At 72.5% G+C, this 54,619-nt stretch carries 54 protein-coding genes and 1 pseudogene (2 of these 55 cut by a window edge); 30 read left to right on the forward strand and 25 right to left on the reverse strand.

The features are described 5' to 3' along the window. Positions 1–309 carry the start of a GNAT family N-acetyltransferase gene (locus ACZ5PB_RS20535; protein ID WP_468693021.1) on the reverse strand. It extends 678 nt beyond the left edge of the window, so the window shows 309 of its 987 coding nt (coding positions 1–309); it begins with the start codon at positions 307–309; its stop codon lies beyond the left edge, outside the window. Positions 310–367: 58 nt separating this feature from the next. Here ACZ5PB_RS20535 and ACZ5PB_RS20540 point away from each other — a divergent pair, with 58 nt between their 5' ends. Then, positions 368–970, forward strand: coding sequence for a TetR/AcrR family transcriptional regulator (locus ACZ5PB_RS20540; protein ID WP_468693023.1), 603 nt, complete (start codon positions 368–370; stop codon positions 968–970). A gap of 19 nt (positions 971–989) precedes the next feature. Here the strand turns inward: ACZ5PB_RS20540 and ACZ5PB_RS20545 are convergent, their stop codons facing one another. From ACZ5PB_RS20545 to ACZ5PB_RS20560, 4 genes are all read right to left on the reverse strand, one after another. Further along, positions 990–3,566, reverse strand: coding sequence for an ABC transporter permease (locus ACZ5PB_RS20545; RefSeq protein WP_468693025.1), 2,577 nt, complete (start codon positions 3,564–3,566; stop codon positions 990–992). 97 nt (positions 3,567–3,663) lie between these two features. After that, positions 3,664–4,425: an ABC transporter ATP-binding protein gene (locus ACZ5PB_RS20550; protein ID WP_468693263.1), complete on the reverse strand. Its 762-nt coding sequence runs from the start codon at positions 4,423–4,425 to the stop codon at positions 3,664–3,666. Positions 4,426–4,561: 136 nt separating this feature from the next. Further along, a complete protein-coding gene (locus ACZ5PB_RS20555; RefSeq protein ID WP_468693027.1) occupies positions 4,562–5,854 on the reverse strand; it encodes an ATP-binding protein in 1,293 nt (430 codons plus the stop codon). A gap of 7 nt (positions 5,855–5,861) precedes the next feature. Next, positions 5,862–6,578, reverse strand: coding sequence for a response regulator transcription factor (locus tag ACZ5PB_RS20560; RefSeq protein WP_468693264.1), 717 nt, complete (start codon positions 6,576–6,578; stop codon positions 5,862–5,864). Positions 6,579–6,928: 350 nt separating this feature from the next. Here ACZ5PB_RS20560 and ACZ5PB_RS20565 point away from each other — a divergent pair, with 350 nt between their 5' ends. From ACZ5PB_RS20565 to ACZ5PB_RS20580, 4 genes are all read left to right on the forward strand, one after another. Then, on the forward strand, positions 6,929–7,630 hold the full coding sequence (locus tag ACZ5PB_RS20565; RefSeq protein ID WP_468693029.1) for an ABC transporter ATP-binding protein: 702 nt from the start codon (positions 6,929–6,931) through the stop codon (positions 7,628–7,630). After that, positions 7,627–9,297, forward strand: a complete 1,671-nt coding sequence (locus ACZ5PB_RS20570) for a DUF6297 family protein (protein ID WP_468693031.1) — start codon at positions 7,627–7,629, stop codon at positions 9,295–9,297. Before ACZ5PB_RS20565 ends, ACZ5PB_RS20570 begins: the two co-directional genes overlap by 4 nt. 184 nt (positions 9,298–9,481) lie before the next feature. Then, on the forward strand, positions 9,482–9,832 hold the full coding sequence (locus tag ACZ5PB_RS20575; RefSeq protein WP_468693034.1) for a YciI family protein: 351 nt from the start codon (positions 9,482–9,484) through the stop codon (positions 9,830–9,832). Positions 9,833–9,836: 4 nt separating this feature from the next. After that, a complete protein-coding gene (locus ACZ5PB_RS20580) occupies positions 9,837–11,192 on the forward strand; it encodes an RNA polymerase sigma factor (protein ID WP_468693037.1) in 1,356 nt (451 codons plus the stop codon). Here ACZ5PB_RS20580 and ACZ5PB_RS20585 read toward each other — a convergent pair. Continuing rightward, positions 11,189–11,770: a helix-turn-helix domain-containing protein gene (locus ACZ5PB_RS20585; RefSeq protein ID WP_468693038.1), complete on the reverse strand. Its 582-nt coding sequence runs from the start codon at positions 11,768–11,770 to the stop codon at positions 11,189–11,191. The genes ACZ5PB_RS20580 and ACZ5PB_RS20585 overlap by 4 nt on opposite strands. Positions 11,771–11,817: 47 nt before the next feature. Between ACZ5PB_RS20585 and ACZ5PB_RS20590 the strand changes: the two genes are divergently transcribed. Together ACZ5PB_RS20590 and ACZ5PB_RS20595 are read left to right on the forward strand one after the other, a co-directional pair. Next, entirely contained in the window at positions 11,818–12,783 is a 966-nt protein-coding gene (locus ACZ5PB_RS20590; RefSeq protein ID WP_468693040.1) for a methyltransferase domain-containing protein, read from the forward strand. A 134-nt stretch (positions 12,784–12,917) separates the two neighbouring features. Then, a complete protein-coding gene (locus ACZ5PB_RS20595) occupies positions 12,918–13,601 on the forward strand; it encodes a class I SAM-dependent methyltransferase (RefSeq protein WP_468693042.1) in 684 nt (227 codons plus the stop codon). A gap of 5 nt (positions 13,602–13,606) precedes the next feature. Here the strand turns inward: ACZ5PB_RS20595 and ACZ5PB_RS20600 are convergent, their stop codons facing one another. Beyond that, complete coding sequence (locus ACZ5PB_RS20600; RefSeq protein WP_468693265.1) at positions 13,607–14,089, reverse strand: DUF6194 family protein; 483 nt, start codon at positions 14,087–14,089, stop codon at positions 13,607–13,609. An 80-nt stretch (positions 14,090–14,169) separates the two neighbouring features. On the opposite strand from ACZ5PB_RS20600, the gene ACZ5PB_RS20605 reads away from it, so the two are divergent. Next, the gene (locus ACZ5PB_RS20605) at positions 14,170–14,931 is read left to right on the forward strand and encodes a MerR family transcriptional regulator (RefSeq protein ID WP_468693044.1); all 762 of its coding nucleotides are present in this window, start codon (positions 14,170–14,172) and stop codon (positions 14,929–14,931) included. On the opposite strand, the gene ACZ5PB_RS20610 is transcribed toward ACZ5PB_RS20605, so the two are convergent. The 3 genes from ACZ5PB_RS20610 to ACZ5PB_RS20620 all read right to left on the reverse strand — a co-directional run bounded on the left by ACZ5PB_RS20610 (position 14,890) and on the right by ACZ5PB_RS20620 (position 17,402). Continuing rightward, positions 14,890–15,447, reverse strand: coding sequence for an EF-Tu/IF-2/RF-3 family GTPase (locus tag ACZ5PB_RS20610; protein WP_468693046.1), 558 nt, complete (start codon positions 15,445–15,447; stop codon positions 14,890–14,892). The two genes, ACZ5PB_RS20605 and ACZ5PB_RS20610, sit on opposite strands and share 42 nt — an antisense overlap. Before the next feature lie 53 nt (positions 15,448–15,500). Next, positions 15,501–16,793, reverse strand: a complete 1,293-nt coding sequence (locus ACZ5PB_RS20615) for an NAD(P)/FAD-dependent oxidoreductase (protein ID WP_468693048.1) — start codon at positions 16,791–16,793, stop codon at positions 15,501–15,503. Positions 16,794–16,919: 126 nt separating this feature from the next. Next, positions 16,920–17,402, reverse strand: coding sequence for a GNAT family N-acetyltransferase (locus ACZ5PB_RS20620; RefSeq protein WP_468693050.1), 483 nt, complete (start codon positions 17,400–17,402; stop codon positions 16,920–16,922). Positions 17,403–17,505: 103 nt separating this feature from the next. Between ACZ5PB_RS20620 and ACZ5PB_RS20625 the strand changes: the two genes are divergently transcribed. From ACZ5PB_RS20625 to ACZ5PB_RS20640, 4 genes are all read left to right on the forward strand, one after another. After that, a complete protein-coding gene (locus ACZ5PB_RS20625) occupies positions 17,506–17,898 on the forward strand; it encodes a MerR family transcriptional regulator (protein WP_468693052.1) in 393 nt (130 codons plus the stop codon). A 19-nt stretch (positions 17,899–17,917) separates the two neighbouring features. Then, the gene (gene trxA, locus ACZ5PB_RS20630; protein ID WP_468693054.1) at positions 17,918–18,250 is read left to right on the forward strand and encodes a thioredoxin; all 333 of its coding nucleotides are present in this window, start codon (positions 17,918–17,920) and stop codon (positions 18,248–18,250) included. 120 nt (positions 18,251–18,370) lie between these two features. Next, entirely contained in the window at positions 18,371–19,216 is an 846-nt protein-coding gene (locus ACZ5PB_RS20635; RefSeq protein WP_468693056.1) for a S1 family peptidase, read from the forward strand. 75 nt (positions 19,217–19,291) lie between these two features. Next, positions 19,292–19,864, forward strand: a complete 573-nt coding sequence (locus ACZ5PB_RS20640; RefSeq protein WP_468693057.1) for a transcriptional regulator — start codon at positions 19,292–19,294, stop codon at positions 19,862–19,864. A gap of 6 nt (positions 19,865–19,870) precedes the next feature. On the opposite strand, the gene ACZ5PB_RS20645 is transcribed toward ACZ5PB_RS20640, so the two are convergent. Further along, positions 19,871–20,695, reverse strand: coding sequence for a class I SAM-dependent methyltransferase (locus tag ACZ5PB_RS20645; protein ID WP_468693059.1), 825 nt, complete (start codon positions 20,693–20,695; stop codon positions 19,871–19,873). 298 nt (positions 20,696–20,993) lie between these two features. Between ACZ5PB_RS20645 and ACZ5PB_RS20650 the strand changes: the two genes are divergently transcribed. After that, a complete protein-coding gene (locus ACZ5PB_RS20650; RefSeq protein WP_468693061.1) occupies positions 20,994–22,061 on the forward strand; it encodes a GNAT family N-acetyltransferase in 1,068 nt (355 codons plus the stop codon). Positions 22,062–22,090: 29 nt separating this feature from the next. On the opposite strand, the gene ACZ5PB_RS20655 is transcribed toward ACZ5PB_RS20650, so the two are convergent. Next, positions 22,091–22,894: an NAD(P)-binding domain-containing protein gene (locus tag ACZ5PB_RS20655; protein WP_468693062.1), complete on the reverse strand. Its 804-nt coding sequence runs from the start codon at positions 22,892–22,894 to the stop codon at positions 22,091–22,093. Positions 22,895–23,114: 220 nt separating this feature from the next. On the opposite strand from ACZ5PB_RS20655, the gene ACZ5PB_RS20660 reads away from it, so the two are divergent. The 7 genes from ACZ5PB_RS20660 (at position 23,115) to ACZ5PB_RS20690 (ending at position 32,324) form a co-directional block, all read left to right on the forward strand. Beyond that, positions 23,115–24,023: an ATP-grasp domain-containing protein gene (locus tag ACZ5PB_RS20660; protein WP_468693064.1), complete on the forward strand. Its 909-nt coding sequence runs from the start codon at positions 23,115–23,117 to the stop codon at positions 24,021–24,023. Between the two features lie 14 nt (positions 24,024–24,037). Then, entirely contained in the window at positions 24,038–24,877 is an 840-nt protein-coding gene (locus ACZ5PB_RS20665; RefSeq protein ID WP_468693066.1) for an ATP-grasp domain-containing protein, read from the forward strand. Between the two features lie 67 nt (positions 24,878–24,944). Next, complete coding sequence (locus tag ACZ5PB_RS20670) at positions 24,945–26,039, forward strand: methyltransferase domain-containing protein (RefSeq protein ID WP_468693068.1); 1,095 nt, start codon at positions 24,945–24,947, stop codon at positions 26,037–26,039. Positions 26,040–26,166: 127 nt separating this feature from the next. Further along, positions 26,167–28,017, forward strand: coding sequence for an APC family permease (locus ACZ5PB_RS20675; protein WP_468693070.1), 1,851 nt, complete (start codon positions 26,167–26,169; stop codon positions 28,015–28,017). Positions 28,018–28,186: 169 nt separating this feature from the next. Then, complete coding sequence (locus ACZ5PB_RS20680; RefSeq protein ID WP_468693073.1) at positions 28,187–29,086, forward strand: ABC transporter ATP-binding protein; 900 nt, start codon at positions 28,187–28,189, stop codon at positions 29,084–29,086. Then, positions 29,083–31,647 carry an FtsX-like permease family protein gene (locus tag ACZ5PB_RS20685; protein WP_468693075.1) on the forward strand — a complete coding sequence of 855 codons (2,565 nt, stop codon included), beginning with the start codon at positions 29,083–29,085 and terminating at the stop codon, positions 31,645–31,647. Before ACZ5PB_RS20680 ends, ACZ5PB_RS20685 begins: the two co-directional genes overlap by 4 nt. Before the next feature lie 209 nt (positions 31,648–31,856). After that, positions 31,857–32,324, forward strand: coding sequence for an SRPBCC family protein (locus ACZ5PB_RS20690; RefSeq protein WP_468693077.1), 468 nt, complete (start codon positions 31,857–31,859; stop codon positions 32,322–32,324). 19 nt (positions 32,325–32,343) lie between these two features. Here ACZ5PB_RS20690 and ACZ5PB_RS20695 read toward each other — a convergent pair whose 3' ends face one another. From ACZ5PB_RS20695 to ACZ5PB_RS20710, 4 genes are all read right to left on the reverse strand, one after another. Next, complete coding sequence (locus ACZ5PB_RS20695) at positions 32,344–32,961, reverse strand: DUF2867 domain-containing protein (RefSeq protein WP_468693079.1); 618 nt, start codon at positions 32,959–32,961, stop codon at positions 32,344–32,346. A 97-nt stretch (positions 32,962–33,058) separates the two neighbouring features. Continuing rightward, positions 33,059–34,102, reverse strand: a complete 1,044-nt coding sequence (locus ACZ5PB_RS20700; protein ID WP_468693081.1) for an ABC transporter substrate-binding protein — start codon at positions 34,100–34,102, stop codon at positions 33,059–33,061. A 67-nt stretch (positions 34,103–34,169) separates the two neighbouring features. Further along, a complete protein-coding gene (locus tag ACZ5PB_RS20705; protein WP_468693083.1) occupies positions 34,170–34,970 on the reverse strand; it encodes an ABC transporter ATP-binding protein in 801 nt (266 codons plus the stop codon). Further along, positions 34,970–35,992: a FecCD family ABC transporter permease gene (locus ACZ5PB_RS20710; RefSeq protein ID WP_468693266.1), complete on the reverse strand. Its 1,023-nt coding sequence runs from the start codon at positions 35,990–35,992 to the stop codon at positions 34,970–34,972. The genes ACZ5PB_RS20705 and ACZ5PB_RS20710 overlap by 1 nt, the downstream gene beginning before the upstream one ends. Before the next feature lie 387 nt (positions 35,993–36,379). Between ACZ5PB_RS20710 and ACZ5PB_RS20715 the strand changes: the two genes are divergently transcribed. After that, complete coding sequence (locus ACZ5PB_RS20715; protein WP_468693084.1) at positions 36,380–37,354, forward strand: RNA polymerase sigma-70 factor; 975 nt, start codon at positions 36,380–36,382, stop codon at positions 37,352–37,354. On the opposite strand, the gene thpR is transcribed toward ACZ5PB_RS20715, so the two are convergent. The 3 genes from thpR to ACZ5PB_RS20730 all read right to left on the reverse strand — a co-directional run bounded on the left by thpR (position 37,342) and on the right by ACZ5PB_RS20730 (position 39,451). After that, the gene (gene thpR / locus ACZ5PB_RS20720) at positions 37,342–37,932 is read right to left on the reverse strand and encodes an RNA 2',3'-cyclic phosphodiesterase (protein WP_468693086.1); all 591 of its coding nucleotides are present in this window, start codon (positions 37,930–37,932) and stop codon (positions 37,342–37,344) included. The genes ACZ5PB_RS20715 and thpR overlap by 13 nt on opposite strands. Further along, the gene (locus ACZ5PB_RS20725; protein ID WP_468693088.1) at positions 37,929–38,342 is read right to left on the reverse strand and encodes a nuclear transport factor 2 family protein; all 414 of its coding nucleotides are present in this window, start codon (positions 38,340–38,342) and stop codon (positions 37,929–37,931) included. The genes thpR and ACZ5PB_RS20725 overlap by 4 nt, the downstream gene beginning before the upstream one ends. A gap of 80 nt (positions 38,343–38,422) precedes the next feature. Beyond that, positions 38,423–39,451, reverse strand: coding sequence for an alcohol dehydrogenase catalytic domain-containing protein (locus tag ACZ5PB_RS20730; RefSeq protein WP_468693089.1), 1,029 nt, complete (start codon positions 39,449–39,451; stop codon positions 38,423–38,425). A 209-nt stretch (positions 39,452–39,660) separates the two neighbouring features. Between ACZ5PB_RS20730 and ACZ5PB_RS20735 the strand changes: the two are divergent. Then, positions 39,661–40,518 (forward strand): annotated as a pseudogene (locus tag ACZ5PB_RS20735) (helix-turn-helix transcriptional regulator); the annotation flags it as partial. 54 nt (positions 40,519–40,572) lie between these two features. On the opposite strand, the gene ACZ5PB_RS20740 reads toward ACZ5PB_RS20735, so the two are convergent. Both ACZ5PB_RS20740 and ACZ5PB_RS20745 read right to left on the reverse strand, forming a co-directional pair. Further along, positions 40,573–41,511 (reverse strand): ADP-ribosylglycohydrolase family protein, encoded by a 939-nt coding sequence (locus tag ACZ5PB_RS20740; protein WP_468693091.1) that lies wholly within the window; start codon positions 41,509–41,511, stop codon positions 40,573–40,575. Between the two features lie 20 nt (positions 41,512–41,531). After that, positions 41,532–42,797, reverse strand: coding sequence for an MFS transporter (locus ACZ5PB_RS20745; protein ID WP_468693092.1), 1,266 nt, complete (start codon positions 42,795–42,797; stop codon positions 41,532–41,534). A 115-nt stretch (positions 42,798–42,912) separates the two neighbouring features. Here ACZ5PB_RS20745 and ACZ5PB_RS20750 point away from each other — a divergent pair, with 115 nt between their 5' ends. Next, the gene (locus ACZ5PB_RS20750; RefSeq protein ID WP_468693094.1) at positions 42,913–43,713 is read left to right on the forward strand and encodes a TetR/AcrR family transcriptional regulator; all 801 of its coding nucleotides are present in this window, start codon (positions 42,913–42,915) and stop codon (positions 43,711–43,713) included. Positions 43,714–43,875: 162 nt separating this feature from the next. After that, entirely contained in the window at positions 43,876–44,679 is an 804-nt protein-coding gene (locus ACZ5PB_RS20755) for a dienelactone hydrolase family protein (RefSeq protein ID WP_468693095.1), read from the forward strand. Here the strand turns inward: ACZ5PB_RS20755 and ACZ5PB_RS20760 are convergent. After that, complete coding sequence (locus tag ACZ5PB_RS20760) at positions 44,669–45,538, reverse strand: NAD(P)H-binding protein (RefSeq protein WP_468693097.1); 870 nt, start codon at positions 45,536–45,538, stop codon at positions 44,669–44,671. The genes ACZ5PB_RS20755 and ACZ5PB_RS20760 overlap by 11 nt on opposite strands. A 74-nt stretch (positions 45,539–45,612) precedes the next feature. Next, positions 45,613–46,188, reverse strand: coding sequence for a helix-turn-helix domain-containing protein (locus tag ACZ5PB_RS20765; protein ID WP_468693099.1), 576 nt, complete (start codon positions 46,186–46,188; stop codon positions 45,613–45,615). A gap of 127 nt (positions 46,189–46,315) precedes the next feature. Here ACZ5PB_RS20765 and ACZ5PB_RS20770 point away from each other — a divergent pair, with 127 nt between their 5' ends. The 3 genes from ACZ5PB_RS20770 to ACZ5PB_RS20780 all read left to right on the forward strand — a co-directional run bounded on the left by ACZ5PB_RS20770 (position 46,316) and on the right by ACZ5PB_RS20780 (position 48,590). Then, positions 46,316–46,969 carry a class I SAM-dependent methyltransferase gene (locus ACZ5PB_RS20770; protein ID WP_468693100.1) on the forward strand — a complete coding sequence of 218 codons (654 nt, stop codon included), beginning with the start codon at positions 46,316–46,318 and terminating at the stop codon, positions 46,967–46,969. A gap of 168 nt (positions 46,970–47,137) precedes the next feature. After that, the gene (locus tag ACZ5PB_RS20775; RefSeq protein WP_468693103.1) at positions 47,138–47,878 is read left to right on the forward strand and encodes a class I SAM-dependent methyltransferase; all 741 of its coding nucleotides are present in this window, start codon (positions 47,138–47,140) and stop codon (positions 47,876–47,878) included. Positions 47,879–47,927: 49 nt separating this feature from the next. Beyond that, entirely contained in the window at positions 47,928–48,590 is a 663-nt protein-coding gene (locus ACZ5PB_RS20780; protein WP_468693104.1) for an HAD family hydrolase, read from the forward strand. A 96-nt stretch (positions 48,591–48,686) separates the two neighbouring features. Here the strand turns inward: ACZ5PB_RS20780 and ACZ5PB_RS20785 are convergent, their stop codons facing one another. Both ACZ5PB_RS20785 and ACZ5PB_RS20790 read right to left on the reverse strand, forming a co-directional pair. Beyond that, a complete protein-coding gene (locus ACZ5PB_RS20785) occupies positions 48,687–51,113 on the reverse strand; it encodes an ABC transporter permease (protein WP_468693106.1) in 2,427 nt (808 codons plus the stop codon). Beyond that, entirely contained in the window at positions 51,110–51,829 is a 720-nt protein-coding gene (locus tag ACZ5PB_RS20790) for an ABC transporter ATP-binding protein (protein ID WP_468693108.1), read from the reverse strand. The genes ACZ5PB_RS20785 and ACZ5PB_RS20790 overlap by 4 nt, the downstream gene beginning before the upstream one ends. Positions 51,830–52,062: 233 nt before the next feature. Between ACZ5PB_RS20790 and ACZ5PB_RS20795 the strand changes: the two genes are divergently transcribed. The 3 genes in view from ACZ5PB_RS20795 to ACZ5PB_RS20805 are tightly spaced (at most 18 nt apart) and all read left to right on the forward strand, a layout consistent with a single transcriptional unit that may run on beyond the window. Continuing rightward, the gene (locus ACZ5PB_RS20795) at positions 52,063–53,484 is read left to right on the forward strand and encodes a sensor histidine kinase (protein WP_468693110.1); all 1,422 of its coding nucleotides are present in this window, start codon (positions 52,063–52,065) and stop codon (positions 53,482–53,484) included. After that, entirely contained in the window at positions 53,481–54,185 is a 705-nt protein-coding gene (locus ACZ5PB_RS20800; RefSeq protein WP_468693111.1) for a response regulator, read from the forward strand. The genes ACZ5PB_RS20795 and ACZ5PB_RS20800 overlap by 4 nt, the downstream gene beginning before the upstream one ends. A gap of 18 nt (positions 54,186–54,203) precedes the next feature. Then, positions 54,204–54,619: the 5' portion of a YdeI/OmpD-associated family protein gene (locus ACZ5PB_RS20805; RefSeq protein ID WP_468693113.1), read on the forward strand. The gene runs 214 nt beyond the window's last position; 416 of the gene's 630 nt are visible here — the first part of the coding sequence; its start codon is at positions 54,204–54,206; its stop codon lies beyond the right edge, outside the window.

Consider the following 54,619-nt stretch of genomic DNA (forward strand, 5'->3'; position numbering starts at 1 on the left):
GCAGCCGATCTCGCACACCCCGGTCGCGGCGTCGAAGCGCGGGAACATGACGCCGCCGACCAGGGTCCCGCCCTCGGTCTCCCCCTCGTCCAGCCAGATCCCGTAGATCCGCCCGGTGTCCGTCGCCTCGCGGTCCGCGTACCGCTGGAGCACCGCCTTCGCCGATTCGAGGTCCTTCGAGAAGGTCGCCCACGGTATCCAGGGGTCGACGTTCGGGCGTGCGCGGTCGATGTGGGCGAGGAACTCCGGAGCGTGCCGGGGCTCCAGCGGGCGGAGCGTGGCGTTGTCGCCGAGCGGGACGGTGAACACGGATGGATACCTCGATCCCCTGGGTGCGTAACAAGCGTTCGGTACGTAAGGTAACAGCATGCCGCCAGCACGAGGAGACCGTGAAGCCCGCCGAGAGGACGTATCCCGGGCGGTGTGGGAGGTGCTCGCCGACAAGGGGTTCGACGGGCTGACGCTGCGCGCGGTCGCGACCGCCATGGGCGTCTCGACCGGAATGCTCATGCACTACTTCCCGGCCAAGCGGGCCCTCATCGCGCATGCCCTGGACCTGCTGGAGAAGCGCACCGCCGAACGCCCCCGCCGCAAGCCCCCCGCCGAGGGCCTCGCGACCGTACGGTCGATGCTGCTGGACATCCTCCCGCTCACCCCGGGGGACACCGCCCGCAACCGCATCTGGGTCAGCTCCTGGGACCTGGCACTCGCCGACGAGGGCTTCACCTCGGACCAGGCCGCCCGCTACGTCCGGCTGCGGGAGTCCCTCGTCCCGCACTTCGAGGCGGCCCGCGAGCGGGCGGAGCTCCCCGCCACCGCAGACCCCGGCCAACTGGCCGCCACCGCCGTCGCGTTCACCCACGGGCTGGTGGTGCAGGCGCTCTTCGATCCGGCGCGCTTCCCCGAGGACGTACAGACGGCCATGCTCGACGCGCTGCTCGCGTCGCTCATGGCCGCCGGTACGCCGTGAGGGCCGGTGCGTCGTCGGGTCAGGCCACCGCCACCGCCTGAAGCGGACCCAGTGACGCCGCCCGCCTGGCCGGCAGCGCGGCCGCCGCCACGCCCACCGCGAGCGAGACCACGACGACCAGGGCGAGGGTGCCCCAGGGCAGCGAGAAGCCGTACTGGGGGATGGCCCCGTTGGCCAGCCCGCTGATCCGCCACGCCCCGAAGAGGCCACCGGTCAGGCCGAGCAGGGTGCCGAAGGCCGCGAGGGTGAGGGATTCCAGGCGGATCATGCGGCGGATGCCCGTGCGGTCCATGCCGATGGCGCGCAGGACGCCGATCTCGCGGGTGCGTTCGGCGACCGACATGGCGAGGGTGTTGATCATGCCGAGGGCCGAGATGACGACGCCGAGGGCGAGCAGACCGTAGACCATTGTCATCAACTCCCCTGCGGTGCCCGCCTGTTCGCGGACGAGCTGGGTGCGGTCCTGGACCTTCAGGAGCGGGCTGTCGCCGACCGCGGCACGCAGCTGCCGGTTCAGGGCGGCGGAGTTGGTGTGACCGTCGGTGGTCACCAGGACGCGCTGGACGGAGTCGCGGAGGAAGGCGTGCCGCTGGACGTCGGCGCGGTCGGCGAGGACGTCGCCCGCCGTGGGGTTGTCCTCGTAGACGCCGACGACGGTGTACGACCGGTCGCGCGCGTCGCCCGTGCCGGGGCCGATGCCGGCCGTGATCCTCGTACCCGTACCGAGGTGGTTCGCACGGGCCGTGCTGCGGGAGACGGCGATCCGGCCGGGGCCGAGGTCGTCGAGCGACCCGCTGGTGAAGCGGAGCTTCATGACGTCCCCCGCGGTCGCGCGGTCGACGCCCGCCACGGGCTTGGCGGAGCCGCCGAGGGTGAGGGTGGAGTCGGCGACCGCCGACGCGGTACGGACACCGGGCACGTCGGCCACGCGTCGGACGGCGGCGGAGTCGACCGCGGTGGTGGTGTTGCGGGTGCTGATGACGTAGTCGGCGGAGAGTCCGGCGGCGGCCTGCGAGTCCAGCGCCTGCGCGGAGGACTGGCCGATGACGGCGAGCCCGGTGACGAGCGCGGTGCTGATCATGAGGGAGACGGCGGTGGCGGCGGTCCGGCGCGGATCGCGCAGGGCGTTCTCCCTGGCGAGAGCGCCCACCACGCCGAACCGGGTGGTGAGCCTGCCGATCAGGCGTACCACCGGGCCCGCGAGCAGCGGCGCCAGCACGATCAGCCCGACCATGACCAGCGCGCACCCGGACATCGCGGTCCGCAGGTTCGCCTCGGACGCGTCCTCGGCCCCGCTGAGCGAGACCAGCAGCCCCGCCCCGGCGACGACGAGAGCTCCACCGGCCCCGCCCCGCACCCGGGACCCGACGGGCGAGGGCGTCTGCTCGGCGGCCGTACGCATCGCCTCGACGGGCGCGATCCGGGCCGCCCGACGGGACGGCAGCCAGGCGGCCAGCACGGTGACCCCGACCCCGACGGCGAGCGACGCGAGAACCGGCGCCGCGCCTATCACCAGCGGCCCGGTGGGCAGCGCGCCCTCGCCGGTGGCGAGGACCCGGGGCAGCAGCGTGGCGACACCGAGCCCGAGCACGAACCCGACGGCCGAGGCGACGAGACCGACCAGCGCCGCCTCGCCCAGCACGGAACGGACGACCTGGCGCCGGGTGGCCCCGATCGCACGCAGCAGCGCGATCTCGCGGGAGCGGCGGGCCACCAGCATGCTGAAGGTGTTGACGATCAGGAACGTACCGATGAAGAGCGAGACCGCGGCGAAGATCATGGGCAGCCGGGAGAAGCTCTTGGTCCTGGTGTCGATGTACACGGAACTCTGGCTCGCCATGGCGGCGGAGCTGACGACCTCGGCGCGGTCGGCGGGCACCAACTGCTCGGCGCCCCGCATGAGTTCGGCCGTGTCGGTGCCGGGGGCGGCGGCCAGGTCGATGCCGGTGTAGTGCCCCGGGGAGGCGAACAGCCGCTGCGCGGTGGCCATGTCGAAGACGGCGAGGGTGCCGCCGGAAGTGACCCGGGTGTCGCGGGTGGTGACGGTGCCCACCAGCCGCTTCTTCAGCACGGGACCGTCGACGGCGAGCGTGACGAGGTCCCCGAGGGAGTACTTCCCGGCCGTCGCGGTGCCCTGGTCCAGCACCACTTCGCCGCTGCCGCGCGGGGCCCGGCCCGAGGCGAGGGGATAGCGGCTGTCCGCGCCGCCTCCGGCAGCAGGCACGTACCCGGCGGCCAGCTTCCCCATCTGGTTGTCGGCGTGCAGCGGGGTGCCGTCCTTGGCGGCCAGGGTGACCGAACCGTCCGCCAGCGGACGGGCGTCGGCGACCCCGGGCAGGGCCGCCAGCCTGGCCACCAGCGCGTCGTCGAGCACGTCGTGCCGCGCGCCGACGGGGGCACCGGGCACGAACTTCGGCTCCACGGTCGCGGCGATACCGGCCCGGTCCGCGGTCATGGAGGCGCGGTAGGCGGCGGCCGTGGAGTCGGCGAAGACCAGGGAGCCGGAGATGAAGGCGACCCCGAGGCAGACCGCGGATACGGTCATGGCCAGTCGGGCTCGGTGCGCGAGGAGGTTGCGCAGGGTGGTTCGCAGCATGGGGTGGGTGCGCTTCCGGGAGTCGTTTCCGTACGGAACGGGAGAAGAGGAGAACGGGAGATCGGGAGAACGGGAGGGGGCGGCCAGCGGGCGTGCGTCAGACGCCGGTACGCAGCCGCTGGTCGAGGCTCTTCATCGTGTCCAGCACGCGTTCCGGGGTGGGGTGGGCCATCTCGTCGACGAGACGGCCGTCGGAGAGGAAGACCACGCGGTCCGCGTATCCGGCGGCCACCGGGTCGTGGGTGACCATGACCACGCTCTGGCCCAGCGCGCGCACCGAGTCGCGCAGGAAGCCGAGTACTTCGGCACCGGCACGCGAGTCGAGGTTGCCGGTGGGCTCGTCGGCGAACACCAGCGAGGGCCGGGACACCAGCGCACGCGCCACCGCGACGCGCTGCTGCTGCCCGCCGGAGAGCTGACTGGGCCGGTGACCGAGCCGCCCGGACAGCCCGACCATGGCCACCACCCGCTCCAGCCACTCGGGGTCGGGCCGGCGGCCGGCGATGGCGGAGGGCAGGGTGATGTTCTCCAGCGCGGTGAGGGTGGGCACCAGGTTGAACGCCTGGAAGATGAACCCGATCCGGTCGCGCCGCAGTTCGGTGAGGTGCCGGTCGTTGAGCGTGCCGAGCTCGGTGGTGCCGATCCGCACCGACCCCGAGTCGAAGGAGTCGAGCCCGGCGGCACAGTGCATGAGCGTGGACTTGCCGCAGCCGGACGGCCCCATGATCGCGGTGAACTCGCCCTCCCGGAAGGTGATGCTGACCCGGTCCAGGGCGACGACCCGGGTGTCACCGCTGCCGTAGACCTTGGTGAGGTCGGTGGTGGACGCGGCCGGATTCAGGGTGGGGGCGGGGTGCATGGGGTGCATGGGGCGACTCCTCTTCGGACCAACAGGTGCGTTCCGAAGGGTGTCCGGGGGACGTATCGGGACCGCGGCGACCGTGTATCGGTGCGCGCTCCGGTGCGCGGCAGTCGTGCGTCGACCGCTGCTTCGGCTACGTGGCCGATGCGGGCAGGCGCAGGGTGACGACGGCCCCGGTGCCGTCGCCGACGGCGTTGGCCAGGTACAACTCCGCACCGAGCAGCCGAGCTTGCCCGAGCGCGATGGTCAGCCCCAGCCCGTGCCCGGCACCCCGCGAGGCCGTACCGGTACGAAAGCGCCGCGGCCCGTCGACGAGCAGCTCCGGCGGAAAACCGGGGCCGTGGTCACGCACGACGACCGTCCGGCCGTCGACGGTGACCTGCACGGGAGCGGCCCCGTGCCGATGGGCGTTGACGACGAGGTTCCCGACGATCCGCTCAAGACGGCGGGGGTCGGTCTCGACCAGGGGGACGGTCTCGCCGTCGTCGCCGGACGCACCCTGCTCCGTCCCGAGCACAACGACCTCCGTGTCGAAGTCCAGTCCCGTCCGGGTCACCGCCTCGCGGACCACGTCGCCCAGTGGCACCCGGGCGCGGACCGGTTCCTCCGCGCCCGCGTCCAGGCGGGAGATTTCGAGCAGGTCCTCCACCAGGCCCCGCAGGTCGCGCACCCGTTCCCTGAGCAGGTCCGCCGTCTCGCCCGGGGGCAGCAGGTCCGCCGCGGCCAGCAGTCCGCCCACCGGGGTGCGCAGTTCGTGGGCCACGTCCGCCGTGAACTGCCGTTCCGCGCGCAGCTGCCGGGCGAGGGTGTCGGCCATCAGGTCGACCGTCGTGGCGATGTCCGCCACTTCGTCGCCGCCCTTGGCGGGGCCGGTCCTGGCGTCCAGGTCCCCCGACGCGATACGGGTCGCCGTCTCCGACACCCGGCGCAGCCTGCGCGCGATCAGCCCGGCCCCGTAGACCGCCACCGGCACGCCCGCCGCGAGCGAGACCAGCGAGGACACGACCATGATCACGTCGAGGCGCCGGATGCCGTGGAGGTCCGGGCCCATGTTGACCCGCATGGCCAGTACCGGGCTGCCAGGCCCGGCCACCCGCTGGGCTGCCCAGGCGCTCGGCCCCAGATTGCCCTCGACGTGCTCGTCGAACGTGGAGTGCCGCCGGCCGTCGGGCAGGTCCTTCAGCCGGGCGGGCAGCTCGGCCGGGTCGAGTTCGGCGCCGCCGGTCAGCGTGCCGGTGGCCCGGTAGGTCTCCATCGCGGAGTACACCCCGTTGAACGCCTCCCGCTCCGCCCGGCTCCGGACGTCGTCCACGGACCACAGGTGGACCAGCACACCCACCACCGCCACCACCAGACAGGCGGTGGCCCCGGCCAGCGAAGCGATCTTCCAGCGCAGACGCGGACGCGGACGCATGTGCATACGCATGCGTGACTCAGCGCCTCAGCTTGTAGCCGAAGCCGCGGACCGTCTCGATCCGGTCCCGGCCCAGCTTCTTGCGCAGCCGCTGCACGCACAGGTCCACGACCCGGCTGTCACCGTCCCACCCGTAGTCCCAGACCTCGCGCAGCAACGTGTGCCGCTCCAGTACGACGCCGGGGCGCGCGGCGAAGACGAGCAGCAGCTTCAGTTCGGTCGGGGTGAGGGCCACCGGGCTCCCGGCCAGGGTCACGTCCAGCCCACCGGTGTCGATGGTCAGGTCCCCGAAGGCGAGGAGCTCGCCGGTGGCCTCGGTCCCCGGATTTTCGTCGTACGGAGTCGGCGGCGCTCCGGCAGCCCCCGTGGGGGCGTACGTGGCGCGCCGCAGCAGGGAGCGGATGCGGGCCACCAGCACATAGGTGTCCACCGGCTTGACCACGTAGTCGTCGGCCCCCGCTTCGAGCCCGGCGACGACATCGAGCCCGTCGCCCCGGGCCGACATCATCAGTACGGGTACGAGGCTGCTCTCGCGGACCCTGCGGCACAGCCCGATCCCGTCCAGGCCGGGCAGCATCACGTCGAGGATCAATAGGTCGAAGCCGTCACCGGCCGCCGGGCCGGTACCACCCGCCGAGCCGTGATCGCGGAAGAGTTCGAGCCCGGTCAGACCGTCGGCGGCGGCCGTGACGTCATAGCCGTAACGGCCGAGCGCGACGGCGAAGGACCGGCGCATCAGGTCGTCGTCCTCCACCAGGAGCACGCGCGCGGGCTGCGCGGGGGCCGGAGGCGGGGTGGGGGAGGACACGGCGGAGGGCTCCAGGTCAGGGGCTCGGGGCGAGGGTTCGGGGAGGGGGCTCGGGGGGGGGCTTGGGGGAGGGCGGGTGCGAAGGGGAACGATACGGCAGACACCCGGCCCCACCCTGGTGGCGCGGGCCCGCCCACCCACTTTGACGGCCGGTCAAGCGCCCACTGATACACGCCGGACACATTTCCCCGCCGTGTAACGTTCACGAGCAACTGTTCGACCACGGCCGGCCACGGCTTGCCTGTTCAACCTGTCTGTTCAAGGGGACGTACCGAGACATGGACCTGCACCCTCCGCCCCTGCTGCGCCTGCACGAAGTCAGCCGCGCCTACGGAGACCGCCTGGTCCTCGACACCGTTTCGCTGAGCATCGCCCCGGGGGAGTGTGTCGCCCTCGTCGGCGAGAACGGCTCGGGGAAGTCGACGCTGCTGCGAGTGGCCGCGGGCCGCGAGAAGCCGTCCACGGGTTCCGTACTCCTCGACGGCGAGCCCTTCGACGAGGACTCGGCCGCCGCCCGTACGCGCATCGCGACGGTGATGGATGCCGGGGCGTTCTATCCGGACCTGACCGTACGAGAACACCTCATGCTGATCGCGCTCGCCCACGGTCTGGCCGACGGCGCGGACCCGGCCGTCGACGAGGTGCTGGAACAGCACCGGCTGTCCGGCCACGCGGACGTACTCCCCACAACCCTGTCCTCGGGGCAGACCCAGTCCCTGCTGCTGGCCGCCGCCTTCGTCAGGCCGCACGACCTCCTCGTGCTCGACGAGCCCGAGCAGCGCCTGGACGCCCACGGCCGCCGGGAGTTGGCCCGCCGCCTCGCCGCGCACCGCGACGCCGGAGCCGCGGTCCTCCTCGCCACGCACCATCCCGCGCTGAGCGCGATCGCGGACCGGGTGGTGGAGCTCGACGAACCCGACGAACCCGACGAACTCGACGAAGAGGTACGGACGGTGGCTGCCCCGGAAGGCGGGCGTTGAGCGCCACCGGAGCGACGCTTTCGTACCTCCGGGATGCCCGCGCCGACTTCCGGCAGGAGCGGCGCAAGAGCGTCGGCCTGACGGTCTACGTGATCGTCCTGCTGGGCGCGTGGTGGGGGATACCCGCCCTCGCCGCGCTGGCCGGAACCGGGCCGGGTGCGGGTACAGGCACGGGCGCCGGTGCCGCAGGCCAGGGCAGTGCGCTCGCCGCGCACCTGGCGACGGCGATTCCCGCCGTGACGCCCCCGTTCCTCCTGGCCGTACTCCTGCTCATGGCGCGCGGCGCGATGTGGCGGGGCCCCGTCCTGCTCGACCTGCCGACCACGGCATGGCTGCTCCCGGCACCCGTGGACCGCGCCCCCTTGCTGCGGCCGCGCCTGCGCATCTCCGGCCTGCTCGCCCTGACGGTCGGCCTGGTACTCGGCGGCGCGACGGGCTTCCTACTGCAAGGGGCACCCACCTCGGCCCCCTGGCCGCTGCTCACCGTTGCGGGCGCCTGGGCAGGAGCCGCGACCGCCGTCGCCGGGTGCGCGGTCGGCGTACTGATCGAGCGCCACGAGTCCTGGACCGCACGCCACGCCCCGAGGATCCTCGCCCTCGGCTGGGCGGCGGTGGCCGTCGGCCTGGCGGGTGCGTTTGTGTCGGTACGGGGCGGTGGCGTGGCCGGGTGGGAGCAGGCCCTGCTGTGGTCGGGCCCCTGGGGCTGGGCGGCCCAGCCCCTCGCCACGGCCGCCACCGCACTGCCCGGGGCGGCCCCCGCCACCTGGATCATCCCGGCAACCGCAACAGCCCTCACCCTCCTCGCCCTCATCCCTCTACTGCTCCTGGCCCTCCGCGAACTCCCCCACATCCCCCGCTCCGCACTCCGCCACCGTGCCGTCGTGGCGTCGGCGGTCAGCACCTCGCTCGCCCTCCTCGACCTGCGCCAGGCACGTGCGGGCGTCCCCGCGCTGCGGGAGCGCGGCTCCCGTCCCCCGGTCCTGCGCCTCCCGGTGCCCCGCAACCGCCGGCTGCTCCCGCTGTGGCGCGACGCGACCTCCCTCGCCCGCCACCCCGGACGGCTGGTCCGGGCCGCCGTATGGGCCCTGGTGGCGGTCCTCCTCACGGCCACCGCCCCCTCCCTCGGCACCTCCGCACAGCAGCTGACGGCGGTGGCCGTACTCATCGCCACGTATCTCTCCGCGGCCCAGCTCACCGAACCCGCACGCCTGGAGAGCGACGACGTCCGCCGCTCGGCCAACCTCCCCTGGCCCGCCGCCACCCTGGCCACCTGGCACGCCGCCCTCCCCGGCGCCCTCCTCCTGACGGCCCTGGCCCTGGGCACCGGGGCCTGCGCCCTCACCGGCCACTACACCCCCGCCCTGCCCGCCCTCCTCGCGTCGGTCCCCGCGATGACGGCGGCGGCACTGATCAGCTCGTACCGGGGGATCATGCCGGTCCACGTCCTCATCGGGACCCACACCGCCATGGGCAGCACGGGCCCCTGGCAAGCGGCCTTCTGGTATCTGCGCGGGCCCCTCGCCGCGCTGCTGCTGACCGCCCCCGTACTGATCACCGTCACCCACCGGCAGTCGTACGGACTGCTCCAACTGCTCTGGCAACTGCTGATCGCGGCCGCCGGCCTGTGGTGGGTACGCAGAACCGCCCGCCGCATGCTGACCGGCTGACCGGCTGACCGGCTGACCGGCTGTGTTGATCGGCTGTACGGACTGCTGGAAAAAAACTTCGGGAAATTTTCCGGGGAGCTGTCGATCCGGCCCCGCCCCCTTCGTCGTCATGTCGTAGGGCCCGCGCGGCGGACCGCCGGAGCGGGGAACATGACGGGCAACAGGACCTGACAGGAGTCGGACCATGAAGTACATGCTGCTGATCAACGCCGGAGCGATCGACGACAACGGCGGTGCGGCGGAGTGCACCGTCGAGGACTGGATGGCGTACGACAAGGAGGTCAAGGAGGCCGGGATCCTGGTCGCCGGGGAGTCGCTGGCCGACCTGGTCACCGCCACGACGGTACGGGTGGCCGAGGACGGGAAGCGGACCGTCACCGACGGGCCGTTCGCGGAGAGCCGCGAGGTGCTCGGGGGCTTCTACGTCATCGACGTACCGGATCTGGACGTCGCGCTGGACTGGGCCGCGCGGTGCCCCGGCGCGCGGGGCAGCGGGTCGGTCGTCGTGCGTCCGATCGCCGACTTCGGGGTCTGACGCGATGCGGGACGAGGGGGCCGGGGCGAGGGCCGGTGGGGGTGAAGGCGGAGGCGAAGGCGGAGGCGGAGGGGCGGCGGCCGTCCACACCTCCGTCGAGTCCGTGTTCCGCGAGGAGCGCGGCCGGCTGCTGGCCTCCCTCGTCCGCCGGTACGGCGACCTCGACCTGGCCGAGGACGTCGCCTCCGAGGCCGTCGAAGCGGCACTCCTGCACTGGCCCGTCCACGGCGTCCCCGCCAGGCCCGGCGCCTGGCTGCTGACCACCGCGCGCCGCAAGGCCGTCGACCGGCTGCGCCGGGACCGTGCGTACGCGGCCAGGCTCGCCGTCCTCCAGGTGGAGGCGGACCGCGCCGGACCCGCCCCGGCCACGGACGGCAGCGGCGGCAGCGGTCACGGTGACGGCGACGGGGGCCTGCCCGACGAGCGGCTCCAGATGTTCTTCACCTGCGCCCACCCCGCCCTCGCCGCCGAGGACCGCACGGCGCTGACCCTGCGCTGCCTCGCCGGGCTCACCACCCCCGAGGTGGCGCGGGCGTTCCTCGTCCCGAACGCGACGATGGCCCAGCGGATCGTACGGGCGAAGAAGAAGATCAGCCAGGCGCGCATCCCGTTCCGCGTGCCGGGCCCCGACGAGCTGCCGGAGCGGTTGCCCGGAGTGCTCCAGGTCGTCTACTCGGTCTTCACGGAGGGGTACGCGGCCAGCTCGGGCCCGCAGCTGCTGCGCACCGACCTGGCCGAGGAGGCCATCCGGCTGGGCCGCATCCTGCACCGGCTGATGCCCGCCGAGCGAGAGGTCACCGGCCTGCTCGCGCTGATGCTGCTCATCCACGCGCGCCGCGAGGCCCGTACCGGGGCCGACGGCGCACTCGTACTCCTCGACGACCAGGACCGGGCCCGCTGGGACCACTCGATGATCGAGGAGGGGCGCGCCCTGGTGGTCGTCGCGCTGACCGGCGGGCCGCCGGGACCGTACGGGGTGCAGGCCGCCATCGCCGCCCTGCACGACGAGGCCCCCGACCTCGCGGGCACCGACTGGCCCCAGCTCGTGGCGCTGTACGACGTGCTGCGCGCCCTCACGCCGTCGCCCGTCGTCGAGCTGAACCGGGCCGTGGCGGTGGCGATGCGCGACGGCCCGCAGGCCGGGCTGACGCTCCTCGACGCCCTCGCGGACGAACCGCGACTGCGCGGCCACCACCCGTACCAGGCCGCCAGGGGCGACCTCCTGTTCCGGCTCGGCAGGCTGCCGGAGGCCGCGACGGCGTACCGCGAGGCGCTCGGCCTGGCGGCCGCCTCGGGCACCGAACCCGAACGGGCACACCTGCGCCGCAGGCTGCGGGAGGCCACGAACGGGCTGTCCTAGGCGGACGGCTTGAGGTGGGTGCGCTGTCCGTCGTGGTCGAGGATGCAGAGGAACTCCGCCGGACCGCCGCCGTGCGCGCCGAACGCGTGCGGGATCATCGTCGAGAACTCCGCCGCCTCGCCCGTCTCGACCAGGATCGTACGGTCGCCGAGCACCAGCTCGACCGTGCCGGACAGCACGGTGAACCAGTCCTTGCCGGGATGGACGCGGAGGTCGGGATCACCGGCCCGGGGCGCCGGTTTGGTGACGCGGAGCTTGGCCACGGTGAAGCCGTTGGCGCCGCCGTCGCGGTTGAGCAGCCAGGTGGTCCGGCCCGCCTTCTCGTCGCGCTGCGGGCGGATCACCACGTCGTCGTCGGTGGCGGACTCCACCAGCTGGTCCAGGCTCGTACCGAGCGCACGGGCCAGCGGCGCCAGCTGGTCGAGGGCGATCCGCCGGTGGCCCGTCTCGATGCGGCTCAGGGTGGAGGGGCTCAGGAAACAGCGCGCGGCCAGCTCGTCGAGCGACCAGCCCTTGGCGATGCGAAGCCCCCTGAGGCGCTTGCGCACCAGGTCGTCCAAATCTCCGTCTTGCGTCATAGGCAAGAGTGTATGCGGTAGGCGCAAGGGGGTCGTACGCTCGAAGCATGGGAAATCAGCAGCACCACCACGAGGGCAACGTTCACGCAGGCCACGGCCACGAGGGTCACGGCCACGGCCACACCCACACGCACACCCACACGCACACCCACGACCACTCCTCCACCCCCGACCCCATCAGTGACGCGGCCCTCGCCGAGCTCCTGGAGCTCGATGCAGAGGTACTCAGCCCGTACCTCACCGAGCTCATGAGCTGGCTCGGCGAGCTCACCGCCGACGCACCGCCGCGTCGCATCCTCGACCTGGGTGCCGGCAGCGGCACCGGCACCCGCATGCTGCTCGCGAAGTTCACGGGCGCGGACTCGGTGGCCGTGGACCTTTCCGAGACGATGCTCGGCCTGGTCACCGAAAAAGCCCGCGAGGCCGGGATCGCGGAGGGCCGCGTACGCACCGTGCAGGCGAACCTCGACGAGGGCTGGCCGGAGGGTCTCGGCTCGTTCGACCTGATCTGGGCCTCCGCTTCCCTCCACCACATGGCGGACCCGGACCGTTCCCTCACCGAGGTGCTCGCCGCGCTCAACCCCGGCGGGCTGCTGGTCGCGGCCGAGATGGACGACACCCCGTTCCCCCGTTTCCTGCCCGACGACCTCGGCCCGGAGCTCGGCCGCCCCGGCCTGGAGGCACGGCTGAGCGGGTCGCTCAAGGAGGCCCACGCCACCGACGTGCCGCACCTCGGCGACGACTGGGGCGTACGGCTGACCAGGGCGGGCTTCAAGGCCGAGGCGGAACGACGCTTCGAGGTCGACCTGAAGGCCCCGGTCCCCGCCGTGGTCGGCACCTACGCACGGGCCACCCTCGCCCGCCTGCGCACCGGCCTGGCGGACCGCCTCGCCGCCGACGACCTGGCCGCGCTGGACGCCCTGACCGACCCCGAGGGCCCGCACGACATCCGCCGCCGCAAGGACCTCACGGTGCGCACGAGCCGCACGGTGTGGGTGGCGCGCCGCCCGTAACCGGTGATCCGTAGCCCGCACGGCGAAAGGGCCCCTGGGGGAAAGCTGCGCCCAAGGGCCCGCTGGAGGGGGAGAGGGTGGGCGGGTCACCCTGCCCGCGGGCGCGACGAGCCGACGACCTAGTCTCCTCGCCCATGACCGAACCTTCTGCCGCCCCTGCCGCCCCCGTGGCCCCCGAAGCCCCCGAAGCCCCGTACCTCCGTACGACGTCCGACGCCTACGACGCCATCGCCGTCCTCTACGCCGAGCTCACCGACAAGTCCCTGGACCCCCTCCCGCTCGACCGTGCGGTCATCGCCGCGTTCGCCGATCTCGTACGGGCCGACGGCGCGGGACCCGTCGCGGACCTGGGGTGCGGCCCCGGGTACATGACCGCGCACCTGCGGGACCTGGGGCTGGACGCCTTCGGTGTCGACCTGTCGCCGGTGATGCTCGACCTCGCCCGCCAGGCCTATCCGGAGCTGCGTTTCGAGCTCGGCTCCATCGCCGCGCTGGACCTGGCCGACGGGGCGTTGCGCGGTGCCGTGTCCTGGTACTCGGTCATCCACGCACCGCCGCAGGACGTTCCGGCGTACTTCGCCGAGTTCCGGCGCGTGCTCGCGCCCGGCGGCCACCTCCTGATCGGCTTCTTCGAGGCGGAGGGCGGCCCGGTCACGGACTTCGACCACAAGGTGACGACCGCCTACCGGTGGCCGATCGACGACCTCGCGGCACTGTCGGGCGAGACCGGATTCGTCGAGGTCGGCCGGATGCTGCGCGAGCCGATCGAGGGGGAGCGGTTCCGCAGGGGGCATCTGCTGCTGCGCGCGGCGGAGTAGGACGGTCAGCGAGCTGACTCGGGCCCGTGCCGCCGTACGAACCTGGCGCGCGCGGCCTCGTGCGCCCCGCGCAGCAGCCGCAGCACCAACTCACCGGTGTTCTCACCGGGGTTGACGACCGCGACCCACCCGGCCGTGCCGTACACCGGATGCGCCATGACACGGTCGGCGGTCGCGTGGTCGCCGGAACCGGCGTCCGACTGGGCGAGGGCGCGCGGGTCGTCCCCGGTCAGCTCGCGGAAGGTCGCGCGGTCGACCTGGATGTTCAGCCGCCAGCGGCCGGGCGGGTCGAGGTCGGAGGTGTCGTCGCCGGGGTAGTTCTTGGTGACGATCGTGGCGTACGGCTGGACGTTCTGCGGCAGCCGGCCGTCGGGGGCGTAGTAGAAGAACGCGTCTCCCCACGTCAGCTCGGGGAGGCCGTCGCCTGCTTCCGGTGTGACCACGAGGGCGCCGTCGAGCCCCCGCACCACCGCGACGACGTGTTCCATTTCCATGTCCGTGATACTCATGGTTCAAGTGTCGGCTTCAAGTGCTCGTGTGGGGTTGGGCGAAGGGTGGGCGAGGGCCGGTGAGGACCGTCGACGTCGCCGCGCGATCCGGCTACTCGGTGCAGCAGGTACGAGATCTGGAACGGCTCGGCGTCATTCCGCCCGCCCCCCGCGCGAGCAACGGCTACCGCGCGTACACCCCTCTCCACGTCCAAGCCCTGCACGCCTACCGGGGTCTGGCGGAAGCGGCGGGCCCCGTGGAGGCCCGCCGGCTCCTCACGGAGCTGAGAACGCGACCGCTCGACGAGGCCGCCACCGCGATCGACGAGCTCCACGCCCGCCTCGCCCGCGAACGGGAAGAGACCCTGCGCGCACAGCGGTCCCTGCAATCGATCCACACCGAAGCCCACACCGCCCCAGCGGCGACGCCGCCGATCACACCGCCGATCACGATGACGATCACAGAGCTCGCCACCGCGCTCGACGTACGCTCCTCCACCCTGCGCCACTGGGAGGAAGAAGGCCTGATCGTCCCGGAACGGGTCACCTCGCTCCGAGCACGCCGCTACCCGCTCCCCGCCATCGACGCGGCCCGCATCGTCGCCGCGCTCCGCAGCGCGGGCCACGGCATCCCGGCGGTAAGGGAAGTCATGGACTCGCTGCGCGACCTGCGCAACCCGGACGCGGGCCAGAAAGAAGCCCAGCACCTCCTGAGCCAACGCCTGGCCCGTATCACCGCCCGCTCGGTAGCCCTGCTGAAAGCGGGCACGGACCTGGCCGCACTGATCACCGCAACCCCCTCAACCCCAGCCCCAACCCCCGCCCCGCACCAAGGCCCCTGACCCGGCCGCGCGACCGTGCAGCCGAAAGGCAAAGGACTGACCGGCCTCCAGCGCCACGGCCTGTTCGAGGGCGACGGTCACGGTGGCCGTATGCAGCGGACGCAGTACGTCGACCCCCGGGGGCAGCGTGACGACGCCCAGTACGGCAGCGGTACGCAGGTGACAGGTGAGGCGCGTGCCGGTGCGCACCTCCGCGCCGCCGTCCTCCTCGGAGAGCAGCGCGATGTCCGCCGAGAAGGAGGCGTACGCGCTGACCGTCTCCGGTGCCGCCAGCACCTGGCCCCGCTCCACCGCCCCGTCCGCCGGACCCGGCAACCGGAGTCCCACGTTCATGCCCGTACCCGCAACGTCAATGCGTCGGTGAAGGTGTTCGATGCCGTCGACGCGGACGACCGCCCGGCCTCCGAGCCCGACGAGCTCCACCTCGTCGCCGGTACCCGCCTGCCCGCGCTCGACGCGCCCGGTCACCACGACGAACCCGTCCCGAGCCGGTCGGAAGACGTCCTCGACCGGCATCAGGAACGGTTGCGCCGGAGCACCTCCGTGTTGCTCCGGAGATTCGTGCGTGGTCAACGGTTGCCGCCGTTCGGGCCGCGGTGTCTGGTGTTGACCGCGGCGGCTCGTGCCATGGCCACGGGGTTCAGGAAGCGCATTGGGCCGATCAGGCGGGAGGCGAAGCGGTGCATGTGGCGGGCCAGGGGCTCGTCGCGGGCGGCGGCCGAGAACATCAGGCGTTCCACGGGGTTGAAGGGGCGGGACTTGGCGAAGTCGACGGCCAGTAGCTGGTGGCCGAGCAGACCGCGCTTGTGCCTGCGGGCGTATGCCGCGAGCGCCCTGTCGAGGTCGCCGCGGCCGGCTGCCGCCGGAGCGATGGCGTCCGCCAGCCACTGTGCCGTCTCCAGTGCCCACGCGCAGCCCACTCCCCACAAGGGATCGCAGGTCAGCGCCGCGTCACCGACGAGGGCCAGGCCGGGGGAGGTCGGCTTGCGGGTGTGCAGGGGGTAGTCGATGGTGCCGACGATCTTCGTGATGCGTTCGGCGGAGTCGATGGGCGGAGCCTCGGGCAGCGAGCGGACGAATTCGAGGAAGCTGCCCTCCAGGTCCTCCCGGAAGGCGGGCAGCCGCTTCTTGTCCGGGAGCACGGCCAGGACCGTCACCCCGTCGTCGTTCGGGAACGCGTACGCCATGTCGGGCTCCAGGAACCAGGTATGGCTCATTCCGTCGTACAGCGGAAGGTTGCGGTAGTACGCGAGATAGCCGAAGCGGGCGTTCTCGTACTCCCGGGTCGGCACCCCGGCCAGCTTCGCGACCGCCGAGTCCTTGCCGTCCGCGCCGATCACCAGCCGGGCCCGGAACTCGCGCTCGACACCCTGCGGCGTCGACGCGCGCAGTCCCACGACGCGTCCGCCCGCCCGGACCAGACCGGTGACGTGGTGGCCGAGGAACAGGTCCACACCCGGAGTCTCCGCCGCCCGGGACCTGATCAGCGGGTCCAGGGTGCTGCGCCGGATGTTGAACCCGTACGGCAGGGGCGGTCCCGACGGAGCGGCCCTCGGCACGATCCAGCCCCAACGGGTGTGCCAGCGCGCCGCGTTGCGTACCGCGCCCGCCTTCTCCAGGGCGGGCAGCAGGCCGAGCCGGCGCAGCACCGGGTAGGCGTTGGCGGTGAGGGAGTGCGTGCAGAGCACCTTGTACGCCTCGGGGTCGGAGCGGCGCTCCAGCAGTGCGACGCGGACACCGTGCCGGGCGAGCAGGATCGCTGCGGCGCTGCCGGCGAGGCCGGCTCCGCTGATGACCACGTCGTAGTGGTCGAGGTGGTGGTCGGGTGGGTTCCGGTGGTCCGTGCTCTTGGGCTCGGTCATCGCTGATCGCCCCCTTCGGGATGTGGTGCCGCTCGCGGGTGGTGCTGCGGTGCTACTGCTGTCAGGGGTGTCAGGAGCATGACCGGTTGTCAAGAGTCGTGGATCACGTGTCGTGTGCTCAGGTGTTCAGTGTGCGGCAGCGAGCAGGTTCCTTTCGAAACAGAGCGAGCGTTCCAGGCCTTCGTACACCCCGAAATTCGGGATCCGGCGGTATCCGGACCGCGTGTAGAAGCGCACCGCGTCCGGCTGCGAGAGGCCCGTCTCCAGGCGTACGTGAGTGTGGCCCTGCTGCCGGGCCCACTCCTCCAGCGCTTCGAGGAGCTGCCGGGCGACTCCCGAGCCGCGCTGCTCCGGCGCCACGTACATCCGCTTGAGCTCGCAGCTCCCGTCGCCCAGATCGCGCAGGCCCGCGCAGCCCACGGGGGTGCCGCCCGCGCGCGCCACCACGAACACCGCGATGTCCGCCGCCGACGGCGCCGTACCGGGCTCGCTGTCCGGTCTGCCGTACCGCTCGGCGATCTCGGCGCGCTGGCGGTCCCGCAGGGCGCGGGCGTCGGGGTCGTCCCAGGGCACTTCTTCGACGCTGAAGTCCGTGATCTTGAGGTTCATGGGGCGGATTCTGCCGCCCGGTTGTTTCCGCACGGTGAACGTGCCCGGGATCGGGCACAGGGCCGTTGCCTTGACGTCGGGGTCAACGTTTAGCGTCGTCCTCATGCGCATCGGCGAACTGGCGGAGCAGGCCGGGGTCAGCACCCGGACCCTGCGTTACTACGAGTCCCGCGGGCTGCTGCCCGCCCGGCGCGCGGTGAACGGCTACCGCGTGTACGGCGACGACGACCTGCGGCTCGTGGCACAGATCCGCACGCTCCAGGACGTCGGGTTCGGCCTGGAGGAGTCCAGGCCGTTCGTGGAGTGCTTGCAGGCGGGGCACCCGGCGGGCGACTCCTGTCCCGCCTCGCTCGATGTCTACCGGCGCAAATTGGCCGAACTCGATCGGCTGATCGGCGAACTGACGGCCGTCCGCGATCACGTGGGCGCACAGCTGGTACGCGCCGAGGCGGATCTGCCGGACGGACCGGCGCCACTGTGCGAACTCGGCAAGTGAACAGGTAAAGGGGATGGGCATGTTCAAGGCAGCAGGGGTCGACGAGGTCACCGACGCGAACTTCGCGGACGAGGTACTGAAGGCCGACCGCACGGTCCTGGTGGAGTTCGGCGCCGACTGGTGCGGGCCGTGCCGCCAACTCGCGCCCGTACTGAGCGCGGTGGCCGAGGAGGAGCGCGACCGGCTCAAGGTCGTACAGCTCGACGTGGACACCAGCCCCGGCACGGCCGCCGCGTACGGCGTGCTCGCGGCGCCCACCCTCATGGTCTTCCGGAACGGCGAGGCGGTGAAGTCGATGGTCGGCACCCGGCCCAAGCGGCGGCTGCTCCAGGAGATCGACGACCTGAGGTAGACGATCTGCGGCAGACGATCTGCGGCAGCCGTGAAGGAACTGTGCGGCCGAGGGAACCCCCTCCCGTTTCGGCACGTCATGATCAGTGCCGCTGATCAACTGATCGGTGGTCAGTGGTCAGTGACCATCAGCAGCAACTCTCCCCGGGGGACCCTCGTGCCGATCCACCACCGCCGCCGCTCCACGGCCGCCGCCTTCGCCTTCACCGCTGCCGCCGCCTCGCTCGCCGCCGTCGGCGGCCTCGTCGCCACCGCTACTCCCGCCGCCGCGATACAGGGCGGCAAGAACACCACCGTCACGGACCACCCGTACACCATGGCCATCCGGACCGCCGCCGGCGAGCACATCTGCGGCGGCACCCTCATCGCCCCGACCAAGGTGCTGACCGCCGCCCACTGCGTCGTCAAGGAGGAGGGGCGGCCCGAGCAGAGCTACGAGGTCATCGGCGGCCGCACCGATCTCCGTACCACCAAGGGCACCGTCCGCAAGGTCGCCTCGGTGAAGATCCACCCGAAGTTCGACGCGGCCAGCTACACCTTCGACGCGGCCGTCCTCACCCTGGCCAAGCCGATGCCGGCCGGGTACAAGACCCTGCCGGTCGCCGGGGCGAAGGACGCCGCGCTCTTCCAGTCCGGCAAGCCCGCCACCGCACTGGGCTGGGGCCTCACCGCGACCAACACCCCCGGCGTACGGCTGAAGGCGGCGCGCCTGGTCCTTTCGCCGCTCAAGGGCTGCGATCCGTACACCCTGCCCGGCGACTCCCCGGTCAACAAGCTCTGCACGGTCCCCGCCACCGGCACCCACGACAGCACCTGCCGGGGCGACTCGGGCGGACCGCTGATCGTGGGCGGCAAGCTGGTCGGCATCGCCTCCACGGGCAACAAGTTCTGCAACAAGGACTTCCCGACGGCCCTGTTCACCCGTACCAGCGCCATCGTGGCCGGGCTGGGCGTGCCGACCGCCTGACCGGCCGGAGGGCGGGGTGACGGGCGTCTAAGCTGGGCGGCCTACTGAGAGAACCGAGGGAAGGGAGGCGCGCGCGTGCCCGAGAAGAACATCGAGTTCGGGAAGTTCGGTGCCAGGGGCATCAAGGGCGCGGACGCCGTCGCCCGCCAGCTCGACGCGCTCGCGGGCGGCATCGCCACCCCGGTCACCGCCAAGCGAGGCCTGTTGGCGCGCCTCCACTACCTCACCCGTACCACCCACGCCCGGCAGGCGGCGCGCGACGCGGGGCTCACGGTCACCGACCGCACCCTCAAGGCCTGGCTCGACGGCAAGCGCCGCCCCACCGCCGCCAACCTCGACCGCATCGACGCCGCCTACCGCCTCGTCCGCCGCCAGAACGTCGCCAAGCACTTGCTCAAGCGCCTGTACCGGGACGGCCGGGGCACCCGCGTGGAGATCCACCCCCTCAACCAGTCCGGCGTCGACCAGCGGCTGGCCCGCGTCATCGAGCACCGCTCGCTCAACGTCCGCCGCTGGGAGCGGATCGTCGACTCCTGGGCGGCCAACGACAAGCAGGGGCTGGACGCGGCCTGGGAGGACACGATCGTCGACCTGGGCTCGCAGTGGGGACAGTACGAGTACGTCACCAACGTCGGCTTCGCCGCGTAGCGGACTTCAGGCGCGGCCGTGCGCCAGCAGGGCCGCGTGGGGCAGGATCAGCATCCCGTCCGGGTCGTCCGGATCGGTGAACTCCCCGCACAGCGCGTCGAACCGGCTCTTGATCTCGGCGACCGTGCCGGGCGTCCCGCTCGTGACGATGCGGCCGATCGTCGCCACTCCCGAGGCCGGGCCGCTCCACCACTCCTCCGGGGTCGCCCGGTGGTCCCAGCGCACGGTGGTGCAGGCGGTACGGGTGAGGCCCGCGTCGGAGAGCAGGGCGGCGAAGCCCTCCTCGGTGCGCGGGAAGTCGTCCTCGGGAGCCAGGCCGGGTATGTGGTCGGGGCGGCTGACCCCGGCCGCCCGCACGGCGCGGCCGAGGAGGGCTTGACCGGCGGCCGTGGGGGTGGCCCAGATCGTCACCGCGACGCGTCCGCCGGGGCGGGTCACCCGGCGCAATTCGGCCAGGGCGGCAGCGGGGCGGCCGACGTGGTTGAGGACGAAGTTGGCCACGACCGCGTCGAACGAGTCGTCGGGGTACGGGAGTTGGGGGAGTCCCGCCAGTTGTACGTCGGCCTGGGGCGCGGTCCGCGCCGCCAGCGCGACCATGCCGGGCTCGGGGTCGGCTGCGGTGACCTCGGCACCGCGTTCACAGGCGGCGAGGGCGGCGGTCCCGGGGCCCGTACCGACGTCGAGGAGCCGGGTTCCCGCGCGTACGTCCGCCGCGTCGAGCAGGGGGTGCACGGTGTGGGCGCAGAGCTTGGCGAAGCTGCCCGCGTAGGCCTCGGCGCGACCGGCCCAGGCGAGACGCTCCGACTCGTCGAATGCTGTGGTGGCTGTCATGCGTTCCTCTCACCTGCGTATACGTACAGAGAGAGGACGTCCGGGCGGACGCCTTCGTTCCCTGGCGGGGGGTGCGGGGGTGGGGTGCGGGAAAACCACTTGTTGCGCGCTCAGTTGTGGACGTAGCCTGGCGCCCTTGTCCGTACGAGCAGAGAAGGGAGGCCGCGATGTTCACCCCGAATCCGGCGCTCCAGGTCGCCCCCGTCGCCCCCTCCGCTCGCGCGCGGGTGTGACGGATTCCGACTGAACCACCCACTCGATCTGGTGGCGCCTCCTGCTTCATCGCCTTGGAGGCACAGTGAATTCCCGCACGACGAATTCCAGCACGACGAATTCCCGCACGGCCACGCGTACTTCGTTCCGCCCTGCCGTCGAGTCCGACCTCGACCGCATCCTTCCGCTGCTCGTGGCCGATCCGGTCACCAGCGTGACCGCCGAGACCTACCTGGCCAAGCTGACCGACGGGCAGTACCGCCCCGAGTGGACCTGGGTCGCCGAAGCTGACGCATCGCATGACGCGCAGGCTGGTGCTCCGCTGCTCGCGGTGGCCGTCTGGTGGGGGCCGCCCGCGTACACCACGCCCGGTGCCCTGGACGCCGTGTACGTCAATGCGGAACTCGTCCCGGACGCCCGTCAACGCAACCTCCTCGCCACCGAGTTGCTCACCGCCGCCCATGCGGCGTACGAGCGGGCGGGGGCCTCGGAGCGCCCCGCGTTCCACATCTTCCTGCCCGGGGACTTCCGGGAGCGGCCCGAGGTGGTCGAGGCACTTGCCTGGCGGCAAGAGGTGGCCAGGGCGGCGGGGCTGGCGGGGAACGTGGAGCGGCTGCGTTACGAGTGGACGCCCAAGGACGGGCTTCGGGCTCCGGCCACGCAGCGGCTGACCTTCACCCCGGAGCCCGACGACGAGGTGTTCGTCGGGCTGCTCCGGCGGGTGCTGGAGAACACCCTCGACGCGACCACCCGTATGGGGGCCGACCAGCACGGGACCGAGACGCAGGCGCGCAACGACGTGGCGTTCTACCGCGACGACATGGCCGGCGAACGGTCCTGGTGGCGGGTGGCCCGCGACGCCTCGGGCGAGGCGGTCGGCTTCGGCATCCCGTCGCGCAACCTCGCGGGGCCCGTGGTCGGCTACCTCGGCGTCATGCCCGAGCACCGGGGCCGTGGCTACGTCGACGAGATCCTCGCCGAGATCACCAGGTTCCTGGCCGAGGAGACCGACCTCGAACCCGCCCGGATCCGCGCCGACACGGACCTGGCGAACCGCCCGACGGCCGCCGCTTTCGTACGCGCCGGATACCGCAACAACAGCCGCCGACTGGTGCTGATGGAGCAGCGGGAGCAGGGAGAGCAGGGCGCCTAGGGCTCGTCCGTGGCCGGGGCGCCTGCTGACTACGCCTGACTCCCCCGCAGGTGCGTGAGCAGGCCGTCGAGCGCCTTGTGCAGGGCCGCGTCATTGGCCGGGTCGAACCAGGTGGTGCGGATGCGTTCGTTGTTGCCGTTCGGGGTCTCGTGGTCGGCGGCCAGCTGCCGCAGCGAGCGCGACCCGTCGTCCAGGGCGTGGCCGACGCCCTGGAAGAGGCCGCGGACGTAGCGGTCGGCGTCGGTGGGGTCGATGCCCTGGTCGGCGGCCCACGAGGTGAGCGTGGCGAGGTACGAGTAGTGGGCGGTCAGCGTTCCCGTCAGGGCGGAGTAGATGTCGAAGTCCCGTTCGTCAGCGACGGGCTGGGCTCCGCCGAGCCGGTCGAAAAGGGCGTCCGTCACCGGGTGGGCGGGGTACGTGACCGTGACGGAGCGGCGTTCCCGTACGGAGGGCAGCGGGATCGCCCGTACCAACTCGGCGTCGGTGGCCAGGAGTTGGCGCAGGTCGTCGTTGGCGACCCCGGACATCACATTGACCACGAGCTTGTCGCCGCCCACCGCCAGCCCGGCCAGCGCCTCGTGCCGGTCGGCGCCGCGTACGGCGATGACGATGACGTCGGAGCGGTCGACGACGTCCTGGTTGTCGGTACAGACGTGGACGTGCGGGTAGCGCGAGGACAGCTCGGCGGCGGTGCGGGCGCCCCGCGGCGAGAGGAATATCTCGTCACGCGCTCCGGGGTGACCGTCGCCACCGTCCTCGCCACCCCCTTCGGACAGCCCCGTCACGAGGGCCCGGCCGATCTCGCCCACTCCGATGATGCCGATGCGCTTCACTGTGCGGTCCTCCGTGCGGTGCGTGTGGCTGACGGTGCGTCGAGTGGACCACAGGGCGTACGGGCAATGCCATGGTCAAGGCCCCGTACCCGCAAGCGGCCGGTCTCCCGCTCCATGCCATCCTGGGACGTCACAGCACGCCGGACGACAAAGAGAACGGCGGGAACGTCCGGGGTACGGGGTACGGAGTGGGTGCGCGGTGCAGGCTGCGGGACGAACGATGAACCTCTGCTTTCTGGTGGAGGAGCGCTACCGGCACGACGGCATGCCCCTCGAAGTCATCGGCCGGTTGACCGCCTGGGGACACCGGGTCGACGTACTGCGCCCCGGAGGCTCCCTCCTGCACATGACCGACACCCTGACCGAAACGCTCCGGGCGGGCGACCACGACGCCTGGGTCCTCAAGACGGTCTCCGGCGGCCCCGGCCTCACCCTCCTGGAAGCCGCCGCCGAGTCCGGGGCGACGACAGTCAATGACGCCCGAGCGATACGCCGCGTACGCGACAAGGCCCTGGCCGCCGCGATAGCCGCACAGCACGGTCTCCCCGTCCCGCCCACCTACGCGGCCGCCGCACCCCAACTCCTCGCGGAGATACCGGAGTCGGCGTACCCCCTGGTCGTCAAGCCCGCCGACGGCAGCGCGGGCCGCGCCGTCCGCCTCGTCGCCTCTCCGGCCGCACTGACCGCGCTGCTTCCCGTACTGGCCGGCGAGGGAATGCTGATAGCCCAGCCGTACGTCCCCAACTCGGGCACCGACCTGAAGGTGTACGGCGTCGGCGGCCGGCTCTACGCCACCGAACGGCGCTCCCCCCTGCACCCCGCGCACCCGGTCGCGGAACGCCGGGTGCCGCTGCCCGCCGAGGTCGCCGCACTGGTCGCCCGGATCGGGGCGGTGTACGGGCTGGACCTGTACGGCGTGGACGTACTGATCGGCCCGGACGGACCGGTCGTCGTGGACGTGAACGACTTCCCCAGCTTCCGCCGGGTCCCGGACGCGGCGGCCCGGGTGGCACGCGCGGTGCTGAACCTGGCGAGGTACGGCTCGGAGCACGTGCCGTACCCGCTCCGGACCCTCCCCCCGGCCTCCGTACCGGCCCGGGTGGCGGCCGTGGCGGGCGAAAGCGCGTGAGGACCGTGAGGACCGTGAGGACAAGGATCGGGCTGATCACCCCAGCCCCCGACCACCCGCTCCTCGCCGCGACCAAGGCCCTCCTGCTGCCCGACCACGAGGTGTCGGTGCTGGACCCGACGACGATCCCGCCGTACGAGGCCCACAGCCTCCCCCTCGCCGACGTCTACCTCCTCAAGTCCCGCACCCCCCAAGCCCTCGCCCTCGCCCACGACCTGGAACGGCGCGGCGCCCGAGTGATCAACGGACCAGCCGCCACCGCCCTCCTCCAGGACCGCACAGCCATGGCCGAACGGGCCCACCACGCCGGACTCCCCTTCGCCCCCACCCGCACGTACCCCTCCCTCACCGAACTGGCCGCCGGACCCCCGCTCCGGGGCCCCGTGGTCGTCAAGAGCCGCCGCAGCGCCAAGGCCGATCTGGTGGCCCGCGTGGACGACGACGCACAGCTGAAGGAACTGGCGGCCACCCGCCCCGACGCACACGAGCCCGTGGTGGTCCAGGACTTCGCACCGAACGACGGCTGGGACCACAAGACCTGGGCGATCGACCACCATCTCTTCGCCGCCCTGCGCCGCTCGGAACTGGCGGAGGACGCAAGCCGGGAGCAGCGAACGCTACCGCTGGGAGGGGATCAACTGCCCGCCGAATGGGCTGAGTTGGTACGGAAGGTGGGAGAGGTCTTCGACCTGGAGGTCTACGGGGTCGACTTCGTCACGCCCGAAACCGAGGGCCCTGGCGGCCCCGGCCACCCCCTGATCGTCGACATCAACGCCTTCCCCGGCATCCGCGACCAGCCCGGCGCCCCGGAGGCACTGGCGGCGCTGGTGCTCAAGGGCGGAGTACGCGAATAGTACGTGTGGCGTACTACGCACTGTGTAGTATCTGCGGCAGTCATCGTTCGCCACACGAGGAGCCGCCGTGCAGACCAACGCGCAGACTGCCGGGCAGACTGCCGGGCAGACCAATGACGCCCAGACCCTCGTTCTGTGGGCACTCGCCGACGGACCCCTGCACGGCTACGCGGTCAACGCCGCCATCGAGCAGGTCACCGGGCGCCGCCTCGGGGCCGGCAGCCTCTACGGGGCACTCGCGCGGCTGGAGGCGAAGCGGCTGGTGGAGCCGGTGGAGGGGGAGGGGCGTCGGCGGCCGGTGCGGCTCACGCGTGAGGGGCGCGAGTTGCTGGAGAGCAAGGCGCGGACCATGGCGCGGGTCTCGGAGCGGGTGGTGTTCGAGACGGCGGTGCCCGACCCCGTCGACTACCTCGACAGGCTGGCCGCGACAGACGAGGCCCATGCGTACAAGCGCGTCATGCTCGACGCGCTGGACGTCGGCGCGGGGCACACCGCACTCGACCTGGGCTGCGGCTCGGGCTCCGACCTCGGTGCGCTCGCCGGGGCGGTCGGGCCCGGCGGGCGGGTGATCGGGATCGAGTCCGCGGCGGAGATGGCGGGGCGGGCGCGCGAGCGGACGAAGGGGATGCCGCAGGTCGACGTACGCCTGGGGGACGTGCACGCGCTGCCGTTGGAGGACGGCAGCATCGACCGGGCCCGGACCGACCGCGGGCTCCAGCATGTGACGGACCCGGCGCGGGTGTTGGCGGAAGCGCGCCGCGTACTGCGTCCCGGCGGCCGGCTCGTCATGGGCGAGCCCGACTGGGACTCGCTGGCCATCGACCACCCGGACCTCGTACTCTCCCGCGCGTACACCCGCCACCTCACGGACAAGGTCGTGCACAACGGCGTCATCGGCCGCCAACTGCCCCGCCTGGCCCTGGCAGCGGGCTTCGAGGTGCCGGCCGTCGTCCCGGTCACCTCGGTGTTCCGCGACGCGGAGGCAGCCGACCGCATTCTGGGGCTGAAGCGGAACACCGAGCGGGCGGTGGCGGCCGGACATCTCACCGCCGGGGCGGCGCAGGAGTGGCTCGGCCACCTCGAAGCGGGGCCGTTCTTCGCTTCGGTGACGTTGTACGTGGTCGTGGCGGAGGTCGCGGAGGCAGCGGCAGTGACGTCGTAGCCACGTGCCGGCGTCAAGAGGTCGACAAGGATGTCCCCTTCGGCGCGAAGAACGCGCAAGGATGGTGCGGAAGCTGTCCTGAGCTGGCACAACCTGAGCGGACCTGCGCGAGAAGGAGTACTTGCAGATGTCTGTTCAGACCGTGGAGTCCGTCGACCGACGGGAGGAGCCGTCTGACAGTGGGGACCGTCATCGGCTCACCACCCTCACCGGGCTCGCCGCCCTCTCGCTCGATGCCATGGCGTCCGTGGCGTACGGGCCCGAGGCGATCGTGCTCGTGCTGGCGGCGGCCGGGGGGTACGGGCTGGGGTTCACGCTGCCCGTTACGCTCGGCATCGCCGGGCTGCTCGCCGTGCTGGTGGCGTCCTATCGGCAGGTGATTGCCGCGTTTCCGGACGGGGGCGGGTCGTACGCCGTCGCGAAGGCTCATCTCGGGCGCCGTACGAGTCTGGTGGCGGCGGCTTCCCTCGTGCTGGACTACGTACTCAATGTCGCGGTCGCCGTGACCGCCGGTGTCGCCGCGCTGACCTCCGCCTTTCCCGCGCTGTACGGCGACCGGCTCTGGCTCTGCCTCGGGGTGCTGGTTCTTGTCACCGCCGTCAATCTGCGCGGGATCGCCGAGTCGGCGCGGGCGTTCATCGTGCCGACGGCTGTTTTTGTTGTCTCGATACTCGTGCTCATCGCCGTCGGGCTGTTCCGCGACGGGCCCGTTTCCACCGCCACGGCCGCCGGGCACCCCTCCGTACTCGCCGACAACGCCACCACCGTCGGCGCCCTCCTCCTGCTGAAGGCGTTCGCCGCCGGGTGTTCCGCGCTGACCGGCGTCGAGGCGATCGCCAACGCCGTGCCCTCCTTCCGCAGTCCGCGGGCCAGGCATGCCCAGCGGGCGGAGGTCGCGCTCGGGGCGGTCCTCGGGGTGATGCTCATCGGGCTGGCCGTCCTCATCTCGCGGTTCGGGCTCCAGCCCGTGGAGGGCGTCACCGTGCTCGCGCAGCTCGCCGATGCCTCGCTCGGGCACAACTGGGCGTTCTACGTCATCCAGTTCGCGACCATGACCCTGCTCGCCCTCTCCGCCAACACCTCCTTCGGCGGCCTGCCCGTCCTCCTCAAGCTGCTGGCCCGCGACCACTGCCTGCCGCACGTCTTCGCCCTCAAGGCAGACCGGCAGGTCCACCGGCACGGCGTCCTCACCCTGGCCGGGATCTCCGCCGCGCTGCTCGTCTTCTCCGGCGGCGACACCAACACCCTCGTCCCGCTCTTCGCCATCGGCGTCTTCGTCGGCTTCACGATCGCGCAGACCGGCATGGTCCTGCACTGGCGGCGGGAGCGCGGCCCCCGGTGGGCCGGGAAGGCGCTGCTGAACGGGCTGGGGGCGCTGCTCACCGGGGTCTCCGCGCTCGTGGTCACCGCCACCAAGTTCCATGACGGGGCATGGCTGATCGTCGTCGCGCTGCCGCTGCTCGTGCTCGCCTTCGAGGCGGTACGGCGGGCGTACGGGCGGATCGGCGAGCGGCTCGGGATCGGCCGGATCCCCGAAGGGCCGCACCGGGCGCGCTCGTTGGTCGTCGTCCCGGTGTCCGGTCTCTCCCGGCTCACCAGCGAGGCGCTGAACGCCGCCGTCTCGCTCGGCGACGAGGTGCACGCCGTCACCGTCACTCACTCCGAACCCGAGGACCGGGAGAGTGCCGTCGCCCTGCTCCGCGACTGGGAGCTGTGGAACCCCGGCGTCGCGCTCGTCGAACTCCCCTCCGCGCACCGCACCGTGGGCCGCCCCGTCGCCGACTACGTACGCGCGCTGCGGGCCGCCGAACCCGGCAGCCGGATCACCGTACTGATCCCGGAGGTCGAGCCCGAGCACCGCTGGCAGCGCATCCTGCAGAACCAGCGCGGCGCGGTCGTCGCCCACGCCGTACGGCGCGACACGGACGCGGCGGTGTGCAGGCTGCGGCTGCGGCTGCGACCCGTGGCGTCCGGCTGAGGCGGGGTGGGGTGGTGTGGGGTGGCTGGCGGCCCGTTCCGATGGGGGGCTAGCACCACCTCACGGAGCGTGGTTGGCCCCATGGTCCACAAGGGCTCCTTTTCCTACCGTTGGAGGTGTCCGCGGAAGTAGCGGATGCAACAGCTGAAGCAGTGGAAAGAGGGACGTCATGGCCTTGCGTCGAGACCGTACGCACACCGAGACGCGCAACCCGCGCCCCAGGAGCGAGGCCCCGGCCGCCGCCGCCGTCGAGCTCAGGTCCGTCACCCGCGGTTACGGGCGCGGCTCCGGCACCGTCCACGCCCTGCGCGGCATCGACCTCGTCCTGCCGCGCGGGGGCTTCACCGCCGTGATGGGCCCTTCCGGATCCGGCAAGAGCACGTTCCTCCAGTGCGCGGCCGGACTCGACCGGCCCACCTCGGGCGACGTACTCCTCGGCGGTGAATCGATCACCCGCCTCGGGGAGGACCGGCTCACCGAGCTGCGCCGCACCCGCATCGGGTTTATCTTCCAGTCCTTCAACCTGCTGCCCTCCCTCACCGTCGCGCAGAACGTCCTGCTGCCGCAGCGCCTCGCCGGGGTGCGCCAGGACCGCCGCCGCGCCCAGGAACTGCTGGCCGAGGTCGGGCTGCCCGAGCACGGCGACCGCCGCCCCGGCCAGCTCTCCGGCGGCCAGCAGCAGCGGGTGGCCATCGCCCGCGCGCTGATCACGGGACCCGAGGTGGTGTTCGCCGACGAGCCGACCGGCGCGCTCGACACCCGGGCCGCGCAGGAGGTGCTCGGGCTGCTGCGGCGGGCCGTCGACGCGATGGGCGCGACGGTCGTCATGGTCACCCACGACCCGGTGGCCGCGTCGCACGCGGACCGGGTGCTGTTCCTGGCCGACGGCGCGCTCGCGGGCGAGCTGCACCGCCCCGACCCGCAGACCGTCGCCGACCGCATGGCGCACCTGACCGCCGCCGCCTCGTCCTTCCCGGTACGCCACCAGTACGCCGGTGGCCAGTACGCCGGTGGACCGCACGCCGCCGGCCCGCACTCCGGCAACCAGTACGCCGGGAGCGCCGCGTGAGCAACGGCCTCGCACGGGCGGCCGTCCGCTTCCGCCCCGCCTCCTTCGTGGGCAGCTTCGTCGCCCTCCTCCTCGGCGCCGCCGTCATAGCGGCCTGCGGCGCCCTCCTCCAGACCGGCATCATGGCCAAGATCACCCCGGAGCGGTACGCCCACGCACCGGTGGTCGTCGCGGCCGACCCGTACACCTCGATCACCGTGGTCCACGCCGACGACACGGAGACCATCGACGCCCCGCTGCCCGAACGCGCCCGCGTGGACACGGCGTTGGCCGCCCGCGTCGCCGCCGCCCCGGGCGTCGCCACCGCGGTCCCCGACCTGTCCTTTCCGGTACGGTACGACGCCGGTGGCGGCCGGCAGCCCGCGCTGAGCGCAGGCAGCGCATCCGCCGCGAGCCCCCTCACCGCAGGCCGCACCCCCGCCCCCGGCGAGGTGCTCCTCACCCCGCAGGCCGCCGCACAGGCCAAGTCGAGGATCGGCGACCGCATCGCCCTCACCACCCCGGCCGGCACCGGCACCTACCGCGTCTCCGGCCTCGCCGCCGCCTCCCCGCTCGGTACGGGCGTGTGGTTCGAGGCCGCGGAGGCCGGACGGCTCTCCGGGCACCCGGGCAAGGCCGACGCGCTCCTGGTCACGCCCAAGGAGGGCGTCAGCACGGAAGCGCTCGCCGCCCAGGTGAAGCAGGCCACCGGCAAGTACGGAAAGGCCGGTCAGGACCTCCAGGTCCTCACCGGCGACGACCGGGGCATGGCCGAACTGCCCGCCCTGGCCGCCGGAAAGACGTACCTCATCGGCCTCGGCGGCTCCTTCGGCGGTGTCGCCGCCATGACCGCCGTCTTCGTCGTCATGGGCACGATCGCGCTCGCCGTCACCCAGCGGGCCCGCGAGTTCGCCCTGCTGCGGGCGATCGGCGCCACCCCCAAGCAGATCCGCCGCACCATCGCCACCGAGGCGATGCTGCTCGCCCCCGCCGCCGGACTCCTCGGTGCGGTACCCGGGTACGCCCTCGCGAAGTGGTGGTTCGGCGAGCTCGTCACGCGCGGTGCGGTGCCGTCCCAACTCACCCTCAGCACCGGGGTGCTGCCGGTGGTGGCCGCCGTGCTCCTCAGTACCCTGGCCGCCCTCGGCGCGGGCCGGATGGCCGCCCGCCGCCCCGCGAAGCTCAGCCCGGGACAGGCACTCGGCGAGGCGTCGCTGACCCCGCCGGGACCGGGCAAGGTCCGGATCGGCTTCGGCATCGGCTTCTGCGCGGGCGGGGTCTCCCTGGCCACGCTCGCCGCACAGCTCAACGGCGACGCGGCCGCACAGACCGCACTCGGCGTCGTCATGTGCTTCCTCGTCGGCGTCGCCCTGCTCGGCCCGCTGATCGCCCGCTTCGCCACCACCGTCCTCGGCATCCCGCTGCGCGCGGCCGGGGCCCCCGGCTCGCTCGCCGCCGACAACTCCGCGGCGAACGCCCGCCGGCTGGCGTCCGCGATCACCCCCCTGGTCATGGTGATCGCCTTCTGCGGCACGCTCGTCTTCATGCAGAGCACCATCCGTGAGGCCTCCGCCCGCAACGTCTCCGCCGCCGTCACCGCGGACCACGTCCTCACCCCGGCGGACCCGGCGGGCCCCGGCCTCCCGGACGGCACGGTCGCCCGCGCCGCCGCCCTGCCCGGCGTGGCGAGCGCCACCGGAATCCTCCGTACCGGCACGGTCTACGAGTCCATGGACAACCTCGCCACCGCCACCACCCTCGGCATCTCCGGCAACCCCGCCGACCTGCCCAAGGTCCTCGACCTGGGCGTGCGTACCGGCTCGCTCGCGGCACTGGGCACCGCCCGCGACACCGTCGCCCTCGACTCCGCACTCGCCGACAGCCTCGGGGTCAAGACCGGCGACCGGGTCCCGCTCCGCCTCGGCGACGGCACCCATGTCAAGCCGAAACTGGTCGCCACGTACACCCGCGGCCTCGGCGTCGGCCAGGTCCTGATGCCGCGCGCCGCCCTCGCCGCGCACGTCACGACCCCGTACGACAGCCAGATCCTCATCGACGCCAAGACCGACGTCAAGGCGGGCGCGGGTGCCGAACAGGCGTCCCTCGTACGGGACTTGAAGGCCGTGGCCCCCGCCGCCACGGTCACCGACGCCGCCGGGTACGGGGTCCAGGCGGACCTCGCCCAGGAACTCGGCGCCTGGGCCAACACCGTGATGGCCGCGGTCCTCGGCGGATTCGCCGCGATCTCCGCCGCCAACACCCTCGTGATGACCGTCCTCGACCGCCGCCGCGAGGTCGGCCTGCTCCGCCTCACCGGCACCACCCGCCGCCAGGTCAAGGGCATGATGCGCTGGGAGGCCCTGCTGGTCTCCGGCACCGGGATCCTCCTCGGCGCCGCCATCGCCTGGACGACGCTGCTCCCGATCGCCCGGGGAATCACCGGCGCGGGCCCGCACATCCCGGTGACGATCGCCGCCCCGCTGGCCGTCGGCGCCGTACTCCTGACGGTTCTGGCCACGGGCCTGCCGACCCGCGCACTCCTGCGCGTACGCCCGCTGGAGGCGAGCGCGGGCAAGCAGTAGGCGCGCACGGCGCGTGCGGCGGCCCGGAGGCACCTCGTGCTTCCGGGCCGCCGCCCGTTCCGGCCGTGGTCACTCGGCGCGTACGCCACCGGCTCGTGTGATCCACGTCACCTCCGCCCTCGTCACGGATCCGGCCGCCGCCGGGTCAACAGGTCGGAAGGCCGGAACCGGCAGCCAGTGCAGCCAGAGCAGGAGAGGACGACGACACCATGGAGACCCTGACCGTACGACGCGTCATCGCCGCACCGATCGAGGAAGTCTTCGACTGGTGCGCCACCAGCACCAACTACGCCCGCTCGCCCTTCATCATCAAGGCCCGACTGGCCCGTCCGGGCGCGGAAGCGCCGTACGGCACGGGTGCCGTACGGCTGCACACCTGGACCATCGGCTGGTTCCGCGAGCGGATCACCGCCTACCACCCGCCGTACGACTTCGACTACACCGTCGAGCGCAGCTTCCCGCCCGCCAGGCACGAACTGGGCCGTCTGACCTTCGCCGAGGTCGACGGCGGCACCGAGGTCACCTGGTCGACCACCTTCGAGGTCAGCCTCCCCCTCGTCGGCCCGGCACTCACCCGCCACCTCGGCAAGCCCCTCATCGCGCGCGCCTTCTCCAGCATCCTCGACGCGGGCGACAAGGCACTCACCGCAGCCCGGACCGGCGACCGTCAGGTGTGACCGCCGCCGCAGACACGACCTAGGCGCCGGCCTTCCGTCGCTCCGCCGCCCCCGCCTCCCACTCGCGGCCGATGCCCCGGATGAAGGTGGAGTAGACCCCCAGGTAGCGGAAGGGCTTGATGCCCGCCATGTAGAGGTTGCCGAACGTGCCGTTCGGCTTCACCAGGACGGCCATCTGGGCGTGGTAGCCGCCCTTGCGGTCCCGGTCCGGGATCCAGCCGAGGTGCATCAGGCCGTGCACGGTGCTGTTGCCGAACTCGGCGACCCACTCGTCGTGCGTCTGGTAGACGAAGGTGAACGGCACGGCGCTCAGGTCCTTCCCGCGCGGCCCTTCGAGGAGGTCCGCCGGCAGCCGCTCCCGCAGCGAGGCCACTCGGCCGCCGATGCCCTTCCCGGGCTCGTCCCAGCCGAACAGCTCGCCCAGCTTCCAGCGGATCGCGAAGAGCAGGCGCGGGACGGGGGACCCCTCGTGCGGCCCCCGTCCCTTGCTCTCCCGGGTGAACTGCTCCACCAGCAGGGCGAGATCGTCCGGGCCGCCCGGGGTGGGCAGTGCCCAGACGTCCTCCAGCCGGAAGTCGTCGGCGATCTCATGGATCCGCCACGGGCGGGAAGTGTGCGCAGAGCTGGGGAGTTTCATGGCAGAGCCCCTGTCTATACGTTGCCGTACACAAAACCTAGCACCATCTGTACGGCGCCGTATAGATGGTGCTAGGTCAACTCTCCCTCCGGTGCGCCTACTTGGCGAACTTCTTCAGGTCCTTCGCCAGTGACGCGACCGCCGCCGGGTTGCGCGGGCTCTCCACCAGGTCCGCGTAGTCGAGGACGACGATCCGGTCGTTCTTCACGGCCGAGACGTTCGCCAGCGGCGCGTACGACTTCAGGAACTCGCGCTTCTGCTCGGCGCTCGTGTCCCCGTAGTCGTTGATCACGATCACCTCGGGGTCGCGCGCCACGACGGTCTCCCAGCCCACCGTCACCCAGCTGTCCTTGAGGTCCTTCATCACATGGTCGCCGCCAGCCCGCGTGATGATGTCGTGCGGCCCGGCGTACGCGCCCGAGGTGAACGGCTTGTCCTGCCCGCCGTCGTACAGGAAGACGCGCGGCCGGTCCTTGCCCTTCAGCGCCCCGGCCTGCGCGTCGGCGACCTGCTTCTCGAACTTCGTCACGAGGGCCTCGGCGCGCTCCTCGACGTCGAAGACCTTTCCGAGGTTCCGCAGATCGGTGTAGAGCGCGTCGAGCGGGGCCATCACGCCGCGCGCCTTGCCGCGCCCGTTGCGGCACGACTCGCTGAGCAGGTAGGAGTCGACGCCGACCTTGGCGAGCGTCTCCGGGGTGAAGCCCTCGCCCTCGTTGAAGCCGTAGTTCCAGCCCGCGAAGACGAGATCGGCGCGGGCGTCGAGGACCAGCTCCTTGTTGATCGTCTTCTTCGAGAGCCACTTGGCCTTCTGGTAGCCGTCCTTCCAGGGGACGGAGGTGAGGTCGCCCTTGTCGTCGGGCATCACGAAGCCCGCCATGCGGTCGGCGAGCCCGAGCGCGAACATGATCTCGGTGATGCCGACGTCATTGGTGACCACGCGCTGCGGGGCCTTGGTGTAGGTCTTCGGCTGCCCGCAGTTCTGGATGGTCACGGGGTAGTGGCTGTTGGCCTTGGCCTTGCTCTTGTCCTTGCCGTCCGTGGCCGGGGTGACCTCGGCCCCGCAGCCGGTGCCGGTGGCGATGAGGAGCACGGCGGTGGTGAGGGCGAGGGCGGCGGGGCGTACGGGGCGATTGCGCTTCATGACGTGCGAGGGCTCCTTCTGGAAAGGGGTGAGTGGGCGTGACGAGAGGGGCGTTACGAGACGGGTGCTACGAGACGGGCGTTACGGAAGTGGCCAGCGGCGCCGGCAGCCGGTCGAAGAGCAGCTGTACGGCGCCGGACTCCGGATGCGGCACCCGGTGCGCCCGTACGCCGAAGACCTCCGCGAGCAACTCCGGCGTCAGCACCTCGTGCGGCGCCCCGTCGGCGACGATCCGCCCGCCCGCGATGACGTACAGCAGATCGCAGTGCAGGGCGGCCAGATTGAGGTCGTGCAGTGCGGTGAGCACGGTCAGCCCGCTGTCCCTGACCAGGGCCAGGACCTCCAACTGCTGGGCGATGTCGAGGTGGTTGGTCGGCTCGTCAAGCACCAGCACCTTCGGCTGCTGCGCGAGCGCACGCGCGATCAGCACCCGCTGCTTCTCGCCACCGGAGAGAGTGAGGAACCCCCGTTCCGCGAGATGGCCCGCCCCGACCCGGGCCAGCGCGTCCGCGCACACCCGCAGATCCTCCTCGGTGGCCCGCGCCACCGAACGCTGGTGCGGCAGCCGCCCCATCGCCACCACCTCGGCCACCGTGAAGTCGAACTCGGTGACCGCCTCCTGCGGCAGCGCGGCCAGCCGCCTGGCCCCCTCCCGCGCACTCAGCCCGGCCAGGTCCTCCCCGTCGATCCTGACGGACCCCGCAGCCGGCCGCAGCGCCCGGTACACGCACCTCAACAGGGTCGACTTGCCGCTCCCGTTGGGCCCGACGAGCCCCACCACCTGTCCGCTTTCGGCCCGCAGCGTGATGTCCTCCACCAGCCGCGCACCCCCGACCTCGACCGCGAGGCCCTCCACGTCGACCCTCATCACACGCCCCCGAAGGTGTAGGAACGGCGCCGCATCAGCAGCACGAAGCACGGCACCCCGACCGCCGCCGTCAGCACGCCCAACGGCAGCTCGACCGGCGCGAGCACCACCCGCGACAGCACGTCCACCCAGATCAGCAGCACCGCACCGGCGAGCGGCGCGACCGCGAGCAGCTTCCGGTGGTCCGCGCCGACCAGCATCCGCACCGCGTGCGGCACCATCAGCCCGACGAACCCGATGGCCCCGCTGACCGCGACCACCGCCCCCGTCACGGCCGCCGACACCAGGAACAGCTCCTTGCGCAGCCGCTCCGGATCCACCCCCAGCGACGCCGCCGTCTCGTCGCCCATGGCAAGGGCGTTGAGCCGTCGCGCCGACCACCCGAGATGGATCAGCCCGCCGAACACGGCACCCGCCGCGATCGGTACGGACGCCCAGTTGGCCCCGCCGAGGCTGCCGAGCAGCCACATCATGGCGGAGCGCGCGGCCTCGCCGTGCTCGGCGGCGAACACCATGAAGGTGGTCACGGCGGAGAACCCGTAGTACATCGCCGTCCCCGTGAGCACCAGCCTGAGCGGTGTCAGACCGCGCGGCGTCCGCGCGATCGTGTAGACGAGCACCATCGCCAGCAGCGCCGACAGGAACGCCGCCCCGGACAGCGCCCACACCCCGAGCGCCCCGAACGCCCCGAAGATCAGCACCGCGTTGGCCCCGACGGCCGCCCCCGACGAGATCCCCAGCACGAACGGATCCGCCAGCGCGTTGCGCACCATGGCCTGCACCGCGACGCCGATCGCCGAGAGCCCCGCGCCGACGACCGCCGCCAGCACGGCGCGCGGGAACCGCAGTTCCCAGATGATCGTGTAGGCGGGCACCTGCTCGGGAACGATGCTCCCGCCGCTCAGCCCGGCCCAGAGATAGCGCAGCACCTCACCCCAGGACAGCCCGGAAGCCCCGATTCCGGCCCCGCACACGAGCGAGACGAACAGCGCGACCGCCAGCGATACGAGCAGCAGCGGCAGGGGGACCTGACGGGTGCGCCCGCCGGGTGGGGCGGTGGCCGCTTCGGCCGTGGGTCCGCGTACGAGGGACGTCGTGGTGGTGGCCACAGGCGGTTCGCCTTCGCCTCGGGCCGTGTACGTACGTAACCCAAGGAGCGGCCAGGGCGCAGGGCGCCGAGTCCAGCACCTCTTCGCAGTCCACGGCGAATTGACAGGAGCAGTCACCGCCACGGGTGATCGGGCTTACGGAGCCGTACTGCTGGGGCTCCGCCTTACCGTTGCGGGTCAGCGCCGGACTTCGACCGGACTTCCCCCGTGGGGTGGCTCGCAGCTTAACGGGTGTCCCCGTGACCGGGTCGGACCAGGTCCGCCCGCCCGCACCACCGCGCTGCCTGGCATGCTGCGGACATGACCACGCACGAAAGCGAAAGCGGGAGCGGAAGCGACAGCGCAGCAGCAGCGGTATCAGCAGCAGCAGCAGCCGAGTTCGAATCGCAGCGGGCGCGGCTCTTCTCGCTCGCCTACCGCATGCTCGGTTCGGCGAGCGAGGCCGAGGACATCGTGCAGGACACCTATCTGCGCTGGAGCGGGGCCGATGTGTCGGCCGTCCGTACCCCGGCGGCCTGGCTGACCAAGGTCATGACCAACCTCTGCATCAACCACCTCACCTCCGCCCGCGCCCGCCGCGAACGCTATGTCGGGCCGTGGCTCCCCGAGCCGGTGCTCACCGGTGCGGCCGGTGGCGACTTCGCACTCGGGTACTCCGTCGCCGACCGGCTAGGGCCGCTGGAGACGGCGGAACAGCGCGACTCCGTGTCGTTTGCGCTGCTCACCCTGATGGAGCGGCTCACTCCGGCCGAACGCGCGGTCTTCGTACTGCGGGAGGCGTTCGGGCACAGCCACCGGGAGATCGCCGAAGCGGTCGGCGTCGAGGAGGCCCACTCGCGGCAGCTACTGCGCCGCGCACAGGAGCAACTTGGCCGTCCCCGGCGGCAGTTCGAGGTCGACGAGCAGCAGCGGCGGAAGCTGGTCGAGCGCTTCTTCGCCGCCACGGTCGAGGGCGACGTGGCGGGACTGGAGTCGCTGCTCGCCGACGACGTCGTCGCCTGGGCCGACGGCGGCGGCAAGGTGTCGGCGGCCCGCAGGCCCGTCACCGGGCGGGACAAGGTGCTCCGCTATCTGCTGGGCATGGCGTCCCAGCTGGCAGGGGACCGGTACCGCATCGGGTTCGCGGAGGCGAACGGGGAGCCGGCGGTGGTCGTCCACACCGGGGCGGAGCTGTTCGCCGTCGTCGTACCGGAGTTCAGGGGCGGGCTGGTCAGCGGGGTGCGGACGGTCGTCAGTCCCGACAAGCTGGCCTTCGCGGCGCGTCAGGAACCGTGATCCGCCCACGCGCTTCTGAAGGCCCATGACTCGATGTCCGTGTAGCGGATCGGTCCGGGCCCGCGCCCGATGTTGCTGCCGACCAGGTGCAGACGTGCCGTTCGCCAGCGACTGCCCGTGAAGTCCGCGAGAGAGGCGGCGGAGTCCACCACGGCGGCAGTGTCGGTGCGGCGGGCGCGGGCGAGGGTCAGGTGCGGGCGCAGCGGACGCCCCTCGAAGGGGATGCCGCACTCCTTGACCAGGTCGCGTACCTCCGTGGCCAGCAGGTGCAGCCCCGCGAGATCGCCGTCGATCCCGCTCCACAGCACCCGTTCGTCGAAGTGGCCGCCGCCGGTCAGGCCCAGTTCGAGGGGGCGGCGGGCCGCCGCCAGGGCCGCGAGCGGCGGGCGCAGCGCGGGCACCGAACCGGCCGGGAGCTCGCCGAGGAACGCCAGGGTGACGTGCCAGTCCTCGATGCGGTTCCAGCGCAGCCCCGGGTACGCGTCGTAGGCCGGGCCCAGTGCACGGGCCAGCTCGTCCTTGGCGTCGTCGGGCGGGGCGAGGGCGATGAAGACGCGGACGGTGGGGGACGCGTTCACCGGGCCGGGATCGGGGTCGGCGTCGCCTGGTGGAAGTACATGCGCCAGCCCGATTCCGTCAGCCGCCACAGCGAGCTCCGCCACGCCGTGCGCCCCGCGTTGTCGGAGAAGTACGTCAGGTGTACGAGACCGGGGGCGAGCACGGTGCCCGTCATCTCGCGCACCTCGACCGGGGATTCCGCGCTCACCGACCCCGAACTCGTCACGTCGAGGATCGTCGCCGCGTCCCAACGCCGCCCGGACGCCCCGAACTCGACGAACTCCGGGTCCAGCAGCTCCGACACCCGCTCCCGCGAAGCCCGCACCTCGGCATCGAGGAGCCGGAACTCCGCCGCGACGGCCTCCTGCACCTCCCGGACCTCCAGGCCCGCCCGCTCTCCGGCCGCCGCCGTCGTTTTCTCGTACGTCATGCGCGCACTCTACGTACCTGTCCCGGATCGTGGCGCCGGCGATGGCCGCATTCCTGCGCCGTGTGGGTGGGAGCGGGCGGTCAGGGACGGATGAGGGCCTTGAGGACCTGACGGTCGGCCATGGCCCGGTAGGCATCCTGTGCCTGGTCGAGGGGGAAGGTCCGGTCGAAGACGCGGCCGGGGGCAATGGTGCCGTCGAGAACGTCGGGCAGCAGCTGCTCGATGTAGGCGCGGGCAGGGCTGGCGCCGCCGGTCAGGGTGAGGTTGCGCCTGAACTCGGCCGGACCGATCGGACCCTGCTCGTACTGGGGAACGCCCAGGCGGCTGATGGTGCCGCCGTCCAGGACCGCACCCAGCGCGGTATCGAGGGCCTGGCGGGTGCCGACGGCCTCGATGACCTTGTCCACGCCCCCGGTCAGCTCGCGGATCCGGGCGATGCCCTCCTCGCCGCGCTCGGCGACGACGTCGGTGGCACCGAACGCGCGGCCCAGGACGGTGCGGGATTCGTGGCGGCCGGCGAGCACGATCCGCTCGGCACCGAGCCGCTTGGCCGCGATCACCGCGCACAGGCCGACCGCGCCGTCCCCGACCACCAGCACCGCGTCGCCGTGGCCGACGCCGGCGGTGACGGCGCCGTGGTGGCCGGTGGTCATCACGTCCGACAGTGCGAGCAGTGATGGCAGCAGTGCGGAGTCGGCGGCCACCGGCAGCTTCACCAGGGTGCCGTCCGCGTGCGGGACGCGGACGGCCTCGCCCTGGCCCCCGTCGACGCCGTCGACGCCGTACCGGCCGCCGTCGCGGCACGAGAAGTGCAGGCCCTTGGCGCAGTAGTCGCAGGTATTGTCGCTGTAGGTGAACGGGGCGACGACCAGATCACCGGCCTTCAGGCCGGTCACGTCCGCGCCGGTCTCCTCGACGACGCCGAGGAACTCGTGTCCCATCGGGCGGCCGGTGGGGGTGGCGGGCATTGACGCGTAGGGCCACAGATCGCTGCCGCACACGCAGGAGGCGACGACGCGCACCACCGCGTCGGCCGACTGGACGATCTTCGGGTCGGGCCGGTCCTCGACACGGACGTCACCGGCTCCGTACATCACTGCTGCACGCATCAGGGGTACTGCTCCTCACGGGGGGGGTGGGCTGGCTTCTGCGGGACGGCGTCAGCGTTCGAGCATCCGGGCCCGGGCCTCGGTGCGGGCGTCTTGCTCATTCACCGTCGCCCGGATCGCGGAGGCGTGGCAGGGCGGGCTCTTCGGGGGTAATGACAGGGCCCCCCTCGCGTCTGCGCGGCGAGCACCGACCGGATAAGACTGGAGTCATGGCATCCCGGAGCGCGCACAGCGAGGGCGCCGAGCTGGGCCGCTATCTGCGTGCCCGCCGGACCCAGACCAGCCCCGAGCACGTCGGCCTGACCGTGGGGGCGGGCATCCGCCGCACCCCAGGCCTGCGTCGCGAGGAGCTGGCCACCCTCGCCGGCATCAGCATCGACTACTACGTACGCCTGGAGCGCGGCAAGGAGACCCGGCCCAGTCCGGCCGTGCTCGACTCCCTCGCCCGCGCCCTGCGCATGGACGACCAGGAACACCAGCACCTCCGCGACCTCGCAGCCCGCGCCGCCCGCTACCTGTCCGAACCCCCGCCCACGCCCAGCCGCACCGTGCGCCCGCACTTGAAGCTGCTGCTTGAGTCACTGCGCCCGAACCCGGCCTACGTCATCAGCCGCAGCATGGACATGCTCGCCTGGAACCCCGGCGGCCTCGCCCTGTACACGGGTCTGGACGACTGGCCCGCCAAGCGCCGCAACCTCGCCCGCTACCTCTTCCTCCATCCCGCAGCCCGCGACCTCCTCCCCGACTGGGACCGGCAGATCACCGCGTGCGTCGCCCGCCTGCGCGCCATCGCAGGCACCGCCCCGGACGCCCCCGACCTCACCAACCTCGTCGGCGAACTCCTCCTCAAGAGCCCCGACTTCGCGGGGCTGTGGGAACGCTACGAAGTGACCGGCCGCAAGCCCGCCCACAAGACGTTCCAACACCCGCAAGTCGGGACGGTCACCCTGACCTGCCAGTCCCTCCACGTCGAAGGCACTCCCGGCCAGCGCATCGGCGTCTACACCGCGGAACCCGGCACCCCCGGCCACGACGCCCTGCTCCTGCTCGACATGACCGCGCCCCGGACCGCGGAACCTCCGGCACCCGCCGACTCCGGCACCGCCCTGACCCCGAGACCGTCAGGCCCCTCGGCCGGTGAGGCCGTCCGCCAGGCGGAGCAGGTCGGGCAGCCGCAGCACCCGGCCGCCGAACCCCGGCAGGGGGACGTGCAGCGGTTCGGTCCAGCGGGCGGGGATGGCGCCGATCCCGTAGCGGGCGCCTGCCAGGGCGCCGGTGACCGCGGCGACGGTGTCCGTGTCACCGCCGAGGTCGATCGCTGCCCGTAGGGCGTCCTCGAAGCCGCCGGTCGTACGCAGCGCCCAGACGGCGGACCCCAGGCAGGGCCAGACGGCACCGTTGAACTCGGTCGCCAGACCGGGATGCCAGTCGGGCGCGAGAACCGCTTCGTACCGTGCGCGGTGGTCGGGATGGACGAGGGCCAGGACCCCGGGCAGGGCGGGCAACGGGTCGTCGCCCGCCAGCGCGATGCGGACCAGCTCGTGGAGGACGGCGGTGCCCTCCCAGGCGGCCCGGTCGCCGTGGGTGAGGGCGGCGATCCGGCGGGCGGCGTCCATGGTGGCGGTGCGGCCCGCCGGGGCGAAGCGGACGGCGGAGGTGGCGGCCCGCATCAGTGAACCGTTGCCCGCCGCATAGATGTTGACCTGGAAGTGGAGTTGGGCAGCGAGGTCCCAGGGGCTCCCGTTGGTCAGTACGTCCTCGGTCTGCAGGCCGATGTCCTTGGGCTCGGCCGCCGCCCACCGCTGGAACCTGCCGAAAATGTCCGGCAGGTCCAACTCGCCGCGCTCCAGCAGGGATTCACCGACGAGCACGGCCATCTGCGTGTCGTCGGTGGCCTCGCCGGGGTCCCAGCCGCCGCCCCCGGCCATCTCACCGCCCCCGCCGGGTACGGGGTGCTTCGCGGAGAACGCTCCGGCAGGGCCGAACTCGAAGGGGCCGCCCAGGGCGTCCCCGACCGCCGAACCGACGACCGTGCCCCGCACCCGCTGTATTCGTTCCATCGGGGCAGGTTAACGGCGGATCAGCGGTTGGTCAGGGGCCGGTCGGTGGTGGGTTCCGTGAGGCGTGCGCGGCGCAGGGCGGGGAAGGTGGCGGCGACCGTGAGGGTGGCCAGGACGCAGACCAGGCCGCCGGTGATCACCGCCGTGCGGGCGCCGGTCGCCTCCGCGAGGAAGCCCAGTGCGGCGTTGCCCAGGGCGGGGGAGACCGTGGCCTGGACCATCCACAAGCTGCTGACCCGGCCGCGCAGTTCGTCGGGCGTACGGTGCTGGAGCAGCGCCGAGCGCAGCGTCTCGGAGATCAGGTCGCCCAGTCCCGCGAGGGCGAGCAGCAGCAGTGCGGCCGGCAGCCAGGACGTCATGCCGAACCCGGTCAGCGAGAGCCCCCACAGCAGGACCGCCCCGATCAGCGCGTGCCCGCCCGCCCGCGCCGTCCAGCCACTGGTGGCCGCGCCGACCAGCGCGCCGAGTGCGGGGGCCGCGTACAACAGCCCCACCACCCCGGGCCCGCCGCCGAACTGTTCGTCGGCGAGCACCGGGTAGAGCGCCTGCGGCATCGTGAAGACCATGGCCGCCGCGTCGATGAGCAGCAGCCCGATGATGAGCCGCTGCCCGCGTACGTAGCGCAGGCTCGCGGCCACCGCGCCGAAGGCCTGCCGTACGCCCCTGGGCGCTCCGGTGGTGGCCGGCGGCAGCTTCCGTACGAACAGCAGCGCCAGCGAGAAGCCCAGCAGACCCACCGCGTCCAGCGCGTAACAGAAGGCCAGGCCGGGGCCCGCGATGAGCGCACCGCCGAGCGCGGGGCCGGCCAGCGCCGCGAGCTGGGTGGACGCGGCGGTCAACGCGCCCGCCGCGGCGAGGCGTTCGGTGCCGACGAGGGCCGGTATCGCGGCCATCATGGCCGGACCGCCGAGCCCGGCCAGCAGCCCCGTCACCCCGGTGGCCAGATAGATCAGCCACAACCGCGGTTCCGCGAGCGTGGCGTTGACCGCGAGCGCCCCCGCCGCGAGGGTCAGCGGCAGCCGGGTGGCCAGCATCAGCAGCCGCCGGTCGAGCCGGTCCGCCAGCACCCCGCCCAGCAGTACGCCGACGACCATCGGTAACGCCCGCGCCAGGCTGACGAGCCCGATGTCCGCCGACGAACCGGTGAGCCCGTAGATCTGGACCGCCACCGCCACGCTGGTCATCAGCGTGCCGAGCAGCGCGCCGAGGAAGCCCGCGTAGAGCAGCCGGAAGTCCCGGCTGTCGCGGAGTGGGGTCAGGTCCATGGCGATGCGGGCCGAACGCACGGGTGCTCCAGGGGAGTTGGGGGTTAGGTGAGCCTTACCCGGGCCACTCTCCCGATCGGGGTCGATAAAGTCAACAGGTGTGAAGTTCGAGGGAGGTTGTTAGCCTGGCGGTGCGATGACGACTACTCCCACGGGCGGCGAAGCCCCGGTGACGAACGGCGGATCCCCGGCGCCGAGCGACGGATCTCCGGCGCCGAGCGGCGGATCCCCGGCGCGGCGGCGGCCGACCCACCGCAAGGGGCGGGCCACGCTCACCCGCGAGTCGGTCGGGCGGGCCGCCCTTGACTTCCTGGGCAGGCACGGCCCGGCCGCGCTGACCATGCGCTCGCTCGCGGCGGAGCTGGGGGTTTCACCCCGCGCGGTCTACAACTACGTAGAGGACCGGCGGGACTTGATAGCCCTGGCCGCCGAACTCTTCGAGTCCGACTGGCGACCGCCGGAGCTGGACCCGGCGCGCGACCGGTGGCGGGCGAGTCTGCACGAGTACTGCCTCGACCTGCGCGCCCACTACCGCCGCCACCCCGGAATGACCACGCTCGCGCTGCGCGAGAACATCACGATGGCCCGCCACCCGACGATGCTGCGCAACGTCGACGCCCTGATCGGCTTCTTCGCGCAACTGGGACTGCCGCTGGCGGACGCGTACCGGGCGTGCACGGAAGCCGTGCGGCTGGTCGTCGGGTTCGTGGAGCTGCACGACGGCCCGTACGACCGTCCGCCCGCGCATCTGTCCCGTACGGACCTGGACGCGGTGCCGCCGCCGTGGCTGAGTCCGGAGGAGGAGGACGGGGGCGGGTCTGCCGTCGAGCTGCCGTATCTGACCCGGCTGGCCGATCTGGAGCCCACCACCCCGGAGGTCCAGTTCGAGTTCGCCGTGGAGGTCTTCACCTCGGGCATCGCCGCGAAAACCCGTTGACGGACCACGCCCCACGCTTGTTAGCCTCACGGCGACCGTGCGAGAGAACGAGGAGGTGGTACCCGTGAACGCAGTATCGACATGGGTGCTCCCCTCTGGGGCCACGGTGGGGCGATAGGTCGTCCGGGAGCGCCGTCCAGCGCATTCCCGGAAGGCACGACCATGCAGATCACTTCTGAACGACGCCTCGACGACGGCGTCGTCGAGCGCGAATTCACCCTCGGTGAGATCCCCGGCACGCTGTGGACCCCGAAATCCGTCGAGTCCGGTGAGTCCCCTGAGTCCGGCGAGTCCGGTGGCGCGCCCGCGCCCGTCCCGCTGATCCTGATCGCCCACAATAACGGCCTGCCCAAGAGCCAGCCCCGGCTGGTGGCCCGGGGCCGGATGACCGCCGCGTTCGGCTACGCGGCGGTCTCCATCGACGCCGCCGGGTGCGGCGACCGGCTCCTTTCCGCCGCCGACCAGGAGATCCGCGCCGAACTCCGCCGGGCCATGCGGGCCGGCGAGCCGGTCGACGAGATCTTCGAGAACCTCGTCGGCCCGCTGGTCGAGCAGGCGGCCCCGGACTGGCTGACCACCCTGGACGCCGTACTCGCGCTGCCCGGGATCGGCGGCCCGGTCGGCTACTCGGGGTGGACCGCCCTCGGTATCCGGCTGGCGGTGGTCGAGCCGCGCATCGCGGCCGTCGGCTTCTTCGCCGGGGGGTTCGTCCCCCGCGTCCAGCGCGAGGAGGCCCGGCAGATCACCGTTCCGCTGCTGTTCCTGTTGCAGTGGGACGACGAGGGGAACCCCCGGCAGCGCGCCCTGGACCTGTTCGACGCCTTCGGCAGCAAGGAGAAGACGCTGCACGCCAATCCGGGCGGGCACACCGGCACCCCGTGGTTCGAGGCGGAGGACGGGAGCCGGTTCTACGACCGTCACCTGAGGCCGGGCCGCCGCGGGGCCGAGGCCGGGCCTACGGCGTAAAGGCCTCCGCCTTCTCCGCCGCCCACCGGGCGAAGGTACGGGCGGGCCGGCCGGTGACGCGTTCCACCGTGTCGCTGACGGTCCGCCCCTCCGGCGGCGGGTTCTTGAAGACGTCGATCGCCCAGGCGACCGTGCCCTCGTCGAACCCGCGCGCCCGGTACCTGTCCGCTTCCTCCTCCTCGGAGAGCTCCACCAGCCGGACCTCGCGCCCGGTGGCGGCGGCGATGGCCGCCACCTTGTCCCGTACGGTCAGGGCCTGCGGCCCGGTGACCGTGTACTCCTGCCCCGCGTGCCCCTCCTCGCTGAGCGCGACCGCCACGACCGCGCCGATGTCGGCCTCGTGGACCATCGCGCTGAGGCCGTCGACGAAGGCCGCACGTACCGTCGCCTCCGTACGGACGGAATCCGTCCACTCCAGCGCGTTCGCCATGAACTCCACCGGCCGCACCACGGTCCAGTCGAGACCGCTCCCGCGCACCGCGTCCTCCAGCGGCGTCGGCCCGCCGCCGTGCAGCACGGTGATGCGCCGCACCCCGGCCTTGCGGGCCAGCTCGACGATCTCGGGGCCGGTGGTCAGCGCCTCGTACTCACCGCCGGTGAAGGTGATCAGGTGCAGTCCGGTCACGCCGTCGAGTGCGTCACCGAGGGACGCGGGGTCGGCGAGATCACCCCGTACGGCCTCAACTCCCTCCGGGAATTCGGCAGTTGCCGGATTACGGGTCAGCCCGCGCACCGAGTGCCCGCGCTCCCGGAGCTCGCGGACCACCTCGCGCCCCACGCTTCCGGTCGCGCCTGCCACGAGAAAGACCTGGGGCTCGGGTGTTGCTTCGGCGTTCTTCGCTTCCGCTGTGTTCGTCATGTGGCCAAGGTAGGGACCGTTGCGGTCAGGTTCTGTCCGCAATCAGGTTCTGTCCGAAACCGCCCGTCGGCCCGTCAGGTGGTGCGGGCGCGCAGGTGGGCGCGTTCGCCCTGGTGGCCGAAGAGGATCAGGAGCTCCACCGGGCGCTCGCCGTCCGCACCGAGCCAGTGCGGGACGTGCGTGTCGAACTCGGCCGCCTCACCGGCCTTGAGCAGCAGCGACTGTTCGCCGAGCACGAGGCGGAGCCGGCCGGAAAGCACGTAGAGCCATTCGAAGCCCTCGTGCGTCTTCGGGGTGGGCCGGGCGTCAGGGTCGGGCGGGATCAGCAGTTTGTGGGCCTGTACGCCGCCGGGCCTGCTGAGCGGGATGAACGTCCTGCCGTCACGGGTGACCGGGCGCAGGTGGATGCGCGGGTCGCCGGTGCGGGGCGCGCCGACGAGTTCGTCGAGGGGGACCGCGTACACCTCCGCAAGGGGGAGGAGCAGTTCCAGGGTCGGTTTGCGGGTGCCGCCCTCCAGCCGGGACAGGGTGCTCTCGTTGATGCCGGTCCGCTCGGCCAGCTCGGCGAGGGTCAGGGCGTGCCGGTGCCGGAGCTCGCGCAGGCGTGGTCCGACCGCGTCCAGTACGTCCTGCTTCTTGGCGGGGCTCATGCCCTCAGGTTGCCGAAACGGCATGAGGCTTTGCAAGGGGAGCGGGGGAGCCCGCAGTGTCGTCGGTGTACCGCACGTCTGCTCGTCCGCTTGTCCACCCGTACGGCTCGAAAGGTCACGACCCGCCATGACTGCTGCCACCAGCGAATCCGCCGCCTTCTGGGAGAACCAGTACTCCACGAACGTCTCCCCCCAGTGGGGCACCAAGCCCAACGCCGTCCTGGCCGAACTGCTCACTGGCCTCTCCCCGGTCCCGGGAACCGCCCTCGACCTGGGCTGCGGTCACGGCGGCGACGCGCTCTGGCTCGCCGGGCTGGGCTGGGACGTCACCGCCGTCGACGTGTCCGGGACCGCCCTCGGCCGGGTCGCCGACCGCGCCGAGGCCGCCGGGCTCGGCGCCCGGGTGCACCCGGCCCGCCACGACCTGGCGGAGTCCTTCCCCGACGGGACCTACGACCTGGTCACCGCCAGCTACTTCCACACCCCGGTCGAGATCCCCCGCGAGCAGGTGCTCCGCCGGGCCGCCGGTGCGGTGGCCCCGGGCGGTCTGCTCGTCCTGCTGGAACACGCATCGACGGCCCCCTGGTCCTGGCGCCCCGAGGACGGCTCGGAGCTCCAATTCCCCACGCCCCAGGAGGTGTTGGACTCGCTGCGACTGACGGAGACGGACGGCGCCTGGCAGGTCGTACGGTGCGACGCGCCGCAGCGGACCGCGACCGGACCCGAGGGGCAGACGGCGACGGTCACCGAGAACGTCATCGTGGCGCGCCGGTCGGCCTGAGCCACGGGCCCGGCAAGGTCCGTGCGATCGTCCGTACGCGAAAACCCGGACGGGGGCCGGATCTTTGTGTCTTTTGCCAGTACGGCGGTCGGCGCGGCAGCGGGAAGACTGCCCGCCGTAAGCCCGCAGACGTACCACGAGCGCAGAAGCACACGGGAGGACCGCACCATGAGCGTGCAGCAGTACGACGAGATCGGTGAGGCGTACGAGGGGTTCAAGGGCCTGCCGCTGGAGCAGTACGTGGCGGTGCCCGGATTTCTGGCCCTGGTGGGGGACGTTCGCGGCAAGTCCGTACTCGACCTCGCGTCCGGAACCGGCTTCTACAGCAGGGAGCTCAAGCGGCGCGGCGCCGCCGACGTGCTCGGCGTCGACATCTCCGGCGAAATGATCGCCGTGTCCAAGCAGTTGGAGGAGCGCGACCCGCTGGGCGTGCGCTACGAGGTCGCCGACGTGGCCGGACTCCCGCCGCTGGCTGAGCCCTTCGACGTGGCGCTGGGCGTCCACATGCTCAACTACGCGCAGGACGCCGCCACCATGGAGCGGATGTGCCGCGCCGTGCACCAGAACCTCAGGCCCGGGGGCGAGTTCTACGTGCTCAACCAGTCGCCCGACTTCGACTTCGCGGGCCCGACCCCCGAGAAGTACGGGTTCCGCAGCGAACTGGCCGGTGAGGAGGTCGAGGTGGGACCGCGCGTACGGACCACGGCGTTCCTCGAACCGCCGGTCTCCTTCCTGGCCACCCTCCCGCGCCGCGACGCCCACGAGACGGCGCTGCGGGCGGCCGGGTTCAGCGAGCTGACGTGGGTGAAGCTGGAGGTGTCCGAGGCCGGACTGCGCGAGTTCGGCGAGGACTTCTGGGCGGACTACCGCGCCAACCCGCCGTTCGAGATGCTGCGCTGCCGCGCCTGAGGTGAGGGGCCGGGACAGCCCACCGGGCTGTCCCGGTACCCTGCCGATCATGACGGCCAACCCTGTTGAACTGGTGATATTCGACTGCGACGGCGTACTCGTCGACAGTGAGCGCATCTGCGTCGAGGTGGACGCACGGATCATGGCGGACCTGGGGATCAGCTTCACCCCGGCGGAGATCATCGAGCAGTTCGTGGGCTCGTCCGCCGAGGTCTACACGGCGGCGGTGGAGAAGCGGCTCGGCCGCCCGCTGGAGAAGGGCTGGCACTCGGCGTACGAGCCCTGGTACGAAGCCGCCTTCGCGGCCGGACTGACCGCCGTCGACGGCATCCCGGAGCTCCTTGACTCCCTCACCACCCCCAAGTGCGTCGCCTCCAACGGCGACCACGAGGGCATCCGGCGCGACCTCGCCACCACCTCCCTCACCGACCACTTCGAGGGCCGCGTCTTCAGCGCCCAGGACGTCCCCACGGGCAAGCCCGCCCCCGACCTCTTCCTGCACGCGGCCCGCTCGATGGGCGTGGACCCCGCGAGGTGCGTGGTGATCGAGGACAGCGCGTACGGAATCCAGGCCGCCCACGCAGCCGGAATGCGCTCCTTCGGCTACTGCGGCGGCCTGACCCCGGCGTCCCGCCTGACGGGCCCGTCCACGGTCGTGTTCGACGACATGCGTGCCCTGCCGGGCCTGCTGGCGGAGGCTGCCGCCCGCTGAGGCGAGGGGCGTGTGGGGCGTGTGGGATGGGGGCGTGTGGCATGGGGGGCGCTGACCACGCGTCCCCACCCCGCACGCCCCCGCTCCCCACCCCCTCTACTCCGTCCTCAACGCCACCGCCGTCCGCGTCCGCGCCGCCCACCCCGCCGGGAGCAGCGCGCCCACCGTCGCGATGGCCAGGCCGCCGAGTCCCAGCAGGGCCAACTCCGGTGCCCCGTACACCGCCAGTACGCTCGCGGGGAAGCGCAGGCCCACGCTCTCGCCCATCGCCGGCACGATCCAGCCGTGCAGCGCCGTCCCCAGCGGCACGCCGAGCGCGCCCCCGATCAGTCCGGTCGCCGTCACCGAGGTGAGGACCAGGGCGATCGTCTGGCGCGGGGTCATGCCGAGTGCCTTGTACGTGCCGAGTTCGCGGACCCGTTCACGCGTGTCGAGCACCACGCTGTTGAGTACGCCCAGTGCCGCCACGGCGACCAGCATCACGGTGAGGAACCCGGACAGGACGTTGAGCGTGACGACCATCGAGCTGCCGCCTTCGGCGCCGCCGATCCGGGCGGTGAGGCCCAGCGGGGACAGGTCCTTGTTCACGGCCTCGGTGTAACTCTCCCTGCTGGTATCGGGCTTGAGCGCGATGTGGTGGGTGACCGGGGTCAGGTCCGGTTCGGCGGGTTTCAGCGTTGCGAGGTCGGTGAAGACCTGCATGCCGTCGTAGCGGGGGTCCAGCAGCTCGCCCACGAGGCGTACGGTGACCGCCCCCGCCCGGCCGTTGAGCGTGAGGGTGTCGCCGATCCGCTTGCCGGTCGCGGTCAGCAGCCCGGTCGGTACGACGGCTTCGCCGGGCCGGGCGAGCCAGCGTCCCGAGACCATGGTGTAGCCGCCCCAGGAGGCGTCACCGGTGAAGCCGACGACCTTGGTGGAACCGGAGGTTCCGGCGATCGCGGCGTAGCCGTTGGCCTGGCTGTAGTACGCCCGGGTGCCGGGCTGGGCGGCGATGGCCCGGGTGGGATCGGCCCGGTGGGTGCCGTCGGCGGGCGCCGAGGGCCCGGGCGGGGGACCGTCGCCGCGCTGCCCGGGGCCTCCCGGCTCTCGTACGTCGATGGTGACGTCGGCCGCGGCGTGCTCCCTGGCGGCCATGATCTCCTGGAGCGAGGAGCCGAGCCCCACCGTGAACGTCACCGCGGTGGCCCCGAACACGATCGCCGCGCACATCGCCAGCGCCCGCCCCGGCCGGGCGAACGGCCTGGCGAGTCCGAGCCCGACCGCCCGTGGCACCGGCAGCCGCGCGGCCAGTCCGGCCGCCCGCCGACCGCGCCCCGGCCGTGGGGTGCGTCCCACGGACAGGGCTTCGACGGTACGCAGCCGGCCCGCCCGCGCCGCACTCGCCCACGCGGTCGCCGCCGTCAGCCCGAGCACGCCCCCCACCACCGCCGCGTCGACCCACGGCTCCACGCCCAACCCGGCGGTCCGGTAAGCCTCTTCGGCCTCCGCGAGCACCGGGAGGGCGAGCAGATGGCCGACCAGCACCCCGAGCGCGGTGCCGATCGAGGCCGGGAGCAGGGCCTGACCGATGTAGGCCCGTACCACCTGGGCGGGAGTGAATCCGATCGCCTTGAGAACGCCGATGCGGCGGGTGCCCGAGCCGACCGTGGCCGCGACCACATTGCCGACGATCAGCACCGACATCACCAGGCCGAGCGTGCCGAACGCCGTCAGGAACGGGACGTACAGCGCGGTGTCGCGCTCGGCGGACTGCTTCACGGTGAGCCAGGACCGCGTCCCGGAGACCGCCCGCGCGGGCAGCCCTTCGGTCACCGTCCGGCGGCCCGCGTCGACCTGCGCGGCGGTGTCGGCGCCGGTGAAGCGGTAGAGCATCTGACGGCCGCCGTCCCGGCCGGGCGGGGTGAGGGCGGCGAGCTGCCCGGGAGTCACCCAGGCGTCCGCGCTCCCGGTCACCGAACGGGCCGTGCCGACCACCGTGAGCACCGGCTTCCCCGGCAGGTCGGGGAAGCCGAGCCGCAGCCCCTGGCCCGGCTCCTGGCCCGGCCCTCGGCCCGGCTCCTGCCCGGCGAGGCGTTCGGCGCCACCGGCCAGGACGATCTCACCGGGGCGGGTGGCCCAGCGGCCGCCGGTCAGGGCGAGGTCGTCGACTCCACCGTCCGCGCCGCTCCTGGGGCCGTCCCGTCCCACCACCGTCAACGGCAGTGCGGGCGGGCCGAGTTCGGGACCCTCGGAGCGTGGGGTGAGAGTCACCGTACGGAACGGTCCGGCCGCGCCCGCGACGCCGGAGGCACCGGCCGTGGCGCCGAGCCGTGCGTCGGAGACGGACCCGGCCGCGTACTGCACGGTCAGATGGGCCCCGTGCTGCCGCGCGAAGGCGTCCGTGAAAGGACCGCTGGACGCCACGAGCAGCGACCCCGCGAGGATCGACGCGGCCGTCGTCATCAGCGTGGCCAGGACGATCACGAAGGTCGGCACCCGGCGACGGCCGACCCCGGAGCGGACCACCTTGCCCAATGCGCTCAACGGACGCTCCCGGAAAGGGAGTTGTCGGGGTTCGCGTGACGGGTGTCCGCTGCGATCCGGCCGTCGACCAGCTCGACCGTACGGCCCGTGCAGGACCTGGCCAGTGCGAGGTCGTGCGTGACGAGGACGATGGTCTGCCCCTCGGCGTGCAGTTCGCGCAGCAACCGGCTGACGTCCTCGCCGGACGCCGAGTCCAGGGCGCCGGTGGGTTCGTCGGCGAGCAGGAGCGGCGGCCGGTTCATCAGAGCGCGCGCCACGGCGACGCGCTGCCGCTGGCCCCCGGAGAGCGTCCCCGGAAAGGCGCGGGCGTGCCGGTCGATCCCGAGGTCCTCCAGCAGCTCGGCCGCCCGCCGGAGCGCTACCGTCCTTGCGGTGCCCGCCAGTTGGGCGGGCAGTGCCACGTTGTCGGCCACGCTCAGATCGTCGAGCAGATGGAAGAACTGGAACACCATGCCGATCTTCGCCCGCCGGAACCGCGCCGCCCCCGCCTCCCCGAGCCCGTCGACCCGCACCCCGTCCACGGTCACCGTTCCCTCGTCGGGCCGGTCGAGCCCCGCGATCAGGTTGAGCAGAGTGGACTTGCCGCTCCCGGAGGGCCCGAGAATCGCCACGGCCTCACCGGGCCGCACCGTTAGGGAGGCGTGCTGGAGCGCGGGCGGACCGTCGTCGTACCGACGACCCACCTCGCACAGCTCGATCACCGGCGTGCTGGACATGAGGACTCCCGTTGTTCAGGGGGATGTGGGTGGGTGGAGGGGCGGGCCCGACCGGCGGCCCCCTCCGAAACTAGGAGCGCCGCCCCCGGCACCGCGTCGCCGCCCGGGCCCATTTCCGGTACGGCGCGCGGGCGAGCCCGCCCGGGGTCATCCTCAGGAAGTAGTCGTCAGGCGTACGCCGTTGAGCCCCGAGGCGGATGTGCCACGGGAAACGCGCGCGCGACAATGGCGCGATGAGCGATGTACCGGTGAGCGGGCCGGCGGAGCCAGTCCGTGCCGCCACGCTGTCCGCCCGCGCGGCCACCCTGTCCGCCCGGCTGCGCGTGCTCCTGGCTCTCGTCGCGCCCCGCGCGCTCGCCTCTCACGTACGGCACGGGTTCGCGCTGCTCATCCGGCCCGCCACCGTCCCCTTCCCCCCGCCCACCCGTCGCAGCATGGTGTTCGACGCGGTCCTGGCGGCCTGCGTCGGGATCAGCGTCCTGCCCTGGGCGGTCCATCGCGGCGCGACCCTCGTGCACGAGTCCGGGCAGTCCATCGGGCCGTTCGGCAGGCCCGGTGAGACCGGCAGTCTGGTCGCCGCGGTCGTGCTCTCCGTGCTGGCGTGCGCGCCGCTCGCGGTGCGACGCAGGTACCCGCTCGCCGTGCTGTGCACCGTCACCCTCGCCACCGCGCTGGCGCCCGACGACGCCATGCGGCTCACCTTCTACGCCGTCGTCGTCGCCGCCTACACCGCCGCCGTCTACAGCCCGTACCGCATCCTCGCCCTGGCCGGGCTGCCGGTGACCGTGTTCGTGGTCGGGATGGACGACCGCACCCGCGTCTGGGGCGTGAGCACGGTGCCGCCCACCGTGCCCACCCAGTACGTGCCCCTGCTCATCCTCATCCCGCTGATCATCGCCGCACACGGGCTGCGCGCCTGGAAGCTCCGTACCGCCGAGAGCCAGGAGCTGATGGCCGCGCTCCAGCGCGAACAGGCCGAGAAGCTGCGCCGCGCGGCCGAACAGGAGCGCTCCCGGATCGCCCGCGAGCTCCACGACGTGGTCACCCACAACGTCAGCATGATGACCATCCAGGCCGGCGCCGCCCGCAAGGTCATGGACCTCGCCCCCGACCAGGCCCGCGAAGCCCTCCTCGCCGTCGAGGCGGCGGGCCGCGCCGCGCTGGCCGAGCTGCGTCACACCATGGGCCTGCTCACCATGAACGCGGACGACGACACCGTGACGACGACGACCGAACTCGCCCCCCAACCCGGCCTCGACCAGCTCGAATCCCTGGTCACAGGGGTACGGAGCACCGGCCTGCCCGTCACCCTGACCACCACAGGCACCCCCCGCGAGGTCCCCTCCGGCATCGGCCTCGCCGCCTACCGCGTCGTACAGGAAGCCCTCACAAACACCGTCAAGCACGCCACCGGCGCCCGCGCGACCGTCACCGTCGAGTACGCGGACGACCACATCGGCGTACGGATAACCGACACCGGAGGCACCCCCTCCGCCGCCTCGGCCGACGGCAACGGTCGTGGCCTGACCGGCCTGCGCGAACGCCTCGCCATCTACGACGGCACCCTGCACACCGGCCGCCGGCTCACCGGCGGCTACCAGGTGCGCGCCCACATCCCCCTGATGCCGTCCGTGGCACGTCTGGAGACCCCGTGACCGCCGCCGCCCCCGTACGCGTGCTGATCGCCGACGACCAGGCGCTCGTACGCACCGGCTTCCGCATGATCCTGATGGCCGACGGCATCGACGTCGTCGCCGAGGCGGCCAACGGCCTGGAAGCCGTCGAAGCGGTCCGCCGCACCCGCCCCGACGTCGTGCTGATGGACATCCGCATGCCGGAGATGGACGGCCTGGAGGCCACCCGCCGCATCCTGGCCACCGGGCCCGGCGCCGACGCCCACGCCAATGAGGACGAGACCCCCGACCCCCGCATCATCATGCTCACCACCTTCGACCTCGACGACCTCGTCTACGCGGCCCTGACCGCCGGAGCCAGCGGCTTCCTCCTCAAGGACGTCACCGCCGAACACCTGGTGGCCGCCGTCCGCCTGGTCCGCACCGGCGACGCCCTGCTCGCCCCGGCCATCACCCGCCGCCTCGTCGAACGCCACGCCCGCACCGCCCCCGCCCCCGGCCTGCACCGCGACCTGGAGTCCCTGACCCCGCGCGAACTGGAGGTCCTCCGCCTCCTCGCCCAGGGCCTGAGCAACGCCGAACTCGCCACCCGCCTCCACCTCTCCGAAGCCACCGTGAAGACCCACGTCGGCCGCGTCCTCGCCAAGCTCCAACTCCGCGACCGGGCACAGGCGGTGGTGGCCGCGTACGAAACGGGCCTGGTCAGCGTCCGCACACCTTGACCGCGCTAGTCTCACCGCATGACGAACGAGATCGACGGCGTCGAGGTCGTCGCCTTCGCCGACGGAGCGGCCTTCGAGAGCTGGCTGGAGACCAACCACCCACGCACCGAAGGCATTTGGGTCAAGGTCGGCAAGAAGAACTCCGGCATCCCCTCGGTCACCGACGACGAACTCGTCGACATCGGCCTGTGCTTCGGCTGGATCTCCGGCCAGCGCCGCTCCCTCGACGCCCGGCACTACCTCCAGAAGTACGTGCCGCGCCGCCCCCGCAGCCTCTGGTCCCAGGTGAACGTGGACAAGGTCGCCGCCCTGCTCGCCGCAGGACGGATGCGTGAGCCCGGCCTCGCGGAGGTGCGCAGGGCACAGGCGGACGGACGGTGGACCAAGGCGTACGAGTCCCAGCGCAACGCGGTGGTGCCGCCCGACCTCGCGGC

Source organism: Streptomyces sp. NPDC032721 (genome assembly GCF_055579625.1).

What these genes read in the sequence shown, in the direction of transcription:
- ACZ5PB_RS20555 (WP_468693027.1), bottom strand. Translation starts at nt 5,854, where the DNA reads ATGCGTATGCACATGCGTCCGCGTCCGCGTCTGCGCTGGAAGATCGCT.
- ACZ5PB_RS20695 (WP_468693079.1), bottom strand. Translation starts at nt 32,961, where the DNA reads ATGAAACTCCCCAGCTCTGCGCACACTTCCCGCCCGTGGCGGATCCAT.
- ACZ5PB_RS20705 (WP_468693083.1), bottom strand. Translation starts at nt 34,970, where the DNA reads ATGAGGGTCGACGTGGAGGGCCTCGCGGTCGAGGTCGGGGGTGCGCGG.
- ACZ5PB_RS20760 (WP_468693097.1), bottom strand. Translation starts at nt 45,538, where the DNA reads ATGACGAACACAGCGGAAGCGAAGAACGCCGAAGCAACACCCGAGCCC.
- ACZ5PB_RS20565 (WP_468693029.1), top strand. Translation starts at nt 6,929, where the DNA reads ATGGACCTGCACCCTCCGCCCCTGCTGCGCCTGCACGAAGTCAGCCGC.
- ACZ5PB_RS20645 (WP_468693059.1), bottom strand. Translation starts at nt 20,695, where the DNA reads ATGACAGCCACCACAGCATTCGACGAGTCGGAGCGTCTCGCCTGGGCC.
- ACZ5PB_RS20610 (WP_468693046.1), bottom strand. Translation starts at nt 15,447, where the DNA reads ATGCCGGTCGAGGACGTCTTCCGACCGGCTCGGGACGGGTTCGTCGTG.
- ACZ5PB_RS20615 (WP_468693048.1), bottom strand. Translation starts at nt 16,793, where the DNA reads ATGACCGAGCCCAAGAGCACGGACCACCGGAACCCACCCGACCACCAC.
- ACZ5PB_RS20545 (WP_468693025.1), bottom strand. Translation starts at nt 3,566, where the DNA reads ATGCTGCGAACCACCCTGCGCAACCTCCTCGCGCACCGAGCCCGACTG.
- ACZ5PB_RS20680 (WP_468693073.1), top strand. Translation starts at nt 28,187, where the DNA reads ATGGCCTTGCGTCGAGACCGTACGCACACCGAGACGCGCAACCCGCGC.
- ACZ5PB_RS20620 (WP_468693050.1), bottom strand. Translation starts at nt 17,402, where the DNA reads ATGAACCTCAAGATCACGGACTTCAGCGTCGAAGAAGTGCCCTGGGAC.
- ACZ5PB_RS20580 (WP_468693037.1), top strand. Translation starts at nt 9,837, where the DNA reads ATGCGGGACGAGGGGGCCGGGGCGAGGGCCGGTGGGGGTGAAGGCGGA.
- ACZ5PB_RS20625 (WP_468693052.1), top strand. Translation starts at nt 17,506, where the DNA reads ATGCGCATCGGCGAACTGGCGGAGCAGGCCGGGGTCAGCACCCGGACC.
- ACZ5PB_RS20750 (WP_468693094.1), top strand. Translation starts at nt 42,913, where the DNA reads ATGACGACTACTCCCACGGGCGGCGAAGCCCCGGTGACGAACGGCGGA.
- ACZ5PB_RS20730 (WP_468693089.1), bottom strand. Translation starts at nt 39,451, where the DNA reads ATGCGTGCAGCAGTGATGTACGGAGCCGGTGACGTCCGTGTCGAGGAC.
- ACZ5PB_RS20715 (WP_468693084.1), top strand. Translation starts at nt 36,380, where the DNA reads ATGACCACGCACGAAAGCGAAAGCGGGAGCGGAAGCGACAGCGCAGCA.
- ACZ5PB_RS20740 (WP_468693091.1), bottom strand. Translation starts at nt 41,511, where the DNA reads ATGGAACGAATACAGCGGGTGCGGGGCACGGTCGTCGGTTCGGCGGTC.
- ACZ5PB_RS20600 (WP_468693265.1), bottom strand. Translation starts at nt 14,089, where the DNA reads ATGGAACACGTCGTCGCGGTGGTGCGGGGGCTCGACGGCGCCCTCGTG.
- ACZ5PB_RS20540 (WP_468693023.1), top strand. Translation starts at nt 368, where the DNA reads ATGCCGCCAGCACGAGGAGACCGTGAAGCCCGCCGAGAGGACGTATCC.
- ACZ5PB_RS20575 (WP_468693034.1), top strand. Translation starts at nt 9,482, where the DNA reads ATGAAGTACATGCTGCTGATCAACGCCGGAGCGATCGACGACAACGGC.
- ACZ5PB_RS20725 (WP_468693088.1), bottom strand. Translation starts at nt 38,342, where the DNA reads ATGACGTACGAGAAAACGACGGCGGCGGCCGGAGAGCGGGCGGGCCTG.
- ACZ5PB_RS20795 (WP_468693110.1), top strand. Translation starts at nt 52,063, where the DNA reads ATGAGCGATGTACCGGTGAGCGGGCCGGCGGAGCCAGTCCGTGCCGCC.
- ACZ5PB_RS20660 (WP_468693064.1), top strand. Translation starts at nt 23,115, where the DNA reads ATGAACCTCTGCTTTCTGGTGGAGGAGCGCTACCGGCACGACGGCATG.
- ACZ5PB_RS20560 (WP_468693264.1), bottom strand. Translation starts at nt 6,578, where the DNA reads ATGCGCCGGTCCTTCGCCGTCGCGCTCGGCCGTTACGGCTATGACGTC.
- trxA (WP_468693054.1), top strand. Translation starts at nt 17,918, where the DNA reads ATGTTCAAGGCAGCAGGGGTCGACGAGGTCACCGACGCGAACTTCGCG.
- ACZ5PB_RS20700 (WP_468693081.1), bottom strand. Translation starts at nt 34,102, where the DNA reads ATGAAGCGCAATCGCCCCGTACGCCCCGCCGCCCTCGCCCTCACCACC.
- ACZ5PB_RS20770 (WP_468693100.1), top strand. Translation starts at nt 46,316, where the DNA reads ATGACTGCTGCCACCAGCGAATCCGCCGCCTTCTGGGAGAACCAGTAC.
- ACZ5PB_RS20780 (WP_468693104.1), top strand. Translation starts at nt 47,928, where the DNA reads ATGACGGCCAACCCTGTTGAACTGGTGATATTCGACTGCGACGGCGTA.
- ACZ5PB_RS20675 (WP_468693070.1), top strand. Translation starts at nt 26,167, where the DNA reads ATGTCTGTTCAGACCGTGGAGTCCGTCGACCGACGGGAGGAGCCGTCT.
- ACZ5PB_RS20690 (WP_468693077.1), top strand. Translation starts at nt 31,857, where the DNA reads ATGGAGACCCTGACCGTACGACGCGTCATCGCCGCACCGATCGAGGAA.
- ACZ5PB_RS20790 (WP_468693108.1), bottom strand. Translation starts at nt 51,829, where the DNA reads ATGTCCAGCACGCCGGTGATCGAGCTGTGCGAGGTGGGTCGTCGGTAC.
- ACZ5PB_RS20550 (WP_468693263.1), bottom strand. Translation starts at nt 4,425, where the DNA reads ATGCACCCCGCCCCCACCCTGAATCCGGCCGCGTCCACCACCGACCTC.
- ACZ5PB_RS20765 (WP_468693099.1), bottom strand. Translation starts at nt 46,188, where the DNA reads ATGAGCCCCGCCAAGAAGCAGGACGTACTGGACGCGGTCGGACCACGC.
- ACZ5PB_RS20775 (WP_468693103.1), top strand. Translation starts at nt 47,138, where the DNA reads ATGAGCGTGCAGCAGTACGACGAGATCGGTGAGGCGTACGAGGGGTTC.
- ACZ5PB_RS20595 (WP_468693042.1), top strand. Translation starts at nt 12,918, where the DNA reads ATGACCGAACCTTCTGCCGCCCCTGCCGCCCCCGTGGCCCCCGAAGCC.
- ACZ5PB_RS20755 (WP_468693095.1), top strand. Translation starts at nt 43,876, where the DNA reads ATGCAGATCACTTCTGAACGACGCCTCGACGACGGCGTCGTCGAGCGC.
- ACZ5PB_RS20585 (WP_468693038.1), bottom strand. Translation starts at nt 11,770, where the DNA reads ATGACGCAAGACGGAGATTTGGACGACCTGGTGCGCAAGCGCCTCAGG.
- ACZ5PB_RS20590 (WP_468693040.1), top strand. Translation starts at nt 11,818, where the DNA reads ATGGGAAATCAGCAGCACCACCACGAGGGCAACGTTCACGCAGGCCAC.